This is a genomic window from Arthrobacter psychrolactophilus, assembly GCF_003219795.1.
In the GTDB taxonomy this organism is placed as follows: domain Bacteria; phylum Actinomycetota; class Actinomycetes; order Actinomycetales; family Micrococcaceae; genus Specibacter; species Specibacter psychrolactophilus.
The window spans coordinates 1-57,125 of record NZ_QJVC01000023.1; the positions used below are offsets into that span (position 1 = coordinate 1).

At 61.8% G+C, this 57,125-nt stretch carries 52 protein-coding genes (1 of these 52 running past the window's edge); 16 read left to right on the top strand and 36 right to left on the bottom strand.

Annotation, left to right across the window (positions count from 1 at the left end):
* Window positions 1-424: 424 nt before the first annotated feature.
* The 3 genes from tyrS to CVS30_RS15665 form a co-directional block, all read right to left on the bottom strand.
* A complete protein-coding gene (gene tyrS, locus CVS30_RS15655) occupies window positions 425-1,735 on the bottom strand; it encodes a tyrosine--tRNA ligase (protein ID WP_110486496.1) in 1,311 nt (436 codons plus the stop codon).
* A 118-nt stretch (window positions 1,736-1,853) separates the two neighbouring features.
* Window positions 1,854-4,094 (bottom strand): HelD family protein, encoded by a 2,241-nt coding sequence (locus CVS30_RS15660; RefSeq protein WP_110486497.1) that lies wholly within the window; start codon window positions 4,092-4,094, stop codon window positions 1,854-1,856.
* A gap of 126 nt (window positions 4,095-4,220) precedes the next feature.
* The gene (locus CVS30_RS15665) at window positions 4,221-4,772 is read right to left on the bottom strand and encodes an adenine phosphoribosyltransferase (protein ID WP_110486498.1); all 552 of its coding nucleotides are present in this window, start codon (window positions 4,770-4,772) and stop codon (window positions 4,221-4,223) included.
* 100 nt (window positions 4,773-4,872) lie between these two features.
* Here CVS30_RS15665 and CVS30_RS15670 point away from each other — a divergent pair, with 100 nt between their 5' ends.
* Window positions 4,873-5,532, top strand: coding sequence for a GNAT family N-acetyltransferase (locus tag CVS30_RS15670; protein ID WP_110486499.1), 660 nt, complete (start codon window positions 4,873-4,875; stop codon window positions 5,530-5,532).
* On the opposite strand, the gene CVS30_RS15675 is transcribed toward CVS30_RS15670, so the two are convergent.
* Entirely contained in the window at window positions 5,471-6,136 is a 666-nt protein-coding gene (locus CVS30_RS15675; RefSeq protein WP_110486543.1) for a DNA-3-methyladenine glycosylase, read from the bottom strand. The two genes, CVS30_RS15670 and CVS30_RS15675, sit on opposite strands and share 62 nt — an antisense overlap.
* A gap of 77 nt (window positions 6,137-6,213) precedes the next feature.
* On the opposite strand from CVS30_RS15675, the gene CVS30_RS15680 reads away from it, so the two are divergent.
* Both CVS30_RS15680 and thmT read left to right on the top strand, forming a co-directional pair.
* Window positions 6,214-7,104 (top strand): DNA-3-methyladenine glycosylase family protein, encoded by an 891-nt coding sequence (locus tag CVS30_RS15680; protein WP_110486500.1) that lies wholly within the window; start codon window positions 6,214-6,216, stop codon window positions 7,102-7,104.
* Window positions 7,105-7,305: 201 nt separating this feature from the next.
* Window positions 7,306-7,506: a 2-hydroxymuconate tautomerase gene (thmT, locus tag CVS30_RS15685; RefSeq protein WP_110486501.1), complete on the top strand. Its 201-nt coding sequence runs from the start codon at window positions 7,306-7,308 to the stop codon at window positions 7,504-7,506.
* A gap of 19 nt (window positions 7,507-7,525) precedes the next feature.
* On the opposite strand, the gene CVS30_RS15690 is transcribed toward thmT, so the two are convergent.
* From CVS30_RS15690 to argC, 10 genes are all read right to left on the bottom strand, one after another.
* A complete protein-coding gene (locus CVS30_RS15690) occupies window positions 7,526-8,260 on the bottom strand; it encodes a maleylpyruvate isomerase family mycothiol-dependent enzyme (RefSeq protein ID WP_110486502.1) in 735 nt (244 codons plus the stop codon).
* Window positions 8,257-8,562 carry a hypothetical protein gene (locus tag CVS30_RS17835; protein ID WP_146233417.1) on the bottom strand — a complete coding sequence of 102 codons (306 nt, stop codon included), beginning with the start codon at window positions 8,560-8,562 and terminating at the stop codon, window positions 8,257-8,259. The genes CVS30_RS15690 and CVS30_RS17835 overlap by 4 nt, the downstream gene beginning before the upstream one ends.
* Window positions 8,563-8,651: 89 nt before the next feature.
* Window positions 8,652-10,067, bottom strand: coding sequence for an argininosuccinate lyase (gene argH / locus CVS30_RS15695; protein ID WP_110486503.1), 1,416 nt, complete (start codon window positions 10,065-10,067; stop codon window positions 8,652-8,654).
* A 2-nt stretch (window positions 10,068-10,069) separates the two neighbouring features.
* Window positions 10,070-11,275 (bottom strand): argininosuccinate synthase, encoded by a 1,206-nt coding sequence (locus tag CVS30_RS15700; RefSeq protein ID WP_110486504.1) that lies wholly within the window; start codon window positions 11,273-11,275, stop codon window positions 10,070-10,072.
* A 134-nt stretch (window positions 11,276-11,409) separates the two neighbouring features.
* Window positions 11,410-11,946, bottom strand: coding sequence for an arginine repressor (locus CVS30_RS15705; RefSeq protein WP_110486505.1), 537 nt, complete (start codon window positions 11,944-11,946; stop codon window positions 11,410-11,412).
* Window positions 11,947-11,948: 2 nt separating this feature from the next.
* On the bottom strand, window positions 11,949-12,923 hold the full coding sequence (gene argF / locus CVS30_RS15710) for an ornithine carbamoyltransferase (protein WP_110486506.1): 975 nt from the start codon (window positions 12,921-12,923) through the stop codon (window positions 11,949-11,951).
* On the bottom strand, window positions 12,923-14,206 hold the full coding sequence (locus CVS30_RS15715; protein ID WP_110486507.1) for an acetylornithine transaminase: 1,284 nt from the start codon (window positions 14,204-14,206) through the stop codon (window positions 12,923-12,925). The genes argF and CVS30_RS15715 overlap by 1 nt, the downstream gene beginning before the upstream one ends.
* A complete protein-coding gene (gene argB, locus CVS30_RS15720) occupies window positions 14,206-15,102 on the bottom strand; it encodes an acetylglutamate kinase (protein WP_110486508.1) in 897 nt (298 codons plus the stop codon). The genes CVS30_RS15715 and argB overlap by 1 nt, the downstream gene beginning before the upstream one ends.
* Before the next feature lie 52 nt (window positions 15,103-15,154).
* Window positions 15,155-16,324: a bifunctional glutamate N-acetyltransferase/amino-acid acetyltransferase ArgJ gene (gene argJ / locus CVS30_RS15725; protein ID WP_110486509.1), complete on the bottom strand. Its 1,170-nt coding sequence runs from the start codon at window positions 16,322-16,324 to the stop codon at window positions 15,155-15,157.
* Complete coding sequence (argC, locus tag CVS30_RS15730) at window positions 16,321-17,367, bottom strand: N-acetyl-gamma-glutamyl-phosphate reductase (protein ID WP_110486510.1); 1,047 nt, start codon at window positions 17,365-17,367, stop codon at window positions 16,321-16,323. Before argC ends, argJ begins: the two co-directional genes overlap by 4 nt.
* Before the next feature lie 138 nt (window positions 17,368-17,505).
* Here argC and CVS30_RS15735 point away from each other — a divergent pair, with 138 nt between their 5' ends.
* Window positions 17,506-18,480, top strand: coding sequence for a quinone oxidoreductase family protein (locus tag CVS30_RS15735; protein WP_110486511.1), 975 nt, complete (start codon window positions 17,506-17,508; stop codon window positions 18,478-18,480).
* A gap of 64 nt (window positions 18,481-18,544) precedes the next feature.
* Here the strand turns inward: CVS30_RS15735 and pulA are convergent, their stop codons facing one another.
* A complete protein-coding gene (pulA, locus tag CVS30_RS15740; protein WP_110486512.1) occupies window positions 18,545-24,577 on the bottom strand; it encodes a pullulanase-type alpha-1,6-glucosidase in 6,033 nt (2,010 codons plus the stop codon).
* A 382-nt stretch (window positions 24,578-24,959) separates the two neighbouring features.
* Here pulA and CVS30_RS15745 point away from each other — a divergent pair, with 382 nt between their 5' ends.
* The 3 genes from CVS30_RS15745 (at window position 24,960) to CVS30_RS15755 (ending at window position 31,267) form a co-directional block, all read left to right on the top strand.
* The gene (locus tag CVS30_RS15745; protein ID WP_245934643.1) at window positions 24,960-28,841 is read left to right on the top strand and encodes a Pls/PosA family non-ribosomal peptide synthetase; all 3,882 of its coding nucleotides are present in this window, start codon (window positions 24,960-24,962) and stop codon (window positions 28,839-28,841) included.
* 31 nt (window positions 28,842-28,872) lie between these two features.
* Window positions 28,873-30,234: a M1 family metallopeptidase gene (locus CVS30_RS15750; RefSeq protein ID WP_110486514.1), complete on the top strand. Its 1,362-nt coding sequence runs from the start codon at window positions 28,873-28,875 to the stop codon at window positions 30,232-30,234.
* 91 nt (window positions 30,235-30,325) lie between these two features.
* Window positions 30,326-31,267: a hypothetical protein gene (locus tag CVS30_RS15755; protein ID WP_220033937.1), complete on the top strand. Its 942-nt coding sequence runs from the start codon at window positions 30,326-30,328 to the stop codon at window positions 31,265-31,267.
* Here CVS30_RS15755 and CVS30_RS15760 read toward each other — a convergent pair.
* Window positions 31,218-31,958 carry a 4'-phosphopantetheinyl transferase family protein gene (locus CVS30_RS15760; protein ID WP_110486516.1) on the bottom strand — a complete coding sequence of 247 codons (741 nt, stop codon included), beginning with the start codon at window positions 31,956-31,958 and terminating at the stop codon, window positions 31,218-31,220. The genes CVS30_RS15755 and CVS30_RS15760 overlap by 50 nt on opposite strands.
* A gap of 55 nt (window positions 31,959-32,013) precedes the next feature.
* Here CVS30_RS15760 and ppk2 point away from each other — a divergent pair, with 55 nt between their 5' ends.
* Entirely contained in the window at window positions 32,014-32,898 is an 885-nt protein-coding gene (gene ppk2, locus CVS30_RS15765) for a polyphosphate kinase 2 (protein WP_110486517.1), read from the top strand.
* 113 nt (window positions 32,899-33,011) lie between these two features.
* On the opposite strand, the gene CVS30_RS15770 is transcribed toward ppk2, so the two are convergent.
* From CVS30_RS15770 to pheS, 5 genes are all read right to left on the bottom strand, one after another.
* Window positions 33,012-33,983 (bottom strand): hypothetical protein, encoded by a 972-nt coding sequence (locus CVS30_RS15770; protein WP_110486518.1) that lies wholly within the window; start codon window positions 33,981-33,983, stop codon window positions 33,012-33,014.
* Entirely contained in the window at window positions 33,980-34,336 is a 357-nt protein-coding gene (locus CVS30_RS15775) for a GntR family transcriptional regulator (protein ID WP_110486519.1), read from the bottom strand. Before CVS30_RS15775 ends, CVS30_RS15770 begins: the two co-directional genes overlap by 4 nt.
* 32 nt (window positions 34,337-34,368) lie before the next feature.
* The gene (locus CVS30_RS15780) at window positions 34,369-34,905 is read right to left on the bottom strand and encodes a CGNR zinc finger domain-containing protein (RefSeq protein WP_110486520.1); all 537 of its coding nucleotides are present in this window, start codon (window positions 34,903-34,905) and stop codon (window positions 34,369-34,371) included.
* A 322-nt stretch (window positions 34,906-35,227) separates the two neighbouring features.
* The gene (pheT, locus tag CVS30_RS15790; protein ID WP_110486521.1) at window positions 35,228-37,771 is read right to left on the bottom strand and encodes a phenylalanine--tRNA ligase subunit beta; all 2,544 of its coding nucleotides are present in this window, start codon (window positions 37,769-37,771) and stop codon (window positions 35,228-35,230) included.
* A 4-nt stretch (window positions 37,772-37,775) separates the two neighbouring features.
* The gene (gene pheS, locus CVS30_RS15795) at window positions 37,776-38,870 is read right to left on the bottom strand and encodes a phenylalanine--tRNA ligase subunit alpha (RefSeq protein WP_181419825.1); all 1,095 of its coding nucleotides are present in this window, start codon (window positions 38,868-38,870) and stop codon (window positions 37,776-37,778) included.
* Window positions 38,871-39,021: 151 nt separating this feature from the next.
* On the opposite strand from pheS, the gene CVS30_RS15800 reads away from it, so the two are divergent.
* From CVS30_RS15800 to CVS30_RS15815, 4 genes are read left to right on the top strand one after another with little or no spacing between them, the layout of a single operon-like run.
* Entirely contained in the window at window positions 39,022-39,633 is a 612-nt protein-coding gene (locus CVS30_RS15800; protein WP_146233418.1) for a hypothetical protein, read from the top strand.
* Between the two features lie 4 nt (window positions 39,634-39,637).
* A complete protein-coding gene (locus tag CVS30_RS17840) occupies window positions 39,638-40,180 on the top strand; it encodes a hypothetical protein (RefSeq protein WP_146233419.1) in 543 nt (180 codons plus the stop codon).
* Window positions 40,177-40,677 carry an eCIS core domain-containing protein gene (locus tag CVS30_RS15810; RefSeq protein WP_245934642.1) on the top strand — a complete coding sequence of 167 codons (501 nt, stop codon included), beginning with the start codon at window positions 40,177-40,179 and terminating at the stop codon, window positions 40,675-40,677. Before CVS30_RS17840 ends, CVS30_RS15810 begins: the two co-directional genes overlap by 4 nt.
* A complete protein-coding gene (locus CVS30_RS15815; RefSeq protein ID WP_110486525.1) occupies window positions 40,674-41,330 on the top strand; it encodes an SIMPL domain-containing protein in 657 nt (218 codons plus the stop codon). The genes CVS30_RS15810 and CVS30_RS15815 overlap by 4 nt, the downstream gene beginning before the upstream one ends.
* A gap of 74 nt (window positions 41,331-41,404) precedes the next feature.
* Here the strand turns inward: CVS30_RS15815 and CVS30_RS15820 are convergent, their stop codons facing one another.
* The gene (locus CVS30_RS15820; RefSeq protein ID WP_110486526.1) at window positions 41,405-42,904 is read right to left on the bottom strand and encodes a long-chain-fatty-acid--CoA ligase; all 1,500 of its coding nucleotides are present in this window, start codon (window positions 42,902-42,904) and stop codon (window positions 41,405-41,407) included.
* 204 nt (window positions 42,905-43,108) lie between these two features.
* Between CVS30_RS15820 and CVS30_RS15825 the strand changes: the two genes are divergently transcribed.
* The gene (locus CVS30_RS15825; protein WP_110486527.1) at window positions 43,109-44,302 is read left to right on the top strand and encodes an Rv2578c family radical SAM protein; all 1,194 of its coding nucleotides are present in this window, start codon (window positions 43,109-43,111) and stop codon (window positions 44,300-44,302) included.
* A 52-nt stretch (window positions 44,303-44,354) separates the two neighbouring features.
* On the opposite strand, the gene CVS30_RS15830 is transcribed toward CVS30_RS15825, so the two are convergent.
* Entirely contained in the window at window positions 44,355-44,546 is a 192-nt protein-coding gene (locus tag CVS30_RS15830; RefSeq protein ID WP_110486528.1) for a DUF5302 domain-containing protein, read from the bottom strand.
* Window positions 44,547-44,626: 80 nt separating this feature from the next.
* Window positions 44,627-45,052 carry a (deoxy)nucleoside triphosphate pyrophosphohydrolase gene (locus tag CVS30_RS15835; protein WP_110486529.1) on the bottom strand — a complete coding sequence of 142 codons (426 nt, stop codon included), beginning with the start codon at window positions 45,050-45,052 and terminating at the stop codon, window positions 44,627-44,629.
* A 134-nt stretch (window positions 45,053-45,186) separates the two neighbouring features.
* Between CVS30_RS15835 and CVS30_RS15840 the strand changes: the two genes are divergently transcribed.
* Window positions 45,187-46,386: an MFS transporter gene (locus CVS30_RS15840; protein ID WP_110486530.1), complete on the top strand. Its 1,200-nt coding sequence runs from the start codon at window positions 45,187-45,189 to the stop codon at window positions 46,384-46,386.
* A 90-nt stretch (window positions 46,387-46,476) separates the two neighbouring features.
* Here CVS30_RS15840 and CVS30_RS15845 read toward each other — a convergent pair whose 3' ends face one another.
* The 4 genes from CVS30_RS15845 to infC all read right to left on the bottom strand — a co-directional run bounded on the left by CVS30_RS15845 (window position 46,477) and on the right by infC (window position 49,300).
* Window positions 46,477-47,385, bottom strand: a complete 909-nt coding sequence (locus CVS30_RS15845) for a TrmH family RNA methyltransferase (protein ID WP_110486545.1) — start codon at window positions 47,383-47,385, stop codon at window positions 46,477-46,479.
* Between the two features lie 68 nt (window positions 47,386-47,453).
* Window positions 47,454-47,837, bottom strand: coding sequence for a 50S ribosomal protein L20 (rplT, locus tag CVS30_RS15850; RefSeq protein ID WP_044571806.1), 384 nt, complete (start codon window positions 47,835-47,837; stop codon window positions 47,454-47,456).
* 109 nt (window positions 47,838-47,946) lie between these two features.
* Window positions 47,947-48,141 carry a 50S ribosomal protein L35 gene (gene rpmI, locus CVS30_RS15855; RefSeq protein ID WP_044571805.1) on the bottom strand — a complete coding sequence of 65 codons (195 nt, stop codon included), beginning with the start codon at window positions 48,139-48,141 and terminating at the stop codon, window positions 47,947-47,949.
* 103 nt (window positions 48,142-48,244) lie between these two features.
* On the bottom strand, window positions 48,245-49,300 hold the full coding sequence (gene infC, locus CVS30_RS15860; protein WP_245934644.1) for a translation initiation factor IF-3: 1,056 nt from the start codon (window positions 49,298-49,300) through the stop codon (window positions 48,245-48,247).
* A 345-nt stretch (window positions 49,301-49,645) separates the two neighbouring features.
* Here infC and CVS30_RS15865 point away from each other — a divergent pair, with 345 nt between their 5' ends.
* Entirely contained in the window at window positions 49,646-50,053 is a 408-nt protein-coding gene (locus tag CVS30_RS15865; RefSeq protein ID WP_110486531.1) for a DUF1844 domain-containing protein, read from the top strand.
* Between the two features lie 100 nt (window positions 50,054-50,153).
* On the opposite strand, the gene CVS30_RS15870 is transcribed toward CVS30_RS15865, so the two are convergent.
* The 8 genes from CVS30_RS15870 to CVS30_RS15900 all read right to left on the bottom strand — a co-directional run bounded on the left by CVS30_RS15870 (window position 50,154) and on the right by CVS30_RS15900 (window position 56,429).
* Window positions 50,154-51,425 (bottom strand): MFS transporter, encoded by a 1,272-nt coding sequence (locus CVS30_RS15870; protein ID WP_110486532.1) that lies wholly within the window; start codon window positions 51,423-51,425, stop codon window positions 50,154-50,156.
* A gap of 59 nt (window positions 51,426-51,484) precedes the next feature.
* Window positions 51,485-52,363: an SseB family protein gene (locus tag CVS30_RS15875; protein ID WP_306418788.1), complete on the bottom strand. Its 879-nt coding sequence runs from the start codon at window positions 52,361-52,363 to the stop codon at window positions 51,485-51,487.
* Window positions 52,364-52,375: 12 nt separating this feature from the next.
* Entirely contained in the window at window positions 52,376-53,110 is a 735-nt protein-coding gene (gene priA, locus CVS30_RS15880; RefSeq protein WP_110486534.1) for a bifunctional 1-(5-phosphoribosyl)-5-((5-phosphoribosylamino)methylideneamino)imidazole-4-carboxamide isomerase/phosphoribosylanthranilate isomerase PriA, read from the bottom strand.
* A gap of 62 nt (window positions 53,111-53,172) precedes the next feature.
* Complete coding sequence (locus CVS30_RS18025; protein WP_181419826.1) at window positions 53,173-53,328, bottom strand: CG2302 family histidine operon protein; 156 nt, start codon at window positions 53,326-53,328, stop codon at window positions 53,173-53,175.
* Window positions 53,328-54,029, bottom strand: a complete 702-nt coding sequence (gene hisH / locus CVS30_RS15885) for an imidazole glycerol phosphate synthase subunit HisH (protein WP_110486535.1) — start codon at window positions 54,027-54,029, stop codon at window positions 53,328-53,330. Before hisH ends, CVS30_RS18025 begins: the two co-directional genes overlap by 1 nt.
* Complete coding sequence (gene hisB, locus CVS30_RS15890) at window positions 54,026-54,646, bottom strand: imidazoleglycerol-phosphate dehydratase HisB (RefSeq protein ID WP_110486536.1); 621 nt, start codon at window positions 54,644-54,646, stop codon at window positions 54,026-54,028. Before hisB ends, hisH begins: the two co-directional genes overlap by 4 nt.
* A gap of 172 nt (window positions 54,647-54,818) precedes the next feature.
* Entirely contained in the window at window positions 54,819-55,916 is a 1,098-nt protein-coding gene (locus CVS30_RS15895) for a histidinol-phosphate transaminase (RefSeq protein WP_110486537.1), read from the bottom strand.
* Between the two features lie 141 nt (window positions 55,917-56,057).
* The gene (locus CVS30_RS15900; RefSeq protein ID WP_110486538.1) at window positions 56,058-56,429 is read right to left on the bottom strand and encodes a LysM peptidoglycan-binding domain-containing protein; all 372 of its coding nucleotides are present in this window, start codon (window positions 56,427-56,429) and stop codon (window positions 56,058-56,060) included.
* A gap of 276 nt (window positions 56,430-56,705) precedes the next feature.
* Between CVS30_RS15900 and lexA the strand changes: the two genes are divergently transcribed.
* Window positions 56,706-57,125, top strand: partial view of a transcriptional repressor LexA gene (lexA, locus tag CVS30_RS15905; RefSeq protein WP_110486539.1) — the 5' portion only. 324 nt of this gene lie beyond the right edge of the window; 420 of the gene's 744 nt are visible here — the first part of the coding sequence; it begins with the start codon at window positions 56,706-56,708; the stop codon falls past the right edge of the window.

A 57,125-nucleotide genomic window follows, 5' to 3' on the forward strand; every position in this document is an offset into this window, starting at 1 on the left:
CAACCAAATAACCAATTCAATATAAATAAATTGGTATCAATAAAACTTGGCACACTATTGAGTTCTCAAACAACAACTGCATTCGAGTAATCACTAATCGGTAATTCATGATTAGTTTTCATCGACGCGATATTCATACTTTATTTCACCGTTGTTCACTTTGTCCAATCCGCAGAGTATGCGGCTGATCACATCATGAATTCCAGAAATCTATTCCTTCACGATTATCTCGATTAAAAGTCAATGATAATTGTGGAATTTAGATTTGCTACTTGCAAGATGGGAGTCGGTGCTTCTTTCGAAGCGGCTCAACCTTGTGCAAGCAACAGATAGAACAATACACAGATACCCGCCCCCAACGCAAGTTGGGGGCGGGTATCTGTGTATTGGGCCCACAAACGCGAGCCCGAGGAACTCTTGAGGACTAGCTGGCTAGTTCCACCATGGACAGGGTGCGCTTGCCACGTCGAACCAAGAGGAACTTGCCGTGCAGTGCGGCGTCGGCTCCCAAAACAGCGTCAAGATCGGTGACCTTAACGTTGTTTACATAGGCGCCACCCTCAGTCACGGTACGACGTGCCTCGGAATTGCTCTTGGACAGACCCGCAACAACCAGAAGTTCAACGATGGTCAACCCCTCGGCAGGTGCATCCGAGTGCGGAAGTTCCCGGGTGGCCGATTCCAAGGTCGCGACATCCAACTCAGCCAAGTCTCCCTGGCCAAACAGTGCTGCCGATGCGGCGATGACCTTCAGCGTCGCGTCAACTCCATGAACCAAGGAGGTGACCTGGAAAGCAAGCGTGCGCTGACCTTCACGAGCCTGAGGCTTGGTAGCCACGGCCTCGGCGATAGCCTCGATTTCTTCCTTGGACAAGAAAGTGAAGACTTTCAAGCGATCAACCACATCAGCATCGGCAGTGTTGAGCCAGAACTGGTACATGTCGAAGGGGCTGCACATCGTCGCATCGAGCCAGATGGCGTTGCCTTCACTCTTGCCGAACTTGGTGCCATCGGAGTTGGTGATCAACGGCGTGCCCAAGGCGTGCACGGAGGCGCCCTCGACCTTACGGATTAGATCGGTTCCGCTGGTGAGGTTACCCCACTGATCGGAACCTCCCTGCTGCAGGACACAGCCATACTGGCGGAACAGCTCCAAGTAGTCCATGCCCTGCAGGATCTGGTAACTGAATTCCGCGTAGCTGATGCCCTCGTCCGAGTTCAGGCGTGAGGCAACAATGTCCTTCTTGATCATGGTGCCCACACGGAAGTACTTACCTACGTCGCGCAGGAAATCCAGCACCGACATGGGCTCGGTCCAGTCAAGGTTGTTGACCATGCGGGCGGCGTTCTCACCCTCGAAAGACAGAAAGCGCTGCACCTGGCCCTGCAGGTAGCCCACCCATTCGGTGACGGTTTCCTTGGAGTTCATGGTGCGTTCCGCCGTCGGACGCGGATCCCCCACTAGACCAGTTGAGCCGCCCACCAGGCCCAGCGGCTTGTGACCGGCCAGCTGCATGCGGCGCATGGTCAGGAGCTGGACGAGGTTGCCCAAGTGGAGGCTAGGTGCGGTGGGGTCGAAACCGCAATAGTACGTGATCGGATCGCCGGCAAGGAGCTCTTCAAGAGCGGCCTCGTCTGTGGAGACCTGGACCAGGCCTCGCCATTTGAGCTCCTGCCAAACATTGGCGAAGCTGGGATCGTTCTCGGGGGCGCGGAGTTCAGTTTGGAATGACACACCACAAAATTACCAGCACGACGGCGATTCTTCGCCATTCGCGTGTCCACGTTGCTGCCCACGCCCTCCCACGCCTCGTACCTCGGCGCAGGCTCCCCGGGCGCGGGGTACGTCGCTATTACGCTTCGATTCCTGCCGGCAGGGGCTGCGAGGTGACCAGGCGCAGACGCTGCGTGGGCCGAGTCATGGAAACATACAGGTCCCCCACCCGGCCCTTGGCGTCGGAGAGCAAGGTTGCGGGCTCAACGATGATGACGCCGTCGAACTCCAGACCCTTCGCCTCGTGCGGGTCGATGACCACGATGTCCTGCTCCAAGGAGCCAGCGCCGTGACCAATGCGCGTCCCATACACAACGCGCAGGGCTGCAGTCACTTCCCGCACCATGGCGGCCGGGGTGATGACAGCAACGAGGCCGCCACCCACGGCAGCTGTCTCCTTCGGCATCATCGCCACGACGTGCTTGACCACGTCGGCTGCCGGGACCCGGTCAATAATCGGTTCCCAATCGCCGTCGCGCACTGCCTTTGGAGCTGAAACAATCTGACCGGCGGCGTTGGCCATGCGCACGGCAGCCTCGGCAATCTGCATGGGCGTGCGGTAGTTGACCGTGAGTTCCTCCATGGTCCACCGCTCCCCCATGAACGGTGTCAGGGCATCGCGCCAGGACATGGCACCAGACGAGGAACTTGTCTGCGCGATGTCGCCAACAATCGTGAAGGATTTCACGGGGCAGCGACGCACCAGCAAACGCCACTGCATGGGTGAGAGCTCCTGCGCCTCATCGATGACGACATGGCCATAGGCCCATGAACGATCTGTCAGGGCTCGCTCGGCACTCGTCTGAGACGCCGCCTCAACAATGTTGAAATCGGCGAGCTGCTCAGCGGTCAGGATGCCGTCAACGCCGGAGTCCTCCAGCTGCTGATTCATGTTATCGATGGCCTTTTCGGCGTTGGCAAGGTCCCGCTTGCGCTGAGATTCCACTGATGCCTGGGCGCGACCGCCGGTGGCATCCATCTCACCGAGGAGTTCGGCGGCCTCATCCAGAAGCGGCACATCCGATTCGCTCCAGCGAGCACCCGGGCTGCGCAGGAGCAGCTCGCGTTCGGCCGGCGTGAACCCCGGTGTGACGGCTTCAAGGATTTCGGGCTTGCTGAACATGTCATCGATGAGCTTCTCTGCCGTCATGGGCATCCAGCACAAATTCAGCATGACGCGCACATCATGGGAGGAGCGAACGTCCTCGGCCAGATAAGACCTATCGGCGTTGTTTCCGGCGCCAGCCGACTCGATGTGTTCACGCAGCTGTTCCGTCAGCTCTCGCAACAAGGTCTTGACGAACGTCACGCGCCCCTCATTATGGGGCACGCCCAAGGCGCGCGCCTTATCTCGGGCCCGGCGCACCTGCCGGACGGTCAAGATCAAACGGGTGCCTTCGACGTCGAGCCTGACATCCTCGCGCGGCAAGCGCTGACGGTTCGCCACAGCGTTGGCTACAACCTCGGCCATGCGCAGGCGGCCCTTGAGCTCGGCGGTCTCTGGGGATTCGGGTGCGGTTGCCCGCACACCAGGGAAGAGGTTTCCCACGCTGGACATGACCACGCCGGTCTCACCCAACGAGGGCAGCACGCGCTCGATGTACTTCATGAAGGCGTTGGACGGACCCACGAGCAGCACGCCGGCGGCCTGCAAGCGTTCGCGGTGCGTGTACAGCAGGTACGCGGCACGGTGCAGCGCCACAGCAGTCTTACCGGTTCCGGGGCCACCCTGAACCACAAGGGCACCGCTGAGAGGGGAACGGATGATGCGGTCCTGCTCGGCCTGGATGGTGCCGACGATGTCGTTCATGCGGCCGGTGCGCTTGGAGTTCAAGGCGGCCAGGAGCGCGCCCTCTCCCTGGAGTTGGTCGCCCTCAACCAGCATGGTGTGGTCTAGGACGTCGTCCTCGATGGCTTTGACATTGCGGCCCTGCAGGAGCAAATGACGACGACGGCGCACACCCAAGCGCTCAAAAGCTGTGGCCTGGTAGAAGGTACCGGCCTCGGGGGCACGCCAGTCAACCATGAGCTGACGCAGATCCTCTGACAGGAGGCCGATCCTACCGATGTAGCGGCACTGGCCGTCGTCGAGGTCAAGCCGACCAAAGACGAGCTTGTCATCGACGGCATTGAGTTGCGCCAGGCGGTTCTCATAGAGCGTGGCAAAAGCATCGCGTTCCGAGCGGTTCTGATGCGTTCCCATGGACTTAGCGCGGCGAACCTCACCGAGCTGCTCGACCTTTTCGGCACGGAGTTCATCTAGTCGTGAATACAAACCGTGGACATAGCTACGTTCTTGGGCCAACTCGTCGTCATACATGCAAGGCTCCTGATAAGTAAGGCATACCGCCAAAAAGGCGGACCGTCTAGTCTATCCCCTCAGGCGCGGGGTCAGTCACCAGCTCTGCTGAGGGAATAACCCCGCGCCCAAAGGTTTACTGCAAACTCACACCTTCTGCAGGGAAACGACCTCATAGTCAGCCAAATTGCTGCGGCCCGGCAGGCCCTCAATTTCCAGCACGACGCCGACGCCGGCCACAACGGCCCCCGAGCGTTCCAGCAGCGCAGCGGCAGCACCGATCGTGCCGCCCGTCGCGAGAACGTCATCAAGAATTAGCACACGTGTGCCAGCAGGGACGTCTTCCTTGTGCAACTCCAAAGTAGCCTCGCCGTACTCGAGCGCATAGCTTTCGGCGAAGACCTCACGGGGCAGTTTTCCAGCCTTGCGAATCGTGATGACACCGGTTCCGGTCGCGTACGCGGCAGCAGCTGCCAGAAGGAACCCGCGGGCTTCAATTCCGGCTACGGCGTCGAAGCTGCCCTCGAAGGCATTCGCGATGGCGTCAACCATGGTTTTGAAGGCGGGACCATCAGCAAAAACGGGGGTTAAATCTTTGAAAACAATCCCCTCTGACGGGTAGTCCTCAACGGTGGCACACAATTCATCAAGAACCGCGGAAACGTGCGAAGTTTCGGCGTTCTGAGCGTGGTCTGACATGGGTGTTTCGGCGTCGCTTAATCTTTCGTTCACCCTTCAACGGTACAGCGTCCAAGATAGGGGCTTTTCCGATCCCCCAAAAGGTGCTTATATATTCTCCGTGCAACACAACATTTCACTTCCCGGACATGGTGTCCGGCTTGTGCCGCTACGGCGTCGTCACGCGGCAGATTTGTACCCCTACATCGACCCAGAGATGTGGGCTGGTATGGCCTCTGAGTTCCCTAGATCCAAGAGAGCTTTGGAGCGCCTTTTTGCGTCCCGGATTGCCGATCCCTCGGTGCTGGCCTTCGCCGTGATCGACGAAGAAACCGGCACCGTCGCCGGTACAACCAGCCTCTACGACTACCTGCCAGACCAGTCACGGGTGGAGCTTGGCATGACGTTTTTCGGCCGGAATTACTGGGGCCGCAACGTCAATGCCGCCTCAAAACTGGCCCTGCTGACCTTCGCCTTTGAGGAACTCTTCGTGTACCGCGTGACCTTGCGCTGCGATGCCCGCAATGTGCGCAGCGCCGCGGCCATCGAAAAACTCGGAGCATCCCTCGAAGGAGTACTCCGAGGCTATCGTCGTGGACACGACGGCACCCGCGTGGACACTCGCGTCTACTCCTTGTTGGAATACGAATGGCCCGCCTCGCGCTCCGGATTGGTCCAGCGTCTGACGCCTGCTGACCTCCGGCCAGAAGTGATCGAACTCATTGAGTATTCGGAGCAGTTGATGCGCGACGACGTGGAGAACGCACCGCTCCCGGCTTAAATTTCGAGACCGTGGGATCGCCATCGATCCAGAACCTCCACGGAAAGCTCTCAGTGCCGCCCGGCCCGCTGATACCAACCCGCGGGCCGGTGCGCACCGCTGTCTCGGGAAACGCCGGAAGCGTCACTGTCACCTCACCACCCAAGGCGGGAATCCCGTTATGAACCCGACTCAAGCCCAGCGCTTTCGTGAGTCGGGCTGGTCCTTGCGCCAGCTCGACGTCGTTCTTGGCAGTGGGACGACGCGAACGCGCCAGCTCCAGCCCCTCAACAATCTCGCCGGCGCGCATGAGGCAACCCGACGAGGTGCCCTCCGGCCGGCACACCAGATTCGCGCAAAAGTGCATTCCGTACGTGAAGTACACGTAGAGGTGCCCGGGCGGGCCAAACATAGCTCCATTGCGGTCGGTCTTACCCCGGTAGCTGTGGGCGCCAGGGTCAGGGTCCGCGGAGTCGTGGGGGCCCAGATAGGCCTCCACCTCGCTCAGACGCACGACGACGGGACCTTCCGGACTCTCATGTCGCACAAGTGCGCCTAGCAAGTAGGGCGCGACCTCGGTGGCAGGACGGAGCAAGAGTTCGCCAAGATCTAGGGGCTCATTCATGGCCCCAATGTAGCAGGCCGCGAATGCAGGCCGGCGCGCGTGCGAGAGACCAACGACGCGCATGAAAGACTACCTGCATGGCCCTTGCATTGGATTTCACCGCCCCTTTTGAACCCGGAATCTTTGATTTCCTCGCCGCACGTGCCGTGGCTGGCGTGGAAGAGGCCGACGGTGAAAGCTACGCGCGAACCGTTCAACTCCCCCGCGGACACGGCTGGTTTCGCGTTAGATGGGATGGCGGCGCGTTGTGGCTCGAGCAAGAACTTGAGAATCTAGGTGATGCGGCGGAGTTGTTGAGGCGGGTCCGTCACCTCTTGAATCTCGATCACGATCCGCAGGCAGCCGACGCCGCGCTCAGCACGCATCCCTTGTTGGCCCCGCGGGTCGCATCACTGCCCGGTGTGAGGCTTCCGGGTTGTGTTGACCCGGCCGAGATCCTCATTCGCGCCTTGGTCGGACAACAAATCACGGTGGCGGCGGCTCGAACGGCATTGGGACAACTTGTGGCCCTCGGCAGTCCATCACGGTTACCCGTGGACACCATGACGCACTTTTTCCCCACTCCGGCCGAGATCGCCACGAGCGGCCGGGAAATCCTGCGCGGGCCGCAGCGCCGCATCGAGACCATCATGGCCGTGGCCGGAATGTTGGCGGACGGTTCTCTGCGGATCGACGCCAACGACACCGAGGAATCGCTGGCGGCCAGGTTGCTCCCCATTCCTGGGATCGGCCCGTGGACCGTGGGCTATGTGGCCATGCGGGTTTTGGGCAGCAACGATGTTTTCCTGCCAAGCGACGCCGCAGTACGCAATGGTTACGGCTTGCTGCGCGGCGACACGCTGGCGCAGGCACGCACCATCAAGGCTCCAGAACTAAGCGCCATGGCAGAGTCCCTGCGCCCATGGCGCTCCTATGCGACGCTTCACCTGTGGCGGCTCTCCGGCGAGGGCGTCCCCGCGAGCCCCTAATCACCTGAGCATCTGGGCAAGGCCGATTTGCACTCGCGGTTGTGCTCGCCCGTTGTACGCCAAGGTAGCTGGAGGGTCGGAGATCGCCACTTTCGCGAACAAAGCTGGCCCTTGAGCACGTTCAGCGGGCCGAACTCTGGCTAAGATGAGGGCAGCTAGATCCCCGCCCACCAAGCACCTAATGCACGGAAAGAAGTCACTTTGCCGCTGATCCAGATCTCCCTCATCGAGGGCCGCAAGCCCGAACAAATCCGCAATCTCATCCGCGACGTGACCAATACGGTGCACGAGAGCATCGACGCACCGTTCGAGTCCATTCAGGTGGTTGTGACCGAGGTTGCCGCAACCCACTGGGGCTCCGGCGAACGCACGGTTGCAGAAAAGCGCGCCCAGACTAACTAGGCGCGCCTTATGCCGTGGCCTACTGCTTCGCGAAAGCAGTAGGCCACGACAGCAGCTTCGGCAGCTCCACCGAATCTGCGGCGGCCTCCGCACGCAGGCTGCCCATGCTGGGTGTGCGGCCCGACAGCCACGCGGCAATATCGGTCAACATACCTTGCACCGAGACGGTGTTTTCACCCGTTCCGATCGTCAACGGCGGCAACGCCAAGGGAAGTAGTTTGAGCTGCAGATCTGCAGGCACGCGGGCGGAGAGAAACTCGAAGAGGTAGAAGCAAAATTCCTTGGACCAGGTCTCGGGGCCACGGCCCAGCTGCAGATCCGCCAGGTGAATCACGAGCTCGCGCCAGTACGCCAACGCTCCGTCGCGCACCACACCGTTGCGGTAGCTGATGGGCAGGTCCCACTGGGCGTCGTCCAGGCCCTGCAGCAGCGTCAGCACCCGCGTAAATGCACTGGAAATGTAGGCCCTGTGCTCTTCGGCCGTGTGTCCGGCGTTCATCTCGATGGCCTGGGTTCGACCGCCCTGGCCGCCATCGTAAAAATCAATCTTTTCCCCACGCAACGCATACTCGCCCTGCCGCGCCACAGCGTTGGAGACGTGCGCGATATGCGCCAGCACATGCCCGCGCGTCCAGCCCGGCAAATCGCTGGCCACGAGGACATCGGCGTCCGTCAGCCCGGCCAGTTTTGCACTCACATTGTCCGCAGCCGTCGTGAGGCGCGCTACCAGTTGTGCGTTAGAAATATCAGTCATGCCCCAAGCATAGCGGCCGAGGGTCCCGCCACGAGCTGGCGAGTGGTGGGAGGCCGATATGCGATAGCGGCCGAGGGTCCCGCCACGAGCTGGCGAGTGGTGGGAGGCCGATATGCGATAGCGGCCGAGGGTCCCGCCACGAGCTGGCGAGTGGTGGGAGGCCGATATGCGATAGCGGCCGAGGGTCCCGCCACGAGCTGGCGAGTGGTGGGAGGCCGATATGCGATAGCGGCCGAGGGTCCCGCCACGAGCTGGCGAGTGGTGGGAGGCCGATATGCGATAGCGGCCGAGGGTCCCGCCACGAGCTGGCGCTCTCCTAGCGCCGAAAATGCCCGCATCCACGAGGGATGCGGGCATTTCTTGTTTGTTAGCTATGCAGGTACGACGTCGGTCAGGCCAGGAAGGCGCGAACCTCGCCCAGCTGCCCCTCAAGGGCCGCCAACTGCGACAGCACTGCCGACGGTGCGGTGCCGCCCTGTGCGTTACGGCTGTTGAGTGAACCGTTGGTGCTGAGCACCGAGCGAACCTCGGGGGTGAGGTGCGCCGAGATACCGGCGTATTCCTCATCGGTGAGGTCCCACAGTTCAACGCCGCGAGCCTCGGCGACCTTGACGGCGGCACCGGAAAGCTCATGAGCATCACGGAAAGGCACGCCCTGACGGACTAACCATTCGGCAATGTCGGTCGCCAGTGCGAAGCCCTGAGGTGCCAGGGCTTCCATGCGCTCGGTGTTGAAGACCAAGGTGGCCATCATGCCGGAGACGGCGGGGAGCAGCAGTTCCAAGGTGTCAGCCGCGTCAATGACGGGCTCCTTGTCTTCCTGGAGATCCCTGTTGTACGCCAAGGGCAGGCCCTTGAGCGTTGCCAACAGCCCGGTCAAATCACCAATCAGGCGACCTGCCTTGCCACGGGCCAGCTCGGCCACGTCGGGGTTCTTCTTCTGCGGCATGATCGAGGATCCGGTGGAGTAGGAATCATGGAGCGTGACGAAGGAGAATTCCTTCGTGGCCCACAGGATAACTTCCTCGGAAACGCGTGAGAGATCCACGCCAATCATGGCCGCAACCCAGGCGAACTCGGCGAAGACGTCGCGTGAAGCGGTGCCGTCGATCGAGTTCCACACGGCGGAGTCGAAGCCGAGGTCGGCGGCAACCGCGTTGGGATCGAGTCCCAGCGAGGAGCCGGCCAAGGCACCCGAACCGTAGGGTGAAACGGCTGCGCGCTTGTCCCAATCAACGAGGCGCTGCACATCACGCAGCAGGGCCCAGGCGTGGGCCAGCAGGTGATGGCTGAGCAGAATCGGCTGAGCATGCTGCAGGTGGGTTCGTCCTGGCATGGCCACACCGTGGTGCGCCTTTGCCTGGTCCACCAAGGCATCAATGACGGAGAGAACCCCGGCAGCGATGATTCGGGCATGGTCACGCAGGTACATGCGACCCAGCGTGGCAATTTGATCGTTACGTGAACGACCCGCGCGGAGCTTACCGCCCAGAGCCGTTCCCGCACGCTCAATCAAGCCGCGTTCGAGTGATCCATGCACGTCCTCGTCGGAGTCGGCAGGACCGTAGGCGCCGGACTTGACGTCCACCTGAAGCTCGTCAAGAGCCTTCAGCATGCCTTCGAGTTCTGCCGCATCCAAGAGCCCGGCCGTGTTCAACACCCGGGCGTGGGCCTTGGAGCCGGCAATGTCATACAGCGCCAAGCGCCAGTCAAAGTGAGTTGACTTGCTCAGTGCTGCCAAAGCATCCGCGGGACCACCCTGGAAGCGTCCGCCCCAGAGTGCGCCCTCGTTGGTACCGTGGGCCATGATTACTGACCCAGAACGCGTTGGTCGCGGCTCGAGGCAACCTTGGAGGACATGCCCCACAGTTCGATGAAGCCCTTGGCCTGTGACTGGTCGAAGGTGTCGCCGGTGTCGTAGGTGGCCAGATCGAAGTCGTACAGGGAGGTCTCGGAGCGACGACCGTTGACGATGGCCTGGCCACCGTGCATGGTCATGCGGATGTCACCGGAAACGTACTTCTGGGTGTCTTCGATGAAGGCGTCCAGTGAACGCTTCAGCGGGGAGAACCACTGTCCGTCGTAGACCAGTTCTGCCCAGCGCTGGCTGACAGTTGCCTTGAAGCGGGCCTGCTCGCGCTCGATCGTGATGTCTTCGAGGTGCTTGTGTGCCGTGATCAAAGCCATGGCACCGGGTGCCTCGTAGATCTCGCGGCTCTTGATGCCGACCAGGCGGTCTTCAACAACGTCGATGCGGCCAACGCCCTGAGCGCCTGCGCGGCGGTTCAGTTCCTGGATGGCCTGCAGCGGGGAAACCTTTACGCCGTCGATGGCAACCGGGACACCCTGGTGGAAGGAGATGACAACTTCATCCGGGGCCGGGGGGAATTCCGGGGTGGCCGTGTAGTCGTAGATGTCCTTGGTGGGAGCGTTCCAGATGTCTTCGAGGTAACCGGTTTCAACGGCGCGGCCCCAAACGTTCTGGTCGATGGAGTACGGGTTCTTCTTGGTGGTTTCGATCGGCAGGCCCTTGGCCTCGGCGAAGGCAATAGCCTTATCGCGCGTCAAGGCCAGGTCGCGAACCGGTGCGATGCACTTCAGGTCCGGGCCGAGGGTCTGGATGCCGACCTCAAAACGAACCTGGTCGTTACCCTTACCGGTGCAACCGTGAGCAACCGTGGTGGCGCCGAATTCGCGAGCAGCCTTAACCAGGTGCTTGACGATTACGGGGCGGGAGATCGCCGAAACCAGCGGGTAGTGACCCTGGTACAGGGCGTTGGCCTTCAGCGTGGGCATGGCGTACTCGTTAGCGAATTCGTCACGTGCATCGGCAACATAAGCCTCGACGGCGCCACAGGCGAGGGCGCGCTGGCGGATGTCCTCGAGGGACTCGCCACCCTGTCCTACGTCCACTGCCACTGCGATAACCTCGGCTCCGGTGGCTTCACCGATCCAGCCGATGGCGACAGAGGTGTCAAGGCCACCAGAGTAGGCCAATACAATGCGTTCAGTCACGATTTTCTCTCCCTATTTTCATAACTCGTCAGAGTAAGTGTGTTGCTCTACTTCTCAGCATAATGCATGATTATGCATTCTTGCTAAAAGATATTCATTGCGGGTGCTGCAACTGCCTTAAGCGTAGGCTCCAGCTAGGCTCCCGCGCTCGATTCAGCGGCAAATTGCAGGAATCTCTCCGCCACATCGGCGCCACCGTTTGGATCCCGGCTGATGACCATGACGGTGTCATCCCCCGCGATAGTGCCCAGAATCGAGGGCATGACCGAATGATCGATGGCTAGCGCCAGGAAATTAGCCGCGCCTGGCGGGGTCCGCAGCACCGCGATATTAGCCGATGCTTCTGCCGCAACCAACAACTCGCCGCAAAGGCGAATGAGGCGCGTATCCAAAAGCTCCTGTGAGGAGGCCGCATGAACACTGCGATCCCCGCCTTCCTTCGGCAGGGCATAAATCAGCGCGCCGTCCTTGCCCCGGACCCGCACGGCGCGCAATTCCACGAGATCACGTGAGAGCGTGGCCTGGCCGACGACGAGACCATCGTCGGCCAAGAGGGTGGCTAGCTCCGCCTGAGAACGCACGGCTCGGCTCGTGAGCAGGGCCGAGACCCGTGCCTGCCTCGCCGTTTTCGTCGCCGGCATTGCCGCCGCAGAACTTTGTGCCCGTGTCATGGCTATCGGCCAGCCACGCTGGTCGTCGCGGCGGCCTCGGCTGCTGACTTCTCAACCAACCACACCATGAGTGCCTTCTGGGCGTGCAGACGGTTTTCCGCCTCATCCCAGACCACGGACTGCGGACCGTCAATGACGGAAGCGGAAATCTCATAACCGCGGTAGGCCGGCAGGCAGTGCAGCACAATAGCGTCGGGGGCGGCCTGAGCCAGAGCGGCGTCGTCGAGCGCGTACTCGGTAAAGAGCTCCATGCGCGCAGCCTTTTCCTCTTCCTGGCCCATCGAGACCCAGGTGTCGGTGACCAAGATATCGGCGCCAGCAACAGCCTCGGCCACATCGGTGGTGATCAGCACCGAACCGCCAGTCTGCGCGGCACGTTCCTGTGCGGCAAGTACGACGGCGTCAGCGGGCAAATACCCGGCAGGTCCGGTGATGCGTACGTGCATGCCAGCCGTGACGCCGGCCAACAGGTAGGAGTTGGCCATGTTGTTAGCGCTGTCCCCCATGTAGGTCATGGTCAGTCCGGCCAGCTCACCCTTGTGCTCCTTAATCGTGAGCAGATCGGCGAGCAGCTGGCACGGGTGATAGTCATCCGTGAGCGCGTTGATGACCGGCACCGAGGAGTTGGCGGCCATTTCTTCCAGGCCGGACTGGGTGTAGGTGCGCCACACGATGGTGGAGACCATGCGCTCGAGCACCTTGGCGGTGTCGGCCACGGATTCCTTGTGCCCGATCTGGGCCTCGCCCGGGTTGATGATCAAGGGGTTGCCACCAAGGGCGGCAATGCCAGCGGCAAAGGAAACGCGGGTGCGCGTGGAGGTCTTGTCGAAGATGACGGCCACGGTCTGCTGACCGGCTCCGTCACCGGCGAAGGTGCTCTTGGAGTACGGCGCCTTCTTCAGCTCGAGGGCAAGGTCCAATACCTCGGCTTGTTCGGCCGGGCTCAGATCGGTATCTACGAGAAAATGGCGGGTCATTAAGAATTTCCTTCCGAGGAATGTGCGGCAAGCGCCGTGGCGAGCAGCTCTGGGAAGGCTGCAATAAAAGATTGAGCTTGTTCTGCCGTGAGGTTCAACGGCGGCGCAAGGCGAATGGTGGTGGGACGGGGCGCATTGATAATGAAGCCCGCCTCCAAGGCGGCCGCCAGGACACCGGCGGCCACGGGCTCGGCCAACTCCACACCGATCAGGAGGCCAAAAGCGCGAACCTCCGTGACGCCGTCGAGCTTTCCGAGTCCCTGAGCAAAAATGTCGCTGACGGTGCGCACATTGGCCAGCACATTGGCCGACTCCAGAACATGCAAGGTGGCCAGTGCCGCGGCAGTGGCTACGGGATTGCCGCCAAAGGTGGTGCCGTGCTGGCCAGCGCTGAGCTTGGTTGAGGGGCCCTCGCCGAAGGTGATGATGGCGCCGATCGGGAATCCGCCACCTAGGCCCTTGGCCAGGGTCATGGCGTCGGGAATGATTCCTGCGGCGATGCCTGCAAACCAGTCGCCGGTGCGGCCAATGCCTGTCTGCACCTCGTCGAGGATCAACAGGGCGCCGTGTTCGCGGGTCAGCTCGCGGGCTGCCTTGAGGTACTCCGCCGAGAGCGGTCGCACACCGGCCTCGCCCTGGATGGGCTCGATCACGAGCGCGGCGACGGAGTCATCCAGGGCCTCGCGCAGGGCCTCAATGTCGTTGAAGGGGAGGTGGCGGACGCCGGCGGGCATGGGCTCGAACGGTTCCCGGTAGGCCTGCTTGGCCGTCATGGCCAGGGCGCCCATGGTACGGCCATGGAAGGCACCTTCCAGGGCCAAAATCGTGGGCCGTTCCTTGCCGCCGTGGACGCGGGCGAGCTTGAACGCTGCCTCGTTGGCCTCCGTGCCGGAGTTGGCGAAGAAGACCTTGGAACCTGCCGGAGCCTGGCTCAGCTCGAGGAGCTTTTCGGCCAGGGCGATCTGGGTGGGGCTCGTGAAGAAGTTCGATACGTGGCCCAGCGTAGAGAGCTGGCTGGCGATCACCGAGGTGACGAAGGGGTGTGCGTGGCCGAGTGCATTAACGGCGATACCACCTAAGAGGTCAAGGTATTCCTTGCCGTCGGCATCCCAGACGAGGGCTCCGGCACCGCGCACCAAGACACGCTGCGGGTTGCCAAAAACGCCCATGAGGGAATTGCTGTATCGGGCCAGCCACTGTTCGCTGGTGCCGGTTCCGGTGACGGCAGTGGCGTTGGCATTACCCAACTCTAATGGCTGTGCGCCGTGTGATACTTCAGTCATTATTTCTCATCCTCATCCGGGAAAATTTGCGTTCCAATACCTTCAAATGTCATCAATTCCAGCAGCACCGAGTGGGCCATGCGGCCGTCAACAACCGCGGCGCGGGGTACTCCGCCGTCGACCGCTGCAAGGCAGGCCGCCATCTTGGGGATCATGCCCGATTCCAACTCCGGCAACATGGCCCGGAGCGCGCTCGAGCCAATCTCGCTAATCAACGAGGACTTGTCGGGCCAGTTGGAGTAGAGGCCCTCGACGTCGGTCAACACCACGAGGCGTGAGGCATCCAAGGCGATGGCCAGGGCGGCCGCCGCGGTGTCGGCGTTCACGTTCAACACGGTGGAGGCATCCCCTACCTCGGGGGCGACGGTGGAAATCACGGGGATCCGGCCGGCCTCCAGGAGATCCAGGATGGCACCGGGGTTCACGCCCACGACCTCACCCACCAGGCCCAGGTCAATCTGTTCGCCGTCGACGACGGTTCCGGTGCGCTGTGCCTGGAGCAGGGCGCCGTCTTCACCCGAAAGCCCGACGGCGTACGAGCCGTGAGCGTTAATCAAACCCACCAGCTCGCGGCCCACCTGGCCGGTCAGAACCATGCGGACCACGTCCATGGCCTCGGGGGTGGTAACCCGCAATCCGCCCTTGAACTCGCTCTTGATGTCCAGTCGCTTGAGCATGGCGTTAATCTGCGGGCCACCGCCGTGAACCACCACCGGCTTGATTCCCACATGGTGCATAAAGACGATGTCCTCGGCAAAGGCCCGGCGCAGCTCATCGTTGATCATGGCGTTTCCGCCGTACTTGACCACCACGACAGTTCCTTCAAACTGTCGAATCCACGGCAGCGCCTCAATAAGGGTCGCGGCCTTGTCCTGAGCATTTTTCACCGAGGTCATCATACTTTTCCTTAAATCCTGTGGGTTAGATCCCGCGTCTGTTCGAAGCAGGCTACGAGGAGTAAGCGCTGTTTTCTTCGACGTAGGCGTGCGTGAGGTCGTTAGTCCAGATCGTGGCCTCGGCCAGGCCGGCGTTGAGGTCGATCTCGACGGTGACCTCACGGGGTGTGAGATCTACTAGATCGCGGGAATCACCGATGCAGCCATTACGGCAAATCTGGACGCCGTTGATGCTGACGTTGATCTTGTCCGGATCGAAGACGGCGTCGGTCGTTCCCACGGCGGAGAGGACCCGGCCCCAGTTGGGGTCGTTGCCGAAGATGGCGGCCTTGAAGAGGTTGGAGCGGGCCACCTCACGGGAGACAATCTCGGCGTCACGCTCGCTGTCGGCGTTCTTGGTGGTGATCGCAATATCGTGGCTGGCACCCTCGGCATCGCCAATGAGTGCGCGGGCCAGCGTAGCGCAGACCTGTGTGAGGCCCTTGGTGAACTCGTCCATATTCGGCACGGCGTTGGAGGCACCGGAGGCCAGCAGCAACACGGTGTCGTTGGTCGACATGCAACCATCGGAATCGGCGCGGTTAAAGGTCACGCGCACGGCATCATGCAGGGCCGCGTCAAGCGCGTCCGGGTCAATTCCGGCGTCGGTGGTGATGACGACGAGCATGGTCGCCAGACCCGGGGCCAGCATGCCGGCACCCTTAGCCATGCCACCGATGGAATAGCTGAGTCCCTCGGCGTCGTTCGGTGAGGTCCACAGCGCTTCCTTGGAGACCGTGTCGGTGGTCATGATCGCGGTGGCGGCGGCAGCTCCGCCGTCGGCCGTCAGTGCCGCGGCGGCAGCCTCAACACCGGGCAGGATCTTGTCCATGGGCAGCTGTTCGCCGATGAGCCCCGTGGAGCATACGGCGATGTCGGTGGCCGAAAGGCCCAGAACTTCGGCGACCTTTTCGGCCGTGGCGTGCGTGTTTTGGAAGCCCTCGGGACCCGTGCAGGCGTTCGCGCCGCCCGAGTTCAGCACGACGGCGTCTACCCGGCCATCGCTGAGCACCTGGCGCGACCAGTGAATGGGGGCTGCGGCGACACGGTTGCTGGTGAAGACGGCTGCGGCGTGGAAATCGGGCCCGTCGTTGACCACGAGGGCCATGTCCGGGTTTCCTGATTTTTTGAGTCCGGCAGTTACGCCGGCGGCCCGGAAGCCAAGTGCGGTGGTGACGCTCATGGTGCTACTCCTTGGAAGGTTAGGCCTGTGGTTTCGGGCAGGCCAAGGGCAATATTCATAGACTGTACCGCTCCACCGGCCGTCCCCTTGGTGAGGTTGTCGATGGCGCAGCAAACAATAACGCGGTTGACGTGGGCGTCATAGGCCAGTTGCACTGCTACATAGTTGGAGCCCTGCACCGATTTCGTGGTGGGCCACTGCCCCTCGGGCAGGAAGTTCACGAAAGGTTCATCCGCGTAGGCCGCTTCCCAGATGGCACGCAATGCCGCCGCTGGATCTGCCAGGGCGGCGATCTCGGCGGAAACCTTGGCTGTGGCCGTCGCGAGGATGCCTCGGCTCATGGGCGCCAGGGTGGGCGTGAAGGAGACCCTCACGTCCAGACCCGAGGCGTTGGACAGGCCCTGTTCAATCTCGGGCGTGTGCCGATGTCCGCCACCTACGCCATAGGGGCTCATGGAACCCATGACCTCGGAGCCAATCAGGTTGACCTTGGCCGACTTGCCGGCGCCGGAGGTACCCGAGGCGGCCACGATGACGACGTCGTCCGGCAGCAGCGCGCCCGCCGCGAAGCCCGGCATGAGTGCCAGTAGGGAGCTTGTGGGGTAGCAGCCCGGGACAGCTACGCGCTTGGAGCCCCGAAGTTTTTCGCGGTTTCCGGGAAGTTCCGGCAGGCCGTAGGGCCACGTTCCGGCATGGGCGGAGCCGTAGAACTTTTCCCACGCGGCGGGATCTTCCAAGCGGTGGTCCGCTCCGGCGTCGATCACGAGGGTGCTCTCCGGCAGTTGAGCGGCGATGGCGGCAGATGCGCCATGCGGCAGAGCCAGGAAGACGACGTCGTGCCCGGAAAGGTTTTCCACGGTGGTCTCGACGAGCACGCGGTCTGCCAAGGCATGCAGATTCGGGGCAAGGCTGCCAAGTGTGACGCCAGCGTTGCTGTGTGCGGTGATGGCACCAATGCTCACGTTGGGGTGGTTGGCCAGGAGGCGCAACACCTCCCCCCCGGCGTAACCGCTGGCTCCAGAGACTGCTACTGAAATTGTCATAAGTCGACTATACAGCAGAATTATTCATAGTCGCCGATATTTATCCATATTGTTTCTCTGCAACTGTGACCACCGTCCTATGATGAACATCAGAGGGCTGGCCCTGCCCTCGTGAGAAACACCGATTTGGAGTCAACCATGAATGAGTTCACCAACGCCATTGTCGCCACCGCCCCGGGCGGACCCGAGGTCCTGCAGCTGGCACAAGTCCCGATGCCCGTGCCCGGTGCCGGTGAATTGCTGGTCAAGATTGTCGCCGTGGGTGTGAACTTCATCGAGAGCTACCAGCGCTCGGGGGTTTACGCCGTTCCCTTCCCCTTCACTCCGGGCACGGAGGCCTCCGGTCAGGTGGTTGGTCTCGGAGAGGGAGTTTCCACTTTTGCTGTTGGCGATCGCGTCGCCACGGCCGAGGGCACCGCATGCTATGCCGAGTACGCCATCATTCCCGCCGAGAAGGCGATCCACGTTCCGGCCGGCGTGCCGATGGATGTTGCCGCTGCCCTCCCCCTGCAGGGCATGACGGCCCATTACCTCATGAATTCCACCTATCACGTAGAGCCCGGCCAGACCGTGCTGCTGCACGCTGGCGCCGGCGGAGTTGGCTTGCTCCTGACCCAGATGTTGAAGGAACGCGGCGCCCGCGTCATCACAACGGTGTCCACGGAGGAAAAGGAGGAGCTTTCACGCATCGCCGGGGCCGACGAGGTGCTGCGCTATGAAGGTTTTGCCGACACCGTGCGCGAGCTCACCGACGGTGTGGGCGTGGACGTGGTGTTCGACGGCGTAGGCAAAGACACCTTCGACGGCTCGCTGTCGTCGCTGCGCACCCGGGGCATGATGGTGCTTTTCGGCGGTTCCTCCGGTCAGGTTCCCCCGCTTGATCTCCAGCGCTTGAACAGCGGCGGCTCCCTGTTCGTCACCCGCCCCACACTAGGAAACTACCTTTTGAATGCTCAGGAACGCAGCTGGCGAGCCACCGAGGTCTTCTCGGCTGCGGCGGCGGGCACGTTGCGGGCCCGCATTGGAGCCCGATTCCCCTTGGTCGATGCCGGAGCGGCACACACCGCGCTGCAGGGCCGCGTCACAACGGGCAAGGTCATTTTGGAGCCGTAACAAACGTTTGGGCGGGCACGGAATGAATTCCGTGCCCGCCCAAAATTGTTTGTCGCTGCTGAAGTTAGTGGCCAGCCCTCCTTCTGCGGGCCACTCGGAATGCCGCCAGCCCCGCAAAGAGCATCAGCAGGGCGACCCCACTCAGCACCGCGATGTGGGCACCTGTAGTGGGGAGATCGCCTATAGCCGACGGCGTGTCCGTCGCCACGGCGGTTGCCGGGATACTCGGGTTTGTCGTTGCACTAGGCTCTTCGCTTCCACCCGGGACCGTGGGGCCCGCTCCGGGATCCGTGCTTGGCGCGGTGCTTGGCTCGGGATTCGCGGGTTCGGTCGGCTCCACGGTGGTCGCGTTCACGAGCACCGCGACGGTGCGTGCGGGGACGCTCACGGTTCCGCTCTTGGCATCCCAGCCCGTCTGCTTGACGATGGGGTCGAGCCCGTTCAACTGCACCGGTGAGAGCGCGTAGTTGCGTCCGGCGAGAGTACCGACCGTCTGGCTGGCGGATTCGGTGCCGGCATTGAAGACGACCAGGGCGCCGTCAAGGGCGGGGTCCGCGTCCTCGCCCACCAAATCGTCGATACTCATGACGATGACTCCGGGTGTCGCATCTGCGCCACTGCCCGGGAATGAAACCTTATCCGCGATGAGCTCGGCGGAGCCCAGACGCAGCAGGTCAATCGAGGAACGCAGCCGCAACAGATCGAGCGCGCCAGCTTCCGCGGCCGAGATGGCGGCAGGCTGAGGCTTGTTGGCCGCATTCTCCAGCAGTGGCTGCATGGCCGCCCAGTGATCCTCGTTGTCCACCTTCGGTGGTAGCCCCGAGCCAAACGTTGACTCCTGGCCCGTCCAGTCGATGCGGTTGAACCAATCACCGGAGTTGTAACTGTTGCGGTCCAAGGACTTCGAACGCAACAGCTCCGTTCCCGCGTGCCAGAACGACGGCGTCTGGGCCAGCGTTGCGGTCGCGAGCGACAGCGTGTTCATGCGAACACGGTCGGCCATCGTGGTGTCGGCGGGTAGCTTGAGCACCCCGGTGTCGAAGAGCGTCTCGTTGTCGTGGGCGTCGACATAGCTGATGATTTCATCCGGTTGGCTTGCGTAGCCTGCCGGTGAACCCCGGTAGTCCAGTTCGGATCCCTTCGCCACGGTGCCCTTGGAGGTGGTCAGGCTGTAGTCGCTGAGGTTCCCGGCCAGGCCGAGCTTGACCAGGTCAGTCTGATGCTGGAGCTCGGCTAGCGCCTCTTCCGGTGTTCCATTGATCTCCAATCCGTTGGGATCGGTGGCAAGACCGGTTCCAAATCCCTGCTGGAACTTGGTATCTCCTGCCACCGGGCTGCCGCCGTGGACGGCGTCGCGCAGCCGGTCGCTGAACGTGCCGATCGAGGTTCCGGCCAGTTGACCCTGGCTGGCCTGCTCGAAGAGGGCGTTATCGGCCACCTCTCCGAAGTTCCAGCCTTCGCCGTAAAGCATGACGGATTTGCCGTCAACGCCATCCTTCTCGAGGGTCAGCTTGTCGAGGGCGGCACGCACTGCCAACATGTTCGCTTTGGAGTGGTGCCCCATGAGGTCGAAGCGAAAACCGTCAACCTTGTATTCGCTGGCCCAGAGGACAACCGAGTCGACCATGAGCTTCTCTGCGGCCTTGTGCTCGGTTGCCACGTTCTCGCAGCAGGTGGAGGTTTCAACTTTTCCATCGGAGTTGAGTCGCTGGTAGTAACCGGGAACCAGCTTGTCCAGCACCGAGGCGTGGGCCTGCCCCGATGCGGCGGTGTGGTTGTACACCTGATCAAGCACCACCTGCAGGCCGGTCGCATGCAGGGCGCCAACCATTTCCCGGAATTCACCGACGCGGGCGCCACCTTCCGGGTCAACGGCATAGGAACCTTCGGGCGCCTGGAAATGGAGTGGGTCATAGCCCCAGTTGTAACCGTCCTGATCGGCAACGGCACCGGCGCATGCCTGTTGCTCCTCCGATCCTGCGCCGAACGAGGCGAGGTCGCAGTCCGGGGTCTTCTGGGCTGAACGGTTCTCCTCAATCGTGGCAAGGTCAAAGGTCGGCAGCATGTGCACCGTATTGATGCCGGCTGCCGCCAATTCCCGGAGCTGATCGGTTCCGGCGCTGTCACGGGTGAAGGCCCGGTAGGTGCCGCGCTCTTCCTCCGGCACGGTGACGTCACCAATCGAGAAGTCACGCACGTGCAGCTCGTAGATGGAACGGTCAACCTGCTTCTCAATGACCGGCGCCGCCGTGGTGGCCCACTCCTCGGGTGCCAGGGCAGCCGATTCGAGGTCGACGGCGATCGAACGGGTCGAGTTCGTTGTCAGGGCGATCGAGTACGGGTCCGTTACCTGGTTTGTTTCGATCTTGCCTGTTGAATGGGCGTAGACGTCGACCTCCCAGAGATAGGGTGCATTCTCCTTGATCGCGTTTGCTGCGACCGTCCACGTTCCGGCGGCAGCATCCCACGTTGCCGCAGTACGTGCCGGAACCCCCGAGCCGTCCACGGGCCACGTCAGAAGCGTGGCCTTCTGAGCCGACGGCGCCCACAAGGTGAAGGTAGGGCTGCCAGCGTTCCACTTGATCCCGAGTGTGCGCTCGGCCAGCGAGTCTGCGTACAAACTGTCGAGGACCCCGGGAAGTTGCACGCCCGTGAAGGCGCTCAGTGCACCCTCGCTTGTCTGCGCGATTTGCAACTGCTCCTTGAGGAGCTCGGCCGTCTTCACCTGGTCCACGACTGGCGGCCGCAGCACGATGTAGCCGGTCTTTAGTGCAGGAGATGTTGCCAGCTGTGCAGCCGAAAATCCTTCGGAATCGTAGCTGAGGTCAACGGCGTCGCCACCGCTGACGGCACCGTCGGCAACCTTCAATCCTGCCGATGCTGAGTGGAATAGTTGCCAGGACGCATCCGTGGCAGGAACCGAGCCGAGCAGCGCGGTCGGCCAGGCCACGGTATTTTCATCAATCCACTTGGCTTGCAGCTTACCGAGCCCGGCGAGCGGCGGATCGGCCACCTCGATCTCGAGGATGTGCGTCGCCAAGGTGTAACGGAAGTTAATCTGTTTACCGGTGCTGGCAGAGAATGCCAGATTCTCGCCGCCGGGAGCGCCGTCAACGCCGTAGTTCTCGTCCCAACCTAAGCCGTGCGTGGTTTTGACGGAGTAGTTGCCCGCAGCGAGCTGGTCGGTCGAGAACTCGTAGACGCCGTCACCGTCGCTGTCGTGCATGGAGGTGGCGAAGCAGGACGGCTTCCAATCTTCACTGCAGCCGAGTTGCGCCTGAAAATCGCCGGCAAGGGTGATGATCGGTGCCTGCGAGGTGTTCTGGGCGATCTTCGTGACCGGGTTCCAATAGAAGGTGACCGGGCCGCCGTCGTGCGTGTATGTCAGGTTCTTCGCGTCGCCACTGGAGTCACCCCCGGAACCGTAGGCGAGATCCCAGCTGCCGTTCATGGCGACCTTGTACTCGTAAGAGCCTGCCGGCAACTCGAAGGTGCCGGCGTAGATGCCGTCCTCGTTCTTGGTGAGCTTTGCCGCTTCGCAGGCCGGCTGCCAGTCGGCGGCGCAGCCCATAGCGACGTTGTGGTTGCCGGGGACCGTGACCATGCTGATCTCGGCCTCGGGGGCTTCGGTCTCCTCAGTGGTCACGGCGAATCCTGCAGAGCCGTAACTGGAGGCGGCGCTGTGGTTGCCTGCGGCATCCGTGGTCACCGCACGGTATTCAACCAGCGTGCCGGCCGGCAGTGTTTCGCTGTCGTGGAACACGCGCGGCGTTGTGCTCTCAGCGGTACCGAGTGGCAGCCATTCCTCGCCGCCCACAACGCGGTAGGCAAAGCTGGTCTCGGCCCAGGCGTTCTGGTCGATGTTTGCGCTGATGGCGGTGCTTCCCGTGAGTGCTGCACCCGCGGCAGGGAGGGTCAGCGCGAGGTCAGTGACGGTGGCTGGCGCCGTGATGCCCTTGTCCGCGCGGTACACAACCGCGCTCATGGCGGGCACGGTGATGGTGGTGACGGCTGCCGCGTCGCTCTGCACTGCCGCGTCGGCACCGTAGAGGGGTTCGAATCCGCCGTCCTGGGTCAGTGTGGTCACCGCAACTGATTTTTCCTCTGCGGCATTATTTAGTGCCACGAGGTATTCCACTTTTTCGTCTCGGTCAACGCGGGAGAAGGCGTAGATGCCTGCCCCGTCTTCTGCATATCGCTGGATCTGGGCACCCTGTGCCAGTGCTGGGTGGTCGGCCCGGAGCTTGGCGAGTGCGGCGATGTGTTGGTAAAGCGGCGCTTCGGTGTCGAAGCGGTCGGCGGTGCCATTTGATTCGCCTGTGACGAGCTTCTGGTCTGCATATTCAGCCACCTGAGTGCCGAAGAGACTTTGGCGCGAATTCTTGTCTTTCCCGTCGCCCTCGCCCGCGAAGCCCTGTTCGTCGCCGTAGTAGATCACCGGCTGGCCGCGTGTGAGGTACAGCAGCTCGTGGGCGAGTTCGTCGCGCTCCAAGGGGTTGGCGGTGTTGTTCGCGAAGTAGCCAACACGACCCATGTCGTGGTTGCCAAGGAAGGTCGGCAGCGCGGTCGGAGAGCTCTTTGTCGTCGTGAAATAGTCATCCCCGGCAAAGAGTGTTTGCAGTCCTCGTGCGGAGTTGCCGGTGGCATAGCCCACCGCGCCGTCTTGGAAAGAAAAGTCGAGCACCGAGTTCATATCGGTCTTACGTACATACGGGGACAGGATCTTCGGGTCGGCGCTGTAAACCTCACCGAACATGAAGAAGTCCTCCTTGCCCTTGGCGTGCGCATAGTCGAGCACACCGCTGGTCCACTTCTCCCAGAATTCAAGGTTGACATGCTTGACGGTGTCGATCCGGAATCCGTCGATGCCGAAATCAACCCAGTCCTGAAAAACGTCAACGAAGCCGTCGACCACCTTCGGGTGTTCGGTCATGAGATCGTCGAGACCGTTGAAGTCGCCATACGTTTCCGACTCACCGGACCAGATGGAATCACCACGGTTATGGTAGAGCGTCGTGTCATTCAGCCACGCCGGAACCTTGAGGTTCGCGTCTGCTTCTTGGACTTTCGGTGTGTAAGGGAAGCTGGTGGCCGGGTCGAGATCCGGGAAGGTGTCGGTGCCGGCAAAGTCTGCGGGGTCGAAGGGCGCCCCGGCCGAATCTTTGTACGGCGCATCCTTCTTTTCCAGGTAAGAGTACTGGTTTTGCTCGTTGGCGATGACATCGGCCGTGTGGTTGGTGATGATGTCGAAGTACACCTTGATGCCCTTGGCGTGCGCCTCGTCGATGAGGGAGGATAGTTCCTCGTTCGTGCCAAGGTGCGGGTCAATTTGGGTAAAGTCTGTCACCCAGTAGCCGTGGTAACCGGCCGAGGCATCCGCCCCTTCGCCCTGCACGGGGCGGTTCTTAAAGCTCGGTGTCAGCCAGATGGCGGTGGTGCCCAGGCCTTCGATGTAATCGAGCCGGTTGCGCAGTCCGGCGATGTCGCCGCCATTGTAAAAGCCCTTTTCGCTTGGATCGTAGCCACTTTCCAGACGGCCTCCGGCGATGCCCGCCTCGTCGTTTGCGGTGTCGCCGTTGTCGAAGCGGTCGGTCATGACAAAGTAAAAGTTCTCTCCGGCACCAGCTTGCCGGACGGGAGCGGTGACTAGTGCATCGTCCGCGGCGCTGTAGTCGCCGCGCAGCTCGAGCGGCTGCACACCGATGCGCTTCGTGGTGTCATCAAAGGTGACCCGGAGCCGGCTCTCCCCCGCCACTGCCAGCGGAATGTTCTCACCGTCGTGACCGTAGGCCTCATCCCATGACCCGTTCACGGCGATCTTGTAGTTGAAGGATCCAGCGGGAAGTGTGACGTCCGCCGAGTAGACGCCGGCTGTGCCGGTCTCGACAAGTCTTGTCTCCGGGCATTCAGGCGCCCAGTCAGCCGCGCAACCGAGTTCGTCTTGCAGGTCACCCACCAAGGTGAATACGCGGCCGTCCGCCGCGTCGGCTCTCGTGGCTGTGGCGATGGCGAATGCGGGTGTCAGCAGGGCTGATGCTGCTAGTGCGCCCGAGAGCGCTAAGGCAAGCGCTCGTCGGGCGTGCAGATACTCTGTCATCTTTGACTCCAAGGGTGATATGGCACACATGGTGCACGGCAATGACTGTGACGCTAGCAGCGCACGAAGCGTTAATGCAAGCGTTTCCAGAAGTTGATGCCTAATTACCGAAGATACTATCCAGAAGTATCAATTAAGTGTTGGAAGCGTTTACAAAGTGGGCTCTCTGGTGGTCCAGAAGGGACCGCGAGGGGCGGTAGCACCGTCGGCAATTCGCCGAGGTGACCCGCGAACGACGCCTCAGGTCACATTGGGATCCGTTCAACTTCCGTTCACCTTAATAGTTCACGGTGAGGCTGTGAACCCTGCCTCAATGAATGTCCCCACGGCTCAAGCCACCGCTTCCCCCGACCAGGTACCGACAGCCGAATTTGTCGCTCAGATGCCAGGCAGCGAACTGGCACCTGAACCCAGAACATTGTGGGACATCTTGCAAGCCTCGGCAGAGTTGAATCCCGATGCCACCGCATTGGACGACGGCGTCAAAGCCCTTAGTTATGACGAACTCCTGAAGGCCGTACGCGTCAAGGCCGGAATCCTTACTCGGGCCGGACTCGGCGCCGGAGACAAAATAGGTGTGCGGATCCCCTCCGGAACGGCGGAGCTCTACCTTTCCATTTTGGCCATCATCTCTATCGGCGGGGCCTACGTCCCCGTCGACGCCGACGACCCCGAGGAACGCGCCACCCTAGTTTTCGGTGAAGCACAGGTCGCCGCGGTGTTGGGCGACCCGCTGGCAGGCAAGGAACTACAGCTGTTCGGCGAACGGCCCGCTCCGTTCCCACATCCTCGTGAACCACTGCCAACGGATGACGCCTGGATCATCTTCACCTCCGGTTCCACCGGCACCCCGAAGGGCGTGGCCGTCAGCAACCGCTCCGCCGCGGCCTTCGTCGACGCCGAGGCCAGCATCTTCTTGCAGTCCGAGCTCATTGGCTCCGATGACCGGGTGCTGGCCGGGCTTTCCGTGGCCTTCGATGCCTCCTGTGAAGAGATGTGGCTGGCCTGGCGTTATGGAGCCGCACTAGTTCCCGCGCCGCGGTCATTGGTTCGCTCCGGAATGGACCTTGGCCCCTGGCTGATTTCTCATGGCATTACCGTGGTTTCCACCGTGCCAACACTGGCCGCACTGTGGCCCGCGGAAGCGCTGGAATCTGTCCGACTGCTCATTTTTGGTGGCGAGGCCTGCCCTCCCGAACTTGCTACGCGTCTGGCAGTTAAGGGCCGCGAGGTCTGGAACACCTATGGCCCCACCGAGGCAACTGTTGTTGCCTGTGCCGCTCCCCTGGGCGGGGACGGCCCTGTCCGCATCGGCTTGCCGCTCAATGGCTGGGACCTAGCCGTGGTGGATGCCACCGGCGAACCCGTCACCGAGGGTGAGGTGGGCGAGCTGATCATTGCCGGCGTCGGCCTGGCCCGTTATTTAGACCCGGCCAAGGACGCCGAGAAATATGCCCCTATGCCGGCCTTTGGTTGGGAACGCGCCTACCGCAGCGGGGATCTGGTCCGGCTGGAAAGCGCTGGTCTGATCTTCATGGGTCGCGCCGACGATCAGGTTAAGCTTGGCGGGCGACGCATCGAGCTGGGCGAAATTGATGCCGCACTCCAGGCCCTGCCGGAGATTTCCGGCGCCGCGGCCGCCGTTCAGGACACGGCCGGTGGCAGCCAGCTGCTGGTGGGCTATCTCGTTCCGGCACCCGGAACCTCTCCGGACCCGGCCGCGTTACGCGCGCTGCTGGCCGAGTCCCTCCCGGCAGCCCTGATTCCGCTGCTCACCTTCACCGATTCCCTGCCCACGAAGATCAGCGGAAAAGTGGACCGTAAGGCTCTCCCCTGGCCTCTGGAACAAGCATCGGACGACGGCGCATCCCTCTCCGGTTCCCTCGGTCCGGAGGCGCAATGGGTGCTGGATCAGTGGCAGGCCGTGCTGGGCGGCGCCCCGGCCTCACTCGACACCGACTTCTTTGCCAGCGGTGGCGGCAGTCTCGCGGCCGCCCAGCTGGTCTCGGCGCTGCGACAGCGCTACCCGCGCATTACGGTTGCCGACATTTATTCGCACCCGCGGATCGGTGCCCTCCTGGAATTGGCCTTGGGTTCCGTGCCCAGCGGTGGCCCCATTGTCGTGGTCGACCGCACGGTGGGCCGCACCCAGCGAAAGTCCCAGGTGTTCCAAACCCTCATGGGGGTTCCGCTCCATATCCTGGTGGGCATGCGGTGGCTCACCTACCTGATGGCCCTGAATAACGTTGCCGCCTGGCAGGGCCTGCTGCCGGGTGCCCCCACGATTTCCTGGTGGTGGGTGGGTCTCTCGTGGGCGATCTTTGTGTCCCCATGGGGCCGCATGGCCATCTCCGTTGTCTCTGCCCGGATCCTGCTCCGCGGGGTTCGCCCCGGCAGTTACCCGCGCTCCGGCAAGGTCCACCTGAGGCTGTGGTTGGCGGAGCAAATTTCCGACTTGGCAGGCGCAGTGTCCCTCGCCAGTGCACCGTGGGTGCCGTATTACGCCCGAGCCCTGGGTGTGAAGATGGGCAAGAACGTTGACCTGCATTCGGTGCCGCCCGTGACGGGCCTGTTGCGCCTAGCGGAGGGCGCCTCGGTGGAACCCGAGGTTGATCTGTCCGGCTGGTGGATCGACGGCGATTGGGTTCACATTGGTGAAATTTCCGTTGGCGCCGGAGCCATCGTGGGCGCCCGTAGCACCCTCATGCCCGGAGCTCGCATTGGGGCCGGCGCGCATGTTGCTCCGGGATCGGCCGTGCGCGGCAAGGTCAAGCCCGGCGTGACGGTCTCCGGATCCCCCGCCGAACGAACCGGCAAGGCCAAGCATTCCTGGCCCGATGAGCCGGCCGCCACAACCTGGCGCCATCAGCTACCCTTTGCCAGCGCCTCGGCACTCTTGGCCCTCCTACCGTTCCTTGCGGCGTTGGCGGCTGTCGCCGTCGTTCTTGGTGCGGTTCAAGGCCAAGAATCGCTGTCCGCAGCCATTCCCACCTTGTTATGGTCGGTTCCGATCGCGGCCCTGGCCTGGTTCCTGACCTTGCTGGTGCTGACTCTGCTCTCCGTTCGCCTCCTGGGCATCGGCCTGCGCGAGGGGCATTACCCCATCCACAGTCGCATTGGGTGGCAGGTCTGGGCCACGGAGCGAATCTTGGACATGGCGCGAGATCTCCTGTTCCCCATTTACTCCAGCTTGTTCACCCCCGTCTGGTTACGCCTGCTCGGTGCCAAGGTGGGCAAGAACGTTGAGGCCTCCACGGTGCTGCTGCTGCCGAAAATGACGACCATCGGTGCAGGCGCGTTCCTCGCCGATGACACCATGATCGCCTCGTATGAACTCGGTGGCGGCTATATTCATATCGCACCGGCCAAGGTCGGCAAGCGTTCCTTCCTGGGTAACTCTGGCATGGCCGCAGCCGGGCGCACCCTGCCCCGCAACTCGCTCGTGGCCGTACTGTCGGCCGCCCCGGCCAAGGCAAAGGCTGGCACGTCCTGGCTCGGTAGCCCGCCGGTTCGCCTGCGCCGCACGAATCTCAACACCGACGAATCCCTGACCTTCGCTCCGCCCATGCGACTCAAGATAGCCCGTGCCCTGTGGGAAAGTTGCCGCCTCGTGCCAACGATCCTGACCGTGGCCGTGGCCGCCGCGGTTTTGACGGTCTTCGACGCCGTTGCCCAGACGGGAAGCTACTGGCTGGCAGCACTGTTGAGCGGCGTCGTCATGATGGCGGCCGGCGCCTTTGCCGCCGGCAGCTCGGTGGCCGCCAAGTGGCTGCTCGTGGGCCGAATCAAGCGCAGCGAGCACCCCTTGTGGAGCTCATTTATCTGGCGCAATGAGGTCGTGGATACCTTCATTGAAATGGTCACGGCGCCCTGGTTTGCACGGGCAGCCGTGGGTACGCCCGCTATTGTGTGGTGGCTGCGCGCGCTTGGCGCCAAGATCGGGCATGGCGCCTGGTGCGAAAGTTACTGGCTGCCCGAGGCGGATCTGGTCACGCTGGGCGAAAGCTCTACCGTGAACCGTGGTTGCGTCATCCAGACCCACCTCTTCCATGACCGGGTCATGGCCATCGATACGGTTACGCTGGAGGATGGGGCCACCATGGGCCCGCACGGAGTGATCCTGCCAGCGGCCAGGATCGCCACGAGCGGTACCGTGGGACCCGCATCCCTCGTCATGCGCGGAGAATCCGTACCGGCCAGTAGCTACTGGATGGGTAACCCCATCAGCCCCTGGAAGGGCCCGGAATTCGCCGACCGCGCCTGACCTCCTAACTGATTCGGATACCTGACCTCGCATGAAATTCCCGTCTCTCCCCCGGCATCGGGCTCCATCTGATGCCCCGGCCCCTTACATTCCCTCGCACGGCAGCAGCAGTTTTGCGGTCGCACACTATGACCTCGAGCTGGCGATACGGCTCGCGGGAAATCAGCTCACCGGCCGGGCAATCCTCACGGCGCGTGCCCTGGAGTCGCTGGACTCTGTCGAGCTCGACCTCATCGGGCTCGGCATGGATAAGGCCTCCGTCAATGGGAAACGCATACTCAAACATGCTCACCGGGACGGGAAATTGCAGCTGCAACTGCCCTCCCCCGTAGCTGCAGGGGAAATGTTCACGCTGGACATTCGCTATAGCGGTTTCCCGGCTCCCGATGATGGCCAATGGGGCGAGGTGGGTTGGGAGGAACTGGACGACGGCGTGCTGGTCGCCGGCCAGCCCACGGGGGCTCCAACATGGTTCCCCTGCAACGATCGGCCAGATAACAAGGCCTCCTATCGTTTTTCCGTGACAACCGATGCCGACTACACGGTCGTCTGCAACGGGAGCCTGCTCTCGCATAGCAAGAAATCCAGCCGCGAAACCTGGGTCTATGAACAAGTGGCCCCCATGGCGACCTATCTGGCCACGGTGCAGATTGGTCGCTACAAGTTGCTCACCTTACCTGCCCCGACAGGCGGAAATCAGCTACCCATCACGGTGGCCGCACCGAAGAAGCTCCTCGCACGGACGGCCACCTCCCTGGCTCGGCAGCGGGAAATGGTTGAGGTTTTTACCGAGTCCTTTGGCCCCTACCCCTTCCCCGGTTACACGGTCGTGGTGACCGAGGACAAGCTGGAGATCCCGCTCGAGGCGCAGTCACTCTCCATCATTGGCTCCAATCACCTCGATACCAGCTGGGAGTCTCAGCGCCTCATCGCCCATGAGCTCTCGCACCAGTGGTTCGGCAATTCCCTGACCCTGGCGGCGTGGAACGATATCTGGCTGCACGAGGGCTTTGCCTGCTATGCCGAGTGGCTGTGGTCCGAAGAGAGCGGGTCCATGACCATCGCCGAACGAGCCTCGGCCGCCCACGCGAAACTCGTGGCTGATCCGGTCGAGTTAGCTGTCGGCGATCCGGGCCCGGAGATGATGTTCGACGACGCCGTGTACAAGCGCGGGGCGCTGGCCCTGACGGCCCTGCGCGCGGCCAGCGGAGACGAGAAGTTCTTCACCCTGCTGCGGCAGTGGGTCCTAGACAACCGCCACGGCTCGGTGTCAACGCCGCGCTTTATCGCCCTGGCCGATCGGCTCTGTGCGGATATCCCTGGATTCTCGGCCACCGCCATCCTGACGCCGTGGCTGTTCCGGAAGCAGCTTCCTCCCCTACCCCAGTTCTAGAGGCGGCTCAACGACCGTGGAAAATATGCTCGCCGGCAACGGCTCACCTACGTCACAACCGTTGCCTCTAGTCCTGTCGGGATTCGGGCCCGTGGCCCAGGAATTCCTGGCCCGCATCCGTGCCACACATTCCCAGGACTTTTTTGTTGCGGGGATCCGTGGGCACCAAGACCAGATCCTGCTGGACCCGGATTCAGCGGTGCCGGCCCGTCCGCTGTGGACGCCACTGACACCCATCACGGAGTTCCTCTCCGCGACCGGCGCCGTGGCACTCATTCAGGCCACCCCATCATCATCCGGCGCACATCCGCGCGCTGTCGAGGAATCCCTCACGGCCCTGCGCCAGGGCATCCATGTTGTCACGGCAACGAAAAGCCATCTGCTGACACATTGGCAGGAACTGGCCGCCGCGGCGCAGGAGGGCGGCAGCCGCATCAGGATCTCGGGAGCCACCGGCGCCGCATTGCCGGCCGCCGATCTGGCCCGACTGGGCGTCCAGGGACTGGGCTGCGAATCGTTGCGTGCCTGTCCTAACGGCACCTCAACCTTTGTCCTGGACAGAATCTCCGCAGGCTCGAGTCTCGTCGAAGCGATCGCCGAGGCGCAGCGGCTTGGTATTGCCGAGTCGGATCCGAGCGCGGACCTGAGCGGATCCGACACCGCAACTAAGGCCCGGCTGCTAGCTGGCCTGCTGTGGGGCTGGGATGTGTCCCAGATCCGTGTCGAACAAGAAGGAATCGACGACGACTCGCTCAGACGAATCATCGCCGAACTCGGTGCGGGCCAGCGGCTACGTGCCGTCGCCACGGCATCCCTCAAACAGCCGCTACACGTCTCCGTCCGGATCGAGGCGCTGGAGCCAAGCGATCCACTTTTTCACCTGTCCGGACCCGAGAAAGCCATCACCTTCCAGTGCCCCGAGGCCGGGGACATCACGGTTCAGGGAGGGCGATCAAGCCCGGCCGGCGCTGCCCTGTCCATGGTTAAAGATGTGCTGACTCTGTTGCGTCCGCAGACAACAGGCTTTCACTAAACGCCACAGCCACCGCGAATCCCGCTGGCATGCCCAGATCTGCGGGAGCAAGGTCCCAGAGCATGACAGGCTGGGAGCCCCGCTCCGGTAGTTGGTCCTCGGGAAAAGCCGGAATGAGGGTGGGGTCGGTACGCAGGCCCAGCCCCGAGTGCTTGGCCAGCGCTTCCTTGCGCGCCCATGCTGTGGCCCGCCAGTCATTCTGCGCGCCCGGGGCGATCAGAGCGAGACGCTTCCTTTCGGTGGGACTCAACGCGACGTCGTCGAACCCGGCAAAGCTCACTTGAGAAATCTTCTGCACATCGATACCCAGGGCTTGGCCCGCACCGGGCACCATGGCGGCCACACCCCAGCCGTGGCTGCGCGACAGGCTGATCGTTAGGGATGAGTGAAGGCCATGCAGCTGATAGCCGGGCCGACCATGCGACGGAACCGGGTTGAGCCCACAATCGGGGCAGTGGTAGGCGATTCTCAGCTCCTGCGGCGGAACGCTCAGCAGCTCCGCCGCCATGAGCCGCTGCGTGATTCGGCCGGCGAGAAAGTCACGGCGCGTTACGGCGTCTAGGAGCGTCGCTGCCCTCTCGTGTTCGGCCGACTCCAAGGCGCCAGCCAGCGCCTGGTCTACACCGGCCAGCTCGAAAGCCCGAACCGTCACATGACTACGCGAAAGCGCTTCCAAAACCGTCTCGTTCACCTTCGCTCCACCTTCTGTTCACAATCAGTCCATCCCCTCACGCTATGGTCAATCCATGACTCAACCGCGCCCGGACTTCACCGGGTTTACCGTTATTGATAACGACGACGACGATCCGATTCTCTTGGCCCCGGATGGCACCCAGGTCGACACCTGGCGAGATGGCTACCCCTATGAGGCGCGACTCGAGCGGGACGTCTATGACATTGAAAAGCGGCTGCTGCAAATTGAACTCTTGAAATTGCAGCAATGGATCAAGGCTACCGGGCGACGCGTGGTGATCTTGTTCGAGGGCCGTGATGCGGCCGGCAAGGGCGGCACCATCAAGCGCTTCACGGAACACCTCAATCCCCGAGGTACCCGGGTCGTGGCGCTGGAAAAACCTAGCAAGCGAGAGTCAACCCAGTGGTATTTCCAACGCTATGTGTCACACCTGCCCAGCGCCGGGGAAATGGTGTTGTTCGACCGTTCCTGGTACAACCGGACCGGCGTTGAACGAGTCATGAATTTTTGCACCAAGGAACAATATGACGAATTCATCCGGCAGGCGCCGCTCTTCGAACGCATGCTGGCCAACGACGGCATGACCGTCATCAAGTTTTGGTTCTCCGTCACGCAGGCCGAGCAGCGGACCCGTTTCATCATCCGCCAGGTAGACCCGGTCCGGCAGTGGAAACTCTCACCCATGGATCTGGCGTCCTTGGATAAGTGGGATTCCTACACCTCAGCCAAGGAACGCATGTTTAAGCGCACCGATACGCGGCATGCGCCGTGGACGGTGGTGAAGTCCAATGACAAGAAGCGGGCTCGTCTGGCGGCCATGCGCCATGTATTGAGCCTGTTCGAGTACACGGGCAAGGACCACGAGCTGGTTGGCGTCCCGGACCCCTTGATCGTGGGCCCGGCCTCGGCCGTGGTGGGCGAGGGCGAGGAGTTCTAACTGCTCTTCCCGTAACAAATCGAGGATGCAGTTCTTGGACCGAGTTACCCCGTTACGAGGGTTTTCGGTCCAAGAACTGCATCCTCGAAATGTTTGTGGCGATGAGCGGCGAACTACGGCTGACTGACTCGATCGCGCAGGGCGAGCAGGAGACTCGCAGCCGTATCAGGATCCCCCACCGTGACGGCGAACAGTTTATCTGCCGTGGTCGTGATGATGAGTCCAGGGCCGGCCCCCATGATGACGGCCGAGCGCCCCGGCATGATGCGGTAGCCCCAGCCACCCCATTCCGACGGGCGCAGCTCCGTTACCTCGACGGCGGCAATCTCATGGAGTTTAATGCGTTTGAGCGGGATGCGCCCCAAGGTCGAAACAATGCGCAACCCACGCCAGTCGACCGTGACCTGCACGTGGGCGATGAGACCGACGACGATGACGCAGGCGAGCATTGTGCCCAGACCAATCCAGGAGGTGCCGCTTCCGTCCTGGATCGTCGGGAGGTAGATGACGGCGGTCAATGCGAGGAGCGCCACCGGCAGCCACAGCAGCATTTTTGAGGTGATGGTCCGGGACCAGGCACCGGCCTCCTGTTCGCCCAAGGGGAGCCGGGTTTCATGCTTGCCGGAGGTGAACTTCGGCTTGGGTGCGATGAAGTATGGCACCGCACCGAACAGGAACGAGGCGATGAGTGCGGCCAGCCACCAGCCCAGAGCTGCTTTTTCGGCGCTTCCGGCCTGCAATGTAAGGCCCGCGGAAATTAGCCAGGTGCCCGCTCCCATGCCGGAGATCATGCCCGCAAATCCCACAATCCCACGAAACAATGCCGGGCGCAGGGTGGCAATGTAAGCCGAGGCTAGCGCGATGGCTGCCGGGGTTCCCGTGAGGGCAAACCCGAGGCCCAGCGCGGTTCCGGTGGCCATGAAATCGTCCGGCGCACCGGTGTCCGACCAGTGCGAGGCCAGCTCCGCCGGAAGCTTGTCCTGCCACTGCAGCCATGTCAGCGCTACGGCAATCAACGGCAAAAAGCCGACGATGCCGGCGGAGATGCACCGTGGCGCGCTGGTCCTTTGTTGTACCTCAGTCATGCTTTTGCAACTCCCCCAATCAATCGCACAATATCCTGCTGGGACATTCCCAGCTTGCGCGCTTCGTCCATTAACTGTTCCGCTAATTCGGTGAGCCTGATCAGCCCCGGCCCGGCATCCTGGCGCACAAAGGCGCCGCGTCCCTGTCGCATCTCGATGACACCCTCGTCACGGAGCTGCTTGTAGGCCCGCAAGACCGTGTGCATATTGACCTGAAGCGCCGTGGCCAGGTCACGCGCAGGCGGTAGCCGCTCCCCCGGCGCCAAACTGCCGGCAACCACGCCTGAGCGCACCTGGACCGCGATCTGATCTGCCAGTGAGAGTTCCGAAGCTGCATCAACCCGAAATAACATGTTTGCAATGATACTAGAACAATGTGCTCAGATCAACGGCTTGTGCGCTCCCTATACCGGCGAACAGCGGCACGGTTATTACAACGCACAGAACAATATTGCTGGCGTCCGTTGCGTGTCACATCGACAACGACGTTTCTACAGGGATCTCCCGGCGCTTGACCGGCGGCACAACGCGCCAGCCGATGCATGCCGCGAGTCGTCAGGTGCAACGCTGTTCCAACACTGAATACGGCATGCAAAACGTGGGCAAGGGTCTGGCTTTCGTCCCGATAATGCAGGTGCCAGCCCTCGTCATCATGTTCGGTGAGCCGGGGATAGGCCGACGCGGCCGCCATCTGCGCATTGAGCAGCGCGGCGCGAGCCTGGTGACCCGGGGCGTCAACGACGGCGAGCCAATCATCAACGACTCCGCGCACCCGCGTATGATCATCGGCACCCACGGCAAACTCCATGGTCATACCAAAGTCGCGGGTCCGTTGCAGAATGCCTTCCCGGTTCAGCGGAAAGTCATTGGCGAGCGACTGGGCGAGGAGAACGGCATATTCTCCGTAAGGGTTGAGATGCATAAGACCATTACAGCATAGTGGTGTTCATGACCTCTACAACAGTTTCTCAATCACCAAAAACTACAAGCTCGACGGCGGCACATCAGCATGAGTGGCACCTCGAGTCGGCGCACAACACCTCTCAGGGCAGGGTTATCTACTTGAAGTGTTTGACGGGGTGCGGGGCCCGGCGGATTGACCTTGTTGGCGCCAATCCGACACTCCGCCAGGAGCTCCACACGACCACGGGGCGCGGTAAATAATGCGGAAATACGAAAGGTCCCGGCAGGCTCGACCAGAGATGGTCGAGCCTGCCGGGACCTCGGTGAGGCTCAATCAGCGGTTAGCGCTGGGTGGCGCCGAACCGTTCTGCCGCCAGCTCCACAGCGGACGCGCGAGCTGCCGATGCTTCGTCGGAGGTCAGGGTCCGGTCCGTGGCACGGAAGCGCAGGCCGAAGGCCAGCGACTTGCTGCCCTCGGGAATGCCCGTGCCCTGGTACTCGTCGAACAGGGCGACATCCTCAAGAAGCTCTCCGGCACCTTCGCGCAGGGCTTCCAGAACAGCAGCCGCCGGAACCTCAACAGGAACAACGAGGGCAACGTCCTGTGTGGCAACGGGGAAGGTGGAGATCGCCTTGGCCACGATCACGTCGGCAGCAGCCGCGAAGATCATGTCCACATTGACTTCCATGGCAACCGAGCGAGCCGGCATGTTCAGTTCGGCCAGCAGCTTCGGGTGCAGTTCGCCGGCGTAACCGATAACGTCACCGTTGCGCAAAGACAAGACAGCAGCGCGGCCCGGGTGGAACGCCTGGTGCGATCCCTGCGAAACGACCAGTTCCACGCCCACCACATCGGCGATCAAGCGGGCAGCATCCAGACCATCGGCCCAGTCCCAGGCACGCGGGGCATGCGAGGGAGCAGCAGGTGAATCCTTACCGGTGAAAATTGCGGCGATCGACAGCGGCTGGTACGGGATACCACCGTAAAGTCCGTCGAGCACATCGTCCGCAGGCTTGACACCCAGCGGCGGGATCGAGGCCGTGCCCATCGTCTCCGACGGCAGGAACACCAGACCGGATTCGAACAGGGCCAGGTCGTTGAAACCGCGTGAGTGGTTACGCTTGGCGGTTTCAATCAGACCCGGCAGTACCGAGGTGCGCAGGAAGCCAAATTCTTCGCTGAGCGGGTTGGCCAGCTTCACCGCGGCGCGTGGGGCACCGGCCTCGGCAACACCAAAGGTGTCGTTGGAAGCCTTCGACACGAACGGGTAGGCCAGGATTTCGGTCAGACCGGAATCCGCCAGGGCCTGCACGACGCGACGGCGCTGCTGCTGCGTGCGTGAGTAGCCACGTCCGGGAGGTGCCGTGGGAAGCGTGGACGGGATGAGCTCGTAGCCGACCAGGCGGGCTACCTCTTCGGTCAGGTCATCTTTGGTGAGCAAATCGTGACGCCAGCTGGGGGCCGTGACGGAATATCCGCCGTCGACCGTTTCAACCGTTGCACCGAGATTCGTGAGTGAATCGATGATCTGTTCCGGCGCGAAGTCGATGCCGATACGGGCGGAGGCGTAGTCCATCGGAAGGAACACGGCGACGGGGGCCACGGGGGTTCCCACATCGGTGACGGTGCTTTCCTCGGTGCCGCCGGCCAATTCCACCAAAAGATCAACGGCGCGCTGGGCGGCAACGTCGGCAATGGCCACGTCAACGCCACGCTCGAAGCGCTTGGATGCCTCGGAGGGCAGCTTGTGGCGGCGGCGAGAACGCGCGATCGAGACTTCCTCGAAATGCGCAGCCTCGATCAGCACGTTGACGGTCTCGGAGGTGACCTCGGTCGAGGCCCCGCCCATGACGCCGGCGATGCCAATGGCACCGGAGGCATCCGTGATGAGCAGATCCTCGACGTCAAGCTTGCGCACCTTGCCATCGAGCGTCTTCAGGGTCTCACCGGCGACGGCGCGGCGGACCACGATCTCGCCGGAGACCTTGTCGGCGTCGTAGAAGTGCAGCGGCTGACCGAGCTCCAACATGACGTAGTTGGAGATGTCCACGGGCAGCGAGATCGAGCGAATCCCGGCCAGTCGCAGGCGTGAGGACATCCACGGCGGAGTCGGAGCCGCCGCGTTGATGCCCGTCACGGTGCGGACCACAAAGCGGTCGCAGCCAGCGTTGCCGTAAATGGGAGCCTCGTCGGAAAGCACGACGGCGTGCCCCGCACCTGTTGCTGCGCTCACGGACACCAGCGAGGCAGGGTCGGTGAAGACACTGTCCGTGGCGTGCGCGTATTCACGGGCGACGCCGCGAATACTGAACGCATAGCCGCGATCCGGGGTGACATTGATTTCGGCGGCTTCATCTCTCAGGCCGAGAAGTTCCAGCGCGTCGGTGCCCAGCTCCGGGTCAAGACCCAGAGTGGAGAGCACGAGAATGCCGTCGTGGTCGTCGCCAATGCCCAGTTCACGCACGGAGGCGATCATGCCGGCAGAAACGTGACCGTAGGTCTTGCGCGGGGTGATGCGGAAGTCTCCGGGGAGCACCGCGCCGGGCAAGGTCACAACGACCTTGTCGCCCACAACAAAGTTGTGCGCGCCGCAGACAATGCCCTGCACGCCCGAGGGGTCAATGCCATCAATGGTCAGGGTCTGCTCGGCGCCTTCGGGAACCACGCGGACGGTGCACCAGTTGATGGTCTTGCCGTTGGACTGCGGTTCCTTCTCCAGTGAGAGCACCTGGCCCACCACAACGGGGCCGCTGATCTCATCCAGGGGACGGTGGACGTCTTCTTCTTCGAAACCAACCTTGACAAGATCGGTCATTACATCTTCGGCTGTTGCGCCAGCCGGTACCTGCGCGTAGTCGCGCAGCCAAGTCAGTGGAATACGCACTTACTTAGATCTCCATCCCAAAGTGTTCGCTGAATCGTACGTCGCCCTCGATCATGTCGTGCATGTCGCCCACTTCGTTGCGGAACATGAGCGTGCGCTCGATGCCCATGCCGAAGGCAAATCCTGAGTAAACGTCCGGGTCAATGCCGGCGGCGCGCAGCACGTTCGGGTTGACCATGCCGCAGCCGCCCCACTCGATCCAGCGCGGGCCGCCTTTGGCACCGGGGTGCCAAATGTCCAACTCGGCCGACGGCTCGGTGAAGGGGAAGAAATTCGGGCGCAGGCGGATGCTGGCCTCGGAGCCAAACATCTGGCGGGCAAAGTGCTCCAGCGTGCCACGCAGATCTGCCATGGACAGATCCTTGTCGATGGCCAGGCCCTCGAACTGGTGGAACACGGGCGTGTGCGTGGCGTCGAGCTCATCGGTGCGGAACACCTTGCCGGGGCACAGCACGTAGACGGGCAATTCACGTTCTAGGAGCGAGCGAACCTGCACGGGTGAGGTGTGGGTACGCATCAACAGGTGGGCCTCGGGGGGCTCCACGAAGAAGGTGTCTTGCATTTCACGGGCCGGGTGATCCGGCTTGAAGTTCAGGGCATCGAAGTTAAACCATTCCGATTCCAACTCAGGGCCTTCGGCAATTTCCCAGCCCATGCCCACGAAGATATCGCTCACGCGATCCTGCAGGGTAGAGAGCGGGTGGCGGGCACCGGCACGACGGCGGCGCGGGGCGGCCGTCACGTCCACGGTCTCCTCGACGAGGATGCGCGCGGCGTCCTCGGCCTCGAGCACCTCGGTGCGGGCCGCGAGGGCCTTGGCCACTCGGCCGCGCGAACCGCCCATGAGCTTACCGGCGGCAGCCTTAAATTCCTTGGCGAGCCCACCGATCTCACGGTTGGCAAGGCTCAGCGGCGACTTTTCGCCGGTGTGAGCCAATCGCGCAGTCTTTAGTTCATCCAGCGTTGCGGCGGCGGCAATGGCTGCGAGCGCGTTCTCAACGGCTGCTCCAATGGCGGCTTCGTCAAGCGGATCCGGGACCGCGGCGGGTTCGGTGGTTGGTTCGGGCATCTCTGCCGTCTTTTGGGGCATCTCAGACATCTACAGTTTTTACCTAAGCTCGTGTGCGAGTAAGCGGCGGGGTAGCTCCTCCCGCCGCAACCATTCTAGTTGACGGGACGAGCCTGTTTTGAATCCGACTCTTTACCTCTTCGCGTCCCATTCGCTTGTCTGCCTTGTTACGCTAACCTCCATGGTCACTCCTTACCTCAAACGTACGACGCCGGCCTTCCGCCTCACGCTCCTTACCAGCGTTGCGCTGGCCTCGTCTTTTGCGCTGGGCGGGTGTACTTCGGCTGGTCCCGAGCCTTCCCAGACACTGGAGGCAGCGACCGTCACCGAGTTTGTGCCGAAACCGGCCGTGCCGCAGAAGGGCATTGAATGCCCCGCTTCCCTTGACGACCTCCCCAGCAACGCCGACACCAACTATCCCTCCGAGCCGCGGGGCAGCGTCCCGGAGGGATTCGTGACAGAGAAGGTATTTATCTGCCGCTCCGATATGGCTGATGTCGATGGCCTCACGAAGCTCGTGATCAAGCAGGAAGAACTGCAGGGCGACTTTGCCCCACTTCTGGCCGCCCTTGCTGTGCCGAGTGACCGTGCGGGAGACGACGGGCAATTGGTTTGTAATGCAATTCTAGAAACCTTCCCGATTCTGTGGCTGGTCAATGCTAACGGCGATGCCATCGACGCCGCCCTGCCCACCACGCGGTGCCGGCAGGCAAGCGGCAAGCCCGAGACTCAACAGGCTATTGACGCCCTGACCGTGGCTCGTACTGCGATCGTGCAAGGGTCAGGGAAGTAGCGCCATGATCACCCACAATAAGGTTTCCGGAAGACGAATTAGTCCCCAAGCAGCAGTGGGTCTCATGTCAGCTCTGCTGATCCTTACCTCGTGCTCGTCCCCGTCTGCAGCAGAGCAATACCTGCCGGAAGCTGCGTCGTTGCAGTCCGCCGTCGTTTGTTCTCCAACTCAAGGATTGGGCAACCCCTCCACGGGAGCGGCCGCCGATAAGAAGGGCCGGGTGCCCGATGGTTTTATCCCCGTCGATGCGGTTCGTTGCGTGCCGGACACCAAAGGCGCAGTCGTGTCCGAGGAGCGTCTCTCTGGTGACTACGCCCCGCTACTCAAGGCTCTAGCAATACCCAGCGAGCGTGGCGGCGAAATGAACTGCCTTGACTACGCAGATACGCCCCTTGAACTGTGGCTAATCAATGCTCAGGGCCAGGCCATCAACGTGACCTGGCCGACCGATAATTGCGAACACCTCATGCCAGCAACCGCAACAGCGCTAGAAGCGCTATCCGTCCGGGAGAGCAAGCTTATTACTGCCACTGGCGGCGCCTCATGAGGTTTTCGCTGCGCGTTCGTGCCGTGGCAAACGCGCTCAATCTCTCCACGGCGAGCGGACTCTTGTTGGCGGCACTCACACGCACCAGCATCGAAGCCGGCCCCGAGGGTTTAATCTTCGGGACTCACTACCGCCCGAGGCTCCCCCATGCCGGCGCCTTCACGGTGGGCAATGTGATCTTCTACCGGGCAGATCGGGACTTTATCGACTCCCGCCCTGACCTGCTGGCCCACGAGGCCGGCCACGCCACGCAGTACGCCTGGTGCCTGGGCCTACCGTTCCTGCCGCTCTACGCAGCCTGCGCTGCGTGGTCACTGTGGCGGACCGGGGATCCGGGCAGTCGCAACTTTTTTGAGCGCAACGCGGGGCTTGCACTGGGTGGCTATCGGGAGCTACCGACCATTGCTCGGCTGCCTGTCATCAGGAACTATTTACAGCAAGGTGCGTTCCTTAAGAAACCACGCCTCACACGTTCTTCGGAAGGGAACCAGCCATGACAGCACCAAGCCCCTCAGAGATACCGGGCAGCATCACCGTCAGCGGACATGGTCTGGTGCAAACCACACCCGACTACTTCACGATCAATCTCGGCATTGAGGCAACCCAGGCTACTGTCCGCGAGGCCTACGCACAAGCAGAGGAAGCGCTCAACGCCGTATCGGCGACCTTGCTAGCCCAAGGAGTTGCTCGGGAACTCATCAGCTCATCGGCGCTCAATGTTCGGGTCGAGACTCGCTGGCAAGAAGGCAGTGGATCGGTCGTGACCGGATACACGGTCTCCAGCACCTTGGCGGTGTCCTTACGTTATGACCAGAGCGCCGAAGACGTCATCGCGGCCGTCGTCGATACGGGCAATAACAATGTCCGCATCACCGGACTGACCCCTGTGGTTTCTGACCCCACCTCTGCCCAGGATGCGGCACGCGCCGTAGCGTGGACCGATGCGCGCCGAGCAGCGGAGCTTTACGCCCACTTGGCTGGTCGATCGCTGGGCGAGCCGAGCCAGATCATTGAAGGGCAAATCAGCGACAGCGCACCCCGCCCCATGATGGCTCGCGCCGAGATGACACTGCAAAGCAGCCCCATGGCCATAGAACCGGGGCAAAGCAGCATCACCATGACGGTCCAGGTCACCTGGCTCCTGAACTAGCAAGAGCTGAGCCGCGAGTGCCACCAGAGTCGGTGGCACTCGCGGCTCAGCCCAAGGAAAGTATCTCGTCGGCGCTACTGGATCGTGATCTCGCGCTTGAGGATCTTGCCGGTCGGCCCCTTAGGCAGCTCATCCATGATGACCACGGTGCGCGGATACTTGTAGGCCGCGACCCTAGCCTTGACGAACTCCTGAATCTCCACGGCGAGCGCCTCCCTATCCTCGGCGCCCGCGGCACCTGCCTTGAGCGAGACCGCAGCATAGACCTCCTCGCCGTGGACGTCGTCGAGCTTCCCTAAAACGGCAGCCTCGGCCACCGCCGGGTGTTCGTAGAGGACCTCCTCGATCTCACGCGGGTAAATGTTGTAGCCGCCGCGCAGGATCATGTCCTTCTTCCGATCGACGATGAAGAACACCCCATCCTCATCCTGACGTCCAAGATCTCCCGTGCGGAACCACCCGTCAGGAATGGCAGCGGCTGTGGCCTCGGGGTTGTTCCAGTAGCCCTTCATGACATAGGACCCCGCGACGGCAATCTCCCCCACCGAGCCAGGTTCGACGTCGGCCCCCTGGTCGTCGACGACGCGCAGCTGTGCGCCACTAACGGCAGTGCCCACCGAACCGGGCTTACGAATGCCGTCCACCTGATTGAAGGACACCACGGGCGAGGTCTCGGACAAGCCATAGCCTTCGAGCAAGGTGGCGTTGAAAGTGGCTTCAAACTCGCGCAAGATCTCCACCGGCAGGGCAGACCCGCCCGAGGCCGCGAGGCGCAGGCTGCTCAGGTCGTAATTTTCACGTCCCGGTGCACGCAGCAAGGCAATGTACATGCTGGGCACACCTTCGAAAATGGTGACCTTGTCACGCTGGATAATCTCCAGGGCCTTGCTCGGATCAAATCGCGGCAGCAGCGTCACCGTTGCTCCAGCCATGACGGCCGAGTTCAGCGCACAGGTTTGTCCGAAGATGTGGAAGAACGGGAGGCCTCCGAAGATCACATCGCCGGGTCTGCTCGAAAAGAGCTTGATGGACACCTCGGCATTGCTGCGCAGATTTTCGTGCGTCAGTTCGGCACCCTTGGGTTTGCCCGTGGTCCCCGAGGTGTAGAGAATCACCGCGGTATCCGAACTATCCGCCGGCGCCACCTCATGGGCCGGTTCAAGAGGTGCCAGCAGGGTCATGAAATTCGCATCCAAGGGAATCACGGCCGTGCCAGCCTCACCGGCTCCGGCAGCAACTTCCGCCATGACACCCTCCCAGGCGAAGGCCAGGACCGCTCCGGAGTCCTTCAGGTGATAAGCCACCTCTCGGGCCTTCAGCAAGGGATTCAAGGGCACTACGATGGCTCCGTACCGCAGAATTCCATAATAAATGGGTGGCATGTGCGGAATATTGGGTGAGATGAGGGCGACCCGGTCGCCCGCTTTGACGCCCTGTTGCGCGAGCAGTGCCGCGACTTTGGCGCTGAGTACCTCCAACGCTCCGAAGGAAATTTCAATGTCGTCGAGTTTGATGGCAACTCCGCCGGGATTCTTCGCCGCAGAAGCCGGGACTATGCTCGCTAAGTTCGTCATGAGCGTTCCTTCGATTAGAGAACCGGCACGTCCAAGAACCCTGTTCAGCGGATTCCGTCAACCATGCCAGTCGGGACCTCCTTGTCCCGGTGTCACTACCCTAACCCGAACCATAGTGCGTCGCGTCACACCCCTGAAGTTCCATGCGATGTTGACCTGAACAAAAACATTGCCAGATTTTAGAACATATGTTCTAATCAAAGTATGCGATGGACCAATCAGCAACTCAGCCAGCCACTCTTCCCGGAACTGAGCGTCGGAGCGCCAACAACGCAGCCACTCCTTCCCTTGGCAGGACTCGTGAAGAGTGTGCAAACGCCCGAGTTTGCTGGCATTACCTTTCATGAGGTGCTCTCCAAATCCGCGCTCAACAAGGTCCCGGTGACGTCCACGATGCCGTTTGAGTGGACGGTAAACCCCTATCGAGGCTGTTCCCATGCCTGCGTGTACTGCTTTGCCCGCAAAAGCCACACCTACTTGGACTTCGACCCGGGAGTGGATTTCGATTCCCAGGTTGTAGTCAAGGTCAATGTGGCCGAAGTACTGCGCAAGGAACTCTTCAAACCCTCGTGGCAACGCCACCATGTGGCACTGGGAACCAATACCGATCCCTACCAACGCGCCGAGGGTCGCTACAAGCTCATGCCCGGCATCATTGAGGCGCTGGCAGATTCGGGCACCCCGTTTTCGCTCCTCACCAAGGGCACCTTGCTGGCCAGAGATATTCCTCTGCTCCAGGCAGCAGGTCAACAGGTCAGTATTGGGATGGGGATTTCCTTGGCCCTGCTCGATGAGGATCTCGCCCACGCCATCGAACCTGGCACACCCTCCCCCAAGGCGCGCCTGGCCCTCATCAGTAAGTTGCGTGATGCCGGGTTGCCGTGTGGCGTCATGGCCATGCCGATTCTGCCGTGGCTCACCGATTCGGACGAGTCGTTGGATGCGCTATTTGCCGCATTGGCACACGCGGGCGCAACAGGAGTCAGTGCCGGAGCGCTGTACCTGCGCCCGGGCACCCGCGAGTGGTTCATGAGCTGGCTAGCCCGCGAACATCCATCCTTGGTGGGCCGCTATCAGCGGCTCTATGGTTCCGGCGCCTACGCCTCCAAAGAGTACCGGCAGTGGCTGTCGGGCCGCGTCAATGAGGCCAAAGCCCGCCACGGTTTCACCGCCGAAGGCTTCATCCATGACGCGCGTCAGGAAGAAGGTCAATATCCAGATGGCAGCATGCCTTTGACACACACCGAGCCAACTCCAGCGCGACGCCTAGCTACTGCAGGAATTCGCGGCGGGGGTTCGGCCACGGTTGATGGGGGCAAGTTTGATTTGGGCAGCAAAAAGGCGGGACTTCCCGTAGGAAGCCCCGCCCCGATCGATACTGCCCTCACCTTGTTCTAAGTACTACGACGCACTCAACGTGGCGGAAAAGCAAAATCTTTGACGCTATCCGTTATCCGCTCTTACGACGGAATTCACGCTTCTGCGACGCTGCGCCGTGAGATGCGCTAATTTTGGCGCCTCCGGCAGCTGCAACACTGCCGTGCTGCTGATTCTTCTTATTTTCTAGCGCCTGCCGAAACTTTTCCTTAGTTTCCTCGCTGGCACTGGCGGTGGCTTGTTTGTCGTGGTTTTCACTCGTCATGGCACAACCTCCTTGGGGTCTTGTGCACCCAGTCTGGCACAGCAGAGCGGATTTTCAACACCCGCCGCGAGAATTCTCGCTCAGTGTCCCGTAAAAGCGATCAATGCCTCCACGATGGGAAGATCTGCCGGAATCCACGGCAAGGTACGGATTTCTGGACCAGACAGCACCACCCACTGCAAGGCATCGTGGTCTTCCAAGGGTGCCGGAGTGCCGTCCGTCACCTGAGCCAGCCAGACGCGCATGGCGGCGCCAGCCGTCAGAGGCCAGCCGGCCGACGTCGGACCTACAAGTTCTGCGCCGAGGGTCACCGACACTCCCAGTTCCTCCGCCAATTCGCGGTGCAGGCCGGCTTCCGCGGCCTCACCGGCCTCGACCTTACCGCCAGGGAATTCCCACATGCCGGCAAATTCGGGCGGAGCCGTTCGCCGTGCAGCCAAAAGTTTCGTTGGATTTTCCAGGGCGTCCACGAGGGCGCCGCCCACTATTTGCTTGATCGTCGTCACCAAATAAGTGTAGGCCGAACTAGACTGGAGGTGGCATCACGATGCCCCACCGCGCCGCCCGCGTCCCGAGGCGCCGGCACAGCCCGTCCAGCATAGTGCGGCCGCGGAAGAACCCACTGTTGGAAAGTCACGAAATGCCCCTGCTCAAAAGTTCACGCGAAACCTCCCCGGCATCACCCCAGGTTGTCGCATGGGCTATCCTGTCCCTCGCCATTGGCGGCTTTGGTATCGGCACCACCGAATTCGCCATGATGGGGCTTCTGCCCAATGTCGCCGAAGGTGTTGGCGTCAGCGTCCCCACCGCGGGGCACGTCATTTCCGCCTACGCCCTGGGCGTGGTCGTGGGCGCTCCCCTGCTGGTTGCCGTGAGCGCCAAGATGGCACGCAAGACCCTGGCGCTAGGCCTCATGGCCTTGTTCACGGTGGGCAATCTACTCTCCGTCTTCGCCCACGACTACTCGACACTGATGGTCACCCGATTCATCGCCGGTCTGCCGCACGGCGCCTTCTTTGGTGTGGCGGCTGTGCTCGCCGCGTCCATGGTTGCGCCGACAAAACGAGGCCGGGCCATTTCCATGGTCATGATGGGCCTTTCCATTGCCAATGTTTTAGGTGTCCCCTTGGCCACCTTCGTGGGGCAGCAATTTGGCTGGCGCTGGCTGTTCGTTTTGGTGGGGGCCATCGGTGTCGTCACGATGATCTGCATGAGCATCTTCATCCCGGCACAAAAGGCGCAAGCCGGCGCAAGCCTTCGCAAGGAACTCAGCGCCTTGCGCCGCGGTCAGGTCTGGATCACGCTTCTTATCGGTGTGGTGGGCTTCGGCGGCTTCTTCGCCGTGTACACCTACGTCGCCAACACCATGACGGACGTCGCCGGCTTCGCCCCCAGCTTCCTGCCGGTCATCGTGGGCCTTTACGGCGTGGGCATGGTCGTGGGAAATTACATTGGCGGACGCATCGCCGACTGGTCAGTCATGGGCAGCATCTACCTCGTCATGGGCTTCATCGCCACCATGTTGGTGCTCTACGCGGTCACGGTCCACATTCAGTGGATGGCGCTGGTGATGATCTTTGTCATCGGCGCATCGGGAGCCATGCTCATCCCCTCTCTGCAAACGCGACTGCTGGACGTCTCCCCCGGCGCACCGACCTTAGCGTCATCGCTCAACCACTCGGCCTTGAACACGGCCAACGCACTCGGCGCCTTTGTTGGCGGCCTCGTCATCACCTGGGGCTGGGGCTTCACGGCACCGGCACTCGTGGGTGCCGTTCTGGCCGTTCTTGGTCTGGGGATTGCACTACTCAGCGGCCTGTTGGATAAACGAAGCAAGTAACCGTCACCACAAAATGACCCGCCGTCAGCCGTGAGGCTGACTGCGGGTCATTTTTGACTCTAGGGCCTGATTAAACGAGCCGCGGCAAGGCTACAACCGCTGCTGAGCGCGGGCTGAGGCGTACAGGCAGACCGTGGCCGCCGTGCCCAAGTTCAAGGACTCAGCGGCGCCATAGACAGGAACGGCAACGCGATGATCGGCGAGGGCCTTTTCTTCTCCGGCGAGGCCCTGTGCTTCATTGCCAAACAACCACAGCGTCGGCTTTTCAAGCTCGTAGCTGGAGTCCGGGATCTCCTGATCGAAGGCGCGTGCGGCGCTTTCGTCCTGCAATTGGTCAAGGTTCAGGTGTCCGTAACCATCGGCGGCAAGAACACCTACACCGGCAGCCTTGGCGGCCAAAACAACCTCGGTCACCGTCAGGCCAAGGACAACGGGGATGTGGAACAAGGATCCGGCAGTAGAACGCACCGCCTTGGGGTTGTAAATATCAACACTCGAGGAGGAGAAGATCACGGCGTCGGCACCGGCGGCATCGGCGGCGCGCAGCACAGTACCTGCGTTGCCCGGGTCCTGCACACGGCACAACATGGCGATGAGCTTGGGCTTGGCGGCAAGAACTTCGGCCAAGGGCACGTCGACGAAATTGCAGACGGCCACAATGCCCTGAGGTGAGACCGTGTCGGTCATGGCCGCCAGCACCATCTCGCTGGCAATGCGTACCTGGAGACGGGATCCTGGCGCCGAGGCAGCCTCCAGCAGCTCGGGGTGCTTCTTAAGGCATTCAACCGTGGCGTACAACGCTTCAACGACGGGGGTTCCGCCAGCGGACAGGCAATCATGGTGAGCTCGAAGTGCTTCACGGACAGCCTGAGGTCCCTCGGCCAGGAACTGTCGACGCTTTAAACGGCCCGAGCGCCCGGTGAGTTTGGCAACATCCCTCACTCGATCTGCTCGAGGGTTGGTCATTGCTTCTACTGGCGGGCGCCCGGGTTCATTCATGCTTAGGACTTTAGCAGTCACAGCGCACGAACAAGGAACTCAACGTTCCTTTAGGGGTGTTACAAAAATTACTTTGCTACCGGAGCTGAGGTATCAGCAGGGAGAGCAGCCTTGGCGATGTTCACCAGAGCGGTGAAAGCACCAGCGTCGTTGACGGCCAGGTCGGCCAGCATGCGACGGTCAACCTCGATCGCAGCAGCCTTCAGGCCCTGGATCAAGCGGTTGTAGGTCAGGCCGTTGGCGCGTGATGCAGCGTTGATACGCTGGATCCAGAGGCGACGGAAGTCACCCTTACGCTTGCGGCGGTCACCGTAGCTGTACACAAACGAGTGCAGCAGCTGCTCTTTAGCCTTGCGGTACAGGCGTGAACGCTGTCCACGGTAACCCTTTGCGCGCTCAAGAATAACCCGACGCTTTTTGTGGGCGTTTACAGCCCTCTTCACACGTGCCACGTGCGTACTCCTTCAATTTTAAACATCCCAAGCCAATCATGCCGGGGAAGGCTTTTTTTGGATTGGTGTTATATCCACAAGGTGGAATAACACCGATTGACTTGCGAAATTAGATGCCGAGCATCTTTTTGATGTTGCGAACATCAGCCTTGGCGACCGTGAGGTCACCCTTCAGGCGACGCTTCAAGCTGGAAGGCTTGTGCTCCAAGTAGTGGCGGCGGTTAGCCTGCTGGCGCTGCAGCTTACCGGAACCGGTGAGCTTGAAACGCTTCTTAGCACCACTATGTGTCTTCATTTTAGGCATGAGGACCTGTCTCCTTACGTATCCACCGGCGCTGCCTGTGGTTCTCTTGCAGCGACCGGTTGGGTCACTGAGTTGGTGTATTCACCGCTGAAAAGGTGAAAGTTTATTCAGCCGAGCTGGGGGTTTCGGCCGCGGGTGCACTCTTTGCAGAGGCAGCCTTCGCAGCCGGCTTTGCTGCCTTGGCGGCCGGTTTAGCGGCCGGCTTTGCAGCAACGGGCTTAGCCATGGGCTTCGGCATCGGGATGGGCTTTGCGGCGACCGGCTTCGGAGCAGCAACCGGCTTGGCTGCTACAACGGGCTTGGCTGCGGCCTTGGCGACAGGAGCTGCCTTGGCCACGGGGGCCTTAGCTGCAGCGGGTGCCTTGGCGGGGGCTGCCTTGGCCGGAGCCTTGGCAGGTACGACGGCGGGAGCCGGCTTTTCTTCCGGAACGCTCACCTCCGGTGCAACAACAGTAGCGGGAGCAACCTCGACGGCGGGAGCCGGCGTCTCCTCGACAACTGCGGCGGCGGGAGCCTCGGCGTCGCTGTTCAGGTTCAAGCCCTGGGGCAAGAGGTCAGCCAATGACTGCGTCATGGGCGCCTTGTTGTCGCGGTCAACATCAACGCGGGCGGTGCCATTGGCAACAGCCTCGTTGTGAGCCTTCGCATCGGCTCGCTGCTGGTTGCGTCGGGCTTCAGCCTTAGCTTCAGCCTTGTTCTTCAAGGGACCAATAACCATGACCATGTTGCGGCCGTCAATGCGGGGGCTCGACTCGATGACGCCAACTTCGGCGACTTCGGCGGCGAACTTCTGCAGGAGGCGGATACCCATTTCCGGGCGCTGCTGCTCGCGGCCTCGGAACTGGATCATGGCCTTGACCTTGTCACCGGCACCCAGGAAACGCAGTGCGTGTCCGCGCTTGGTTTCGTAGTCATGGGTGTCAATCTTGAGGCGGAAACGGATTTCCTTCAAGACGGTGTTGGTCTGGTTCTTGCGGGCTTCGCGAGCCTTGACGGCGGCTTCGTACTTGTACTTGCCGAAGTCCATCAGTTTGCACACCGGCGGCTTCGCCGTCGGCGCTACCTCAACCAAATCCAAGTCAGACTCAGCTGCTAAACGGAGGGCATCCTCAATGCGGACGACTCCTACCTGTTCGCCTGCTGGCCCAACCAACCGCACCTCGGGGACGCGGATTCGATCATTGATGCGTGGCTCGCTAATGTGTAGCTCCTGTTGCCTAAAAGGGTGATCACCATCAGCAACGAAGAAGGCCTCCAATTTGCTGATGCAATGGAGGCCCCAAAATGAGTCGGCGTAAGTCCACAACGAAGGGACTTAACTGCCACCCCTTGAGTCAAGGAACGGCGCCGACCTGAACCAGACAACGCCAACTACTTGGGTCGAAAGGTGGGAGAGGACTCCACTTGCAAACTCGTTGCTGGTTACTTTTCATGCCCGTGACTTTCGCCTTTCGGACACCCGATAAATAACAGCATCGAGTCGGTCTATGACAAGCTTAGCAGTATGAGTAGCTCAGATAATAATTCGGACACCCGCAACACCTTTCAGGCAGCCCCGGAAGAGGCCGTAGCCGACACAGCAACAGACTCTGCGGTACGCGATATCGCCGAAGTTCCCGCTATTGAAGTTATTACGACGGCGGCCGTTCACCTCATGAGCGCAGCGGCAGTTAAGTGCGGCCTTGCCGCCGGACCCGACGCCGAGGAGCTCAAGGACCTCGATGAGGCCCGTAAGCTCATCACCGCTTTGGCGGGCTTGATCACGGCAGCCGCGCCGGAAATTGGCAGCCAGCATGCCGGACCGTTGCGCGACGGACTGCGTTCCTTGCAGCTCGCCTTCCGCGAAGCCTCCACGATCCAAGACGCGCCCGGCAAGGGTCCGGGCGAGAAGTTCACCGGAGCTGTCAACTAATCCCCACCCAATATTCCATCGAGGACGCGGTTATTGCACCACCCTCAACCTGCTGGGGTTGATCGTGATGCAGTAACTGCGTCCTCGGTTTGTTAAGGGGCTAGAGGCCTCGGGCACTGCGGCGGCGCCAAAGCCCCATGGCCAGCAGGCCCAGGATAGCCAGAACCGTGCAGATCACTCCAACGATGGCGAACCCGGCCCAGGGACCGATGCTATCGATCATGGCGCCGGCGAACGGGGCGCCCATGGCATTACCAATCGTCATGGATGAGCCGTACCAACCCATGGCCTCACCGCGACGCTTCTCCGTCACAAGGTCAGCAATGTGCTCAGCACTAGAGGTGAGCACAGGGACGCACAGCAATCCCGGAAGAATGGACAGCAGACCCAAGGTCAACGCGTTTGTGGCAAATCCCATAGGGATGATGAGCAAGGCCATGGCTCCCAGAAGCCATAAAGGGTTCACGGAGCGCTTGAGGGCACCGTAAACAATGCCGCCAACGATAGATGCGCCACACCAGAAGAGGAAAACAATTCCGAGATCACTCGAGGTGTCATTGTGCTGCATCATCGCTACCATGCCCACATTGACACCCGTGAGGACCAACCCGGCGCCAAGGGATGTGGCCAGAATCGCTAGGACCGCAATATTGACCCACCGGATATTATGCCGAGTGGTCTCCCACCAGCTCTGCATCCTACCCTTACCCACCAGATTCGGAGCTGGCTGATCCTCAACGAGATCGAGAGGGTGAACCTCGGGCTCGTTCACATCGATGAAGGAGCCCTTGTGACCTGTGCGTGTTGGAGGGTTGAACCACATGAGGAAAATGCCGGCGAGGGAGGCGCTGACGCCGATGATAATTAAGCCGATCACCGTGTTGTTGGTAGCCAACATGACACCGGCGGCCGGTCCGACCATGAAGGTTAGTTCCCCGCCCATGGAGTCTAGGGCGTAGGCTGTGCGCCGCTGTTCCTGTGGCACCATGACGCCGAGGGCTTGGCGAACCACCGAGAAAATAGGGACCGCGAAGAGTCCGCCGATGAAGGCCGCCACGATCAGTAACTGGAAATTCAGGAAGGGCGCGGTGCCCCACACCACCACCTCGGCAATGACGGAGGGGATCAAGGCCTTGCGAAGACCGTAAACATCCACCATGCGTCCACGCCACGGTGCACCGATGGCCATGCCGACGGTGATGGCGGCCGCGATGGATCCTGCCGCGGCATAGCTCAGATGCATAGACTCCACGACGTGCAGGGTCAGCAGGACTCCTGCTGCTGCGTGGGGAATACGCGCCAGAATGGCGATAATCAGTAGTCGTCGTACAGGTCCAACCGCGAGGATCTCGCGGTAGGCAGCAAAATTCACTTGTTATGACTCTCTCTTGGGATTTACCGGCAAGAGAGCCCGGGGCATCTTGCTGCGGATTAGGTCTGTTGCGGGTGGCGTAGGCGAATCTGAATCGAATCAACGGCAGAGGCAAAAGCTTCCTGCGCAGCCCAATAAGTTTGCAAGGAGTTCAGCACGTCATTGACCGCCGACTGGTCGAGCCCGGGTAATAACGTGATGGTGACACAGAGTTCTGGTCCGGTTCCGCCGCCGCGAACGAGCTGTTGGCCCGTCGGAGCATTGCTGTCCCAGAGGGATTCTATGCCCTGCCCCGCACTAGCGGAAATGTCGACGACGGCTCTGTTACCAAGCGCCGACACAGATTCGCGCAAGACCTGCGCAACCGCTACATCGCTATAGCTGGGTCGCCAAAGCTGTTGCTGAGCCAGGGCCCACATGGCCGGGCGACGCACCACGAAGGGGCGATCGGATCCGGGGTCAACCACCAAGAGCTGAGCCTCCTCGGCAACCGCCGACAGGGCGGCACGTGCGGCGTATACAGCGACGGGGCGCGCTGCCGGATGCCACTTGGCCAGGGCGTCCGCATGGGAAAAGACGGGCAAGGCTCGGCGGCCGTCCGGACCCTGCAGTGTAACGAGCGCCATGTCCGACTCCTTGTCGGAGACCAGGCCATTCTCACCGACGGTTTGTTCCGCGAGCTGCGCCACGATGGGAATGAAGACGCGCGCCGTAGCCAAGGCGGCTATGACCGCTTCTTCTGTTCCGTCACCGGTGGCGAGCGACGCCAAGGCGGCGGCAAAGCCAGCGTCCATGGCGCCGTCGTCCGCATCAAAATTGTGGTACTTTTCCTGCGCTGGCAGGTCACGACCGGCCCAAGGCTGCCCGGCCGAGTCGGTGATTCCACCAGCGCCGGCCAGTGCGGCGGCGATGTGTCCGGGCAGCTCTTTTTTGGGCATCTGCGTCATGATTTAGCGGCGGCCTGCAACGTCAAGGGCCTGCGGCAGCGTGAACTGGCCGGAGTAAAGTGCCTTGCCGACAATCGCGCCTTCCACACCCTCGCCGACCAATTCTCGCAGCACGCGCAGGTCCTCGAGGCTGGAGATACCGCCCGATGCCACGACGGGCTTGGAGGTGCGGGCACACATCTCGCGCAGCAATTCCACGTTCGGGCCGCGCAGGGTGCCGTCCTTCGTGACATCTGTGACGACATAGCGGGCGCAGCCAGCGTCCTCGAGGCGGGCCAAAACTTCCCAGATGTCGCCACCTTCCTTGGTCCAGCCACGGCCTGCCAAGGTGGTGCCACGAACATCAAGGCCGACGGCGATCTTGTCACCAAAGCGGTCGATGACCTTCGCGGTCCACTCCGGGTTTTCCAAAGCGGCAGTACCCAGGTTGACCCGACCCACGCCGAGCTCGAGAGCCGCCTCGAGGGTGGCGTCGTCGCGCAGGCCGCCGGAAAGCTCAACCTTCACGTCCAGCGCCTGCACCATTTCGCTGAGCAGGTGCACATTGGATCCCCGACCAAACGCGGCGTCCAAATCCACGAGGTGAACCCACTCTGCGCCGTCATTCTGCCAGTTCATGGCTGCCTCGAGAGGTGAGCCATAGCTGGTTTCCGAGCCGGCCTCACCCTGCACGAGGCGAACGGCTTGGCCGTTCACGACGTCAACAGCGGGCAGCAATTCCAAAATGGGGGTGGTCATGGGATCCTCAACGTTGTGTGTCCTGCAAATGGATGGTGCGGCGGGGGCCGCGAGAAGGTCTCTTAGTTTTGAAGCGTAAACATATAGGCCGCCACGAGGGACATGATGGCCAAGACGGCGAAACTAATGGGAATCCAGCGGGCACTCTTTTGCTGGAAGAAGGTGTAGGCGCCGCCAATGAGCAGTCCTGCCAAGGCCATGAGAAGCAACGACCACATTAGTTAGCCACGGTACTTTCTGAGGCGCGGGCCGACGGCTTGAGCGATTGAACCCAGTTACGCAGCATGCGCGCACCGGCATCGCCGGACTTTTCCGGGTGGAATTGCGTTGCACAGAGCGGACCGTTTTCCACGGCCGCGATGAACGACGCACCATGCTCAGACCAGGTGACAAGGGGCGGGCGCATCTTGGGCTGCAGGACCTCGAAGTCCCAGGTCTGCACGCCGTAGGAGTGCACAAAGTAGAAACGCTCATCCTCGACGCCCTCGAAGAGCATGGAGCCCTCGGCAGCCTTAACGGTGTTCCATCCCATGTGCGGGACGACCTCGGCGGGCAGCAGCTCGACAGTTCCGGGCCACTCCCCCATGCCTTCCTCTTCCACGCCGTGTTCGACGCCAGCGTCAAAGAGCACCTGCATGCCGACACAGATACCCAGAACGGGGCGACCGCCTGCAACGCGGCGGCCAATCATGCGCAGGGCATCGACGTTCTTTAGCTCGGCCATGACCGAGCCAAAGGCACCAACGCCGGGCACGACCAGCCCATCGGCCGTCAGGACGTCCTCGGGCTTGGCACTGAGCGTCACCACAGCTCCGGCGCGTTCTAGGGCGCGGACGGCGGAACGAACGTTTCCGGACCCGTAGTCCAGGACCGTAACGGTCGGCTGGCTTATCTCACTCTTAGCGGCGTCGGCGCTCACAGTAGGCCCTTCGTGGACGGAATTCCGCTGACGCGGGGATCCGGCTCAACGGCCGAACGCAGTGCACGGGCGAAGGCCTTGAACTGAGCCTCGACAATGTGGTGGGGATCCCGGCCGGCAATGACGGTCATGTGGAGGCAGATCTGTGCGTGCAAGGTGATGGCCTCGAAGACGTGGCGCGTGAGCGAGCCCGTGAAGTGACCGCCAATGAGGTGATATTCCTGGCCGGCAGGCTCGCCGCCGTGCACCAGGTAAGGACGCCCGGACAGATCGACAACAGCATTAGCCAATGCCTCATCCAACGGCACGGTGGCTTCGCCGAAGCGACGGATGCCGGCCTTGTTGCCGAGGGCTTCCTTGAGAACCTCGCCCAAGGAGATCGCAACATCTTCGACGGTGTGGTGCGCGTCGATGTGGGTGTCTCCCGTGGCCTTGATGTTCATGTCGATCAAGGAGTGCTTCGACAGCGCGGTCAGCATGTGGTCGTAGAACGGAACCGAGGTGTCAATGGTCGAGACACCGGTGCCGTCGAGGTTGATTTCAACCAAGACACTAGATTCGCTCGTGGCCCGCTCGAGGCGAGCCGTCCGTCCCTGGCCTGGGGTGGTCTGAGTCATTGTGGCAGTCCTTTGATGTGTGCGCGCCACCCTGTCGCCGCACAGGGCAGGGGTGGGCATGGGGACGATCAATAAGTGTTTGTATCAGTTTAGAAGAGAAGACGCGTCAAAGCCCAACCAGTCCGCCTTCTCCTCCCCGTTACCGTACGACGGCGAAGCTCACCTTGTGCCGTTAGGCGCCGAGGATGGCTCGGAGTCCGGTCAGAAACGCGCTGGTCTCGGCTTCGGTTCCGGCCGTGACGCGCAGATGTCCGGGAATGCCGACATCGCGAATCAAGACGCCCTGAGCCAGGAGTGCTTCCCAGACCTCGCTCGGGTTCTCCAGTCCACCAAAGAAGACAAAGTTCGAGTCCGATGGGGCGGGGGTGAGACCCAACTCCAGCAACTCCGTCACAATGCGGTCGCGCTGGACCTTAATCGCTTCGACGTTAGCCAGAAGGGAGGTGGAGTTACGTAATGCCGCAACAGCTGCCGCCTGGGTGATGGCCGAGAGGTGGTAAGGCAAACGCACCAAACGCAGGGCGTCGGCAACTTCGGGAGCCGCGGCCATGTATCCCAAGCGAGCACCTGCCATGGCGAAGGCCTTGCTCATGGTGCGCGAAACAACCAGGCGGGGACGCCCGGGCAGAAGGTCAAGGGCACTGGGGGTGCCAGTATGTGAGAACTCGGTGTAGGCCTCATCGACGATGACGATGGCCTGCGATGCTTCACCGGCCTCATACACAGCTTTGACGACGTCGAGCCCAAGGGCTGTTCCCGTGGGGTTATTGGGAGAGCAGAGCAACACAATGTTCGGAGCGTGTTCGCGGACCTGTTCCGCGGCTGACTCGGCACTCAGGCTGAAGTCTGCTGCGCGTTGGCCTGCGATATAACTCGAGCCGGTGCCGCTGGCCAGGAGCGGGTACATCGAATAGGTGGGTGGGAAGCTCAAAACGCTTCGACCGGGCCCACCGAATGCCTGCAAGAGTTGCTGGAGGACTTCGTTGGAACCGTTGGCTGCCCACAGATTATCTTCCGTGAGGCCATGGTCCAGATAGGCTGCCAGTTCCTGACGCAAGACGGTAAATTCACGATCCGGGTAGCGGTTGAGCCCATCAAGCTCGGCGGCTACCGCGCTGATAATTGCTTCCTTGGCATCCGCCGGGACGCCGAAGGTATTTTCATTCACGTTCAGCAACACCGGGACATCCAATTGCGGCGCACCATAGGGATGCTGTCCGCGAAGATCGTCGCGGAGGGGCAATTGGCTTAGGCGTTCAAACTGATCCATGGTTCCAGCATATTTCTTTGCCCGTGAATGTCCGAACTCGCGACACCATGCGGACATGTTGCGTGACACGAGATGACGGAGTTCTTGTCGCCCCGCGGGACGGAACGACAAGTTAGCTTATTTGGCTCGCGGGGCGCTTCGTTACTTCGGTAGCGGGACAAAAAGCCGCTGCCCGGCTTGGATGACCCCACTGCCGAGATCATTCAAGGCCACAATTTCCAGCACGACGTCTCGAACATCACGCGTGGGATCTGTGGCAGCAGCGATGCTCCAGAGGCTGTCGCCCTGCAGAACGGTGACCGTGGCTGCATAGTCAGCCATATCCACCGCCGCATAGTTCACGGAGGCCTGTGCGGGGCTTGCCACGGAGCCAAGTGCGATCGCCAACAAGGCGAAAAGCATCATCGCTGCCGTAAGAATCGCCGGGATACCCAAGAAGACGAGGCGTCCGCGCCGGGTCAGGGTAAGTCGGGGAGCATTCAGGGGTGGTGCGGAGAAAACCATTGCATTCATGACTTCTGGTCCTTTCGCTGTGGAAGAAGACCCTGGACTCGAACATCCATTGGATCAAATATCCATCGCTTTACATCTTCGATAGAACGTATGTTCTAACTTGCTACTAGTACAGTTTTAGCACTTATTAACGACACTTGCCAAGAGTAGATAGAACAAATGTTTGAAATTGCCTAGTTTGTGGCTTAAACTTGTGAGACAAGGATTGGCCGCTAGATGCAGTCCACCAGCAGGCACTGACATTGTTCAGGGCAGCCACGAAAGGACCCAGGAACCATGGCGCTTCCAGAACCCCCGCACCGCATCCCCCAGGCGCCCAGCCGCGCTGGCATGAAGGGGTTGACCGTCCGGCAAAAAAAGATCCTTGAGTGCATTCAGCGCTCGATCGCTGACAAGGGCTACCCGCCCTCGATGCGTGAGATTGGCGACGCTGTGGGTCTCGCGAGCCTCTCCAGCGTCACGCACCAGCTGACCCAGCTCGAACGTCATGGCTACCTGCGTCGTGACCCCAAGCGCCCCCGCGCCATGGAGGTCCTGATCCCGCTCGTGCTGGATAACGGCGCCGTCGAGATCGAGGGCGTCAGCTCACCTGCAAGCCTGCGCAGTTCCAACGGCCTGAATTTCGCCGAATTGAGCAGCTCCTCGGACACGGCATTTGTTCCCCTCGTGGGACGCATTGCGGCGGGCGGTCCGATT

Excerpts from the sequence above, each read along its gene's own strand:
- CVS30_RS15660 (WP_110486497.1), bottom strand. The coding sequence starts at position 4,094 with ATGTATGACGACGAGTTGGCCCAAGAACGTAGCTATGTCCACGGTTTG.
- CVS30_RS15665 (WP_110486498.1), bottom strand. The coding sequence starts at position 4,772 with ATGTCAGACCACGCTCAGAACGCCGAAACTTCGCACGTTTCCGCGGTT.
- CVS30_RS15675 (WP_110486543.1), bottom strand. The coding sequence starts at position 6,136 with ATGAATGAGCCCCTAGATCTTGGCGAACTCTTGCTCCGTCCTGCCACC.
- CVS30_RS15680 (WP_110486500.1), top strand. The coding sequence starts at position 6,214 with ATGGCCCTTGCATTGGATTTCACCGCCCCTTTTGAACCCGGAATCTTT.
- CVS30_RS15690 (WP_110486502.1), bottom strand. The coding sequence starts at position 8,260 with ATGACTGATATTTCTAACGCACAACTGGTAGCGCGCCTCACGACGGCT.
- argH (WP_110486503.1), bottom strand. The coding sequence starts at position 10,067 with ATGGCCCACGGTACCAACGAGGGCGCACTCTGGGGCGGACGCTTCCAG.
- CVS30_RS15705 (WP_110486505.1), bottom strand. The coding sequence starts at position 11,946 with ATGACACGGGCACAAAGTTCTGCGGCGGCAATGCCGGCGACGAAAACG.
- argF (WP_110486506.1), bottom strand. The coding sequence starts at position 12,923 with ATGACCCGCCATTTTCTCGTAGATACCGATCTGAGCCCGGCCGAACAA.
- CVS30_RS15715 (WP_110486507.1), bottom strand. The coding sequence starts at position 14,206 with ATGACTGAAGTATCACACGGCGCACAGCCATTAGAGTTGGGTAATGCC.
- argB (WP_110486508.1), bottom strand. The coding sequence starts at position 15,102 with ATGACCTCGGTGAAAAATGCTCAGGACAAGGCCGCGACCCTTATTGAG.
- argJ (WP_110486509.1), bottom strand. The coding sequence starts at position 16,324 with ATGAGCGTCACCACCGCACTTGGCTTCCGGGCCGCCGGCGTAACTGCC.
- argC (WP_110486510.1), bottom strand. The coding sequence starts at position 17,367 with ATGACAATTTCAGTAGCAGTCTCTGGAGCCAGCGGTTACGCCGGGGGG.
- CVS30_RS15735 (WP_110486511.1), top strand. The coding sequence starts at position 17,506 with ATGAATGAGTTCACCAACGCCATTGTCGCCACCGCCCCGGGCGGACCC.
- pulA (WP_110486512.1), bottom strand. The coding sequence starts at position 24,577 with ATGACAGAGTATCTGCACGCCCGACGAGCGCTTGCCTTAGCGCTCTCG.
- CVS30_RS15745 (WP_245934643.1), top strand. The coding sequence starts at position 24,960 with ATGCCAGGCAGCGAACTGGCACCTGAACCCAGAACATTGTGGGACATC.
- CVS30_RS15750 (WP_110486514.1), top strand. The coding sequence starts at position 28,873 with ATGAAATTCCCGTCTCTCCCCCGGCATCGGGCTCCATCTGATGCCCCG.
- ppk2 (WP_110486517.1), top strand. The coding sequence starts at position 32,014 with ATGACTCAACCGCGCCCGGACTTCACCGGGTTTACCGTTATTGATAAC.
- CVS30_RS15770 (WP_110486518.1), bottom strand. The coding sequence starts at position 33,983 with ATGACTGAGGTACAACAAAGGACCAGCGCGCCACGGTGCATCTCCGCC.
- CVS30_RS15775 (WP_110486519.1), bottom strand. The coding sequence starts at position 34,336 with ATGTTATTTCGGGTTGATGCAGCTTCGGAACTCTCACTGGCAGATCAG.
- CVS30_RS15780 (WP_110486520.1), bottom strand. The coding sequence starts at position 34,905 with ATGCATCTCAACCCTTACGGAGAATATGCCGTTCTCCTCGCCCAGTCG.
- pheS (WP_181419825.1), bottom strand. The coding sequence starts at position 38,870 with ATGTCTGAGATGCCCCAAAAGACGGCAGAGATGCCCGAACCAACCACC.
- CVS30_RS15800 (WP_146233418.1), top strand. The coding sequence starts at position 39,022 with ATGGTCACTCCTTACCTCAAACGTACGACGCCGGCCTTCCGCCTCACG.
- CVS30_RS17840 (WP_146233419.1), top strand. The coding sequence starts at position 39,638 with ATGATCACCCACAATAAGGTTTCCGGAAGACGAATTAGTCCCCAAGCA.
- CVS30_RS15810 (WP_245934642.1), top strand. The coding sequence starts at position 40,177 with ATGAGGTTTTCGCTGCGCGTTCGTGCCGTGGCAAACGCGCTCAATCTC.
- CVS30_RS15815 (WP_110486525.1), top strand. The coding sequence starts at position 40,674 with ATGACAGCACCAAGCCCCTCAGAGATACCGGGCAGCATCACCGTCAGC.
- CVS30_RS15820 (WP_110486526.1), bottom strand. The coding sequence starts at position 42,904 with ATGACGAACTTAGCGAGCATAGTCCCGGCTTCTGCGGCGAAGAATCCC.
- CVS30_RS15825 (WP_110486527.1), top strand. The coding sequence starts at position 43,109 with ATGCGATGGACCAATCAGCAACTCAGCCAGCCACTCTTCCCGGAACTG.
- CVS30_RS15830 (WP_110486528.1), bottom strand. The coding sequence starts at position 44,546 with ATGACGAGTGAAAACCACGACAAACAAGCCACCGCCAGTGCCAGCGAG.
- CVS30_RS15840 (WP_110486530.1), top strand. The coding sequence starts at position 45,187 with ATGCCCCTGCTCAAAAGTTCACGCGAAACCTCCCCGGCATCACCCCAG.
- CVS30_RS15845 (WP_110486545.1), bottom strand. The coding sequence starts at position 47,385 with ATGAATGAACCCGGGCGCCCGCCAGTAGAAGCAATGACCAACCCTCGA.
- rpmI (WP_044571805.1), bottom strand. The coding sequence starts at position 48,141 with ATGCCTAAAATGAAGACACATAGTGGTGCTAAGAAGCGTTTCAAGCTC.
- CVS30_RS15865 (WP_110486531.1), top strand. The coding sequence starts at position 49,646 with ATGAGTAGCTCAGATAATAATTCGGACACCCGCAACACCTTTCAGGCA.
- CVS30_RS15875 (WP_306418788.1), bottom strand. The coding sequence starts at position 52,363 with ATGCCCAAAAAAGAGCTGCCCGGACACATCGCCGCCGCACTGGCCGGC.
- priA (WP_110486534.1), bottom strand. The coding sequence starts at position 53,110 with ATGACCACCCCCATTTTGGAATTGCTGCCCGCTGTTGACGTCGTGAAC.
- CVS30_RS18025 (WP_181419826.1), bottom strand. The coding sequence starts at position 53,328 with ATGTGGTCGTTGCTTCTCATGGCCTTGGCAGGACTGCTCATTGGCGGC.
- hisB (WP_110486536.1), bottom strand. The coding sequence starts at position 54,646 with ATGACTCAGACCACCCCAGGCCAGGGACGGACGGCTCGCCTCGAGCGG.
- CVS30_RS15895 (WP_110486537.1), bottom strand. The coding sequence starts at position 55,916 with ATGGATCAGTTTGAACGCCTAAGCCAATTGCCCCTCCGCGACGATCTT.
- CVS30_RS15900 (WP_110486538.1), bottom strand. The coding sequence starts at position 56,429 with ATGAATGCAATGGTTTTCTCCGCACCACCCCTGAATGCTCCCCGACTT.